The 57,671-nt window shown below is 69.4% G+C and carries 47 protein-coding genes, 1 pseudogene and 1 riboswitch (2 of these 49 running past the window's edge); of the genes and pseudogenes, 29 read left to right on the forward strand and 19 right to left on the reverse strand.

The window, feature by feature from the left end:
• The 4 genes from ACH4UM_RS12535 to cobT form a co-directional block, all read left to right on the forward strand.
• Window positions 1-1,313, forward strand: partial view of a ferrous iron transporter B gene (locus tag ACH4UM_RS12535; RefSeq protein WP_398176940.1) — the 3' portion only. 664 nt of this gene lie to the left of the window's left edge; 1,313 of the gene's 1,977 nt are visible here — the last part of the coding sequence; its start codon lies beyond the left edge, outside the window; the stop codon is at window positions 1,311-1,313.
• A 17-nt stretch (window positions 1,314-1,330) separates the two neighbouring features.
• On the forward strand, window positions 1,331-1,879 hold the full coding sequence (locus ACH4UM_RS12540) for a NifU family protein (RefSeq protein ID WP_398176942.1): 549 nt from the start codon (window positions 1,331-1,333) through the stop codon (window positions 1,877-1,879).
• Between the two features lie 213 nt (window positions 1,880-2,092).
• Window positions 2,093-2,734: a MarR family winged helix-turn-helix transcriptional regulator gene (locus ACH4UM_RS12545; protein WP_398176944.1), complete on the forward strand. Its 642-nt coding sequence runs from the start codon at window positions 2,093-2,095 to the stop codon at window positions 2,732-2,734.
• A 258-nt stretch (window positions 2,735-2,992) separates the two neighbouring features.
• Window positions 2,993-3,175, forward strand: a riboswitch (cobalamin riboswitch).
• An 89-nt stretch (window positions 3,176-3,264) separates the two neighbouring features.
• Window positions 3,265-4,458: a nicotinate-nucleotide--dimethylbenzimidazole phosphoribosyltransferase gene (gene cobT, locus ACH4UM_RS12550; protein ID WP_398177680.1), complete on the forward strand. Its 1,194-nt coding sequence runs from the start codon at window positions 3,265-3,267 to the stop codon at window positions 4,456-4,458.
• Window positions 4,459-4,620: 162 nt separating this feature from the next.
• Here the strand turns inward: cobT and ACH4UM_RS12555 are convergent, their stop codons facing one another.
• The 4 genes and pseudogenes from ACH4UM_RS12555 to ACH4UM_RS12570 form a co-directional block, all read right to left on the reverse strand.
• Window positions 4,621-4,908, reverse strand: coding sequence for a metal-sensitive transcriptional regulator (locus ACH4UM_RS12555; RefSeq protein ID WP_398176946.1), 288 nt, complete (start codon window positions 4,906-4,908; stop codon window positions 4,621-4,623).
• A gap of 335 nt (window positions 4,909-5,243) precedes the next feature.
• The gene (locus ACH4UM_RS12560; protein WP_398176948.1) at window positions 5,244-6,629 is read right to left on the reverse strand and encodes a rhodanese-like domain-containing protein; all 1,386 of its coding nucleotides are present in this window, start codon (window positions 6,627-6,629) and stop codon (window positions 5,244-5,246) included.
• A 139-nt stretch (window positions 6,630-6,768) separates the two neighbouring features.
• On the reverse strand, window positions 6,769-8,001 hold the full coding sequence (locus ACH4UM_RS12565; protein ID WP_398176949.1) for an FAD-dependent oxidoreductase: 1,233 nt from the start codon (window positions 7,999-8,001) through the stop codon (window positions 6,769-6,771).
• A gap of 769 nt (window positions 8,002-8,770) precedes the next feature.
• A pseudogene (locus ACH4UM_RS12570) lies at window positions 8,771-11,509 on the reverse strand (AAA family ATPase); the annotation flags it as partial.
• Window positions 11,510-11,798: 289 nt separating this feature from the next.
• On the opposite strand from ACH4UM_RS12570, the gene ACH4UM_RS12575 reads away from it, so the two are divergent.
• Window positions 11,799-12,479, forward strand: coding sequence for a LuxR C-terminal-related transcriptional regulator (locus tag ACH4UM_RS12575; RefSeq protein WP_398176951.1), 681 nt, complete (start codon window positions 11,799-11,801; stop codon window positions 12,477-12,479).
• A 66-nt stretch (window positions 12,480-12,545) separates the two neighbouring features.
• Here the strand turns inward: ACH4UM_RS12575 and ACH4UM_RS12580 are convergent, their stop codons facing one another.
• The gene (locus ACH4UM_RS12580) at window positions 12,546-12,707 is read right to left on the reverse strand and encodes a hypothetical protein (RefSeq protein WP_398176953.1); all 162 of its coding nucleotides are present in this window, start codon (window positions 12,705-12,707) and stop codon (window positions 12,546-12,548) included.
• A gap of 571 nt (window positions 12,708-13,278) precedes the next feature.
• Between ACH4UM_RS12580 and ACH4UM_RS12585 the strand changes: the two genes are divergently transcribed.
• From ACH4UM_RS12585 to ACH4UM_RS12625, 9 genes are all read left to right on the forward strand, one after another.
• Window positions 13,279-14,193, forward strand: a complete 915-nt coding sequence (locus tag ACH4UM_RS12585; protein WP_398176955.1) for a class I SAM-dependent methyltransferase — start codon at window positions 13,279-13,281, stop codon at window positions 14,191-14,193.
• The gene (ectB, locus tag ACH4UM_RS12590; RefSeq protein ID WP_398176957.1) at window positions 14,190-15,449 is read left to right on the forward strand and encodes a diaminobutyrate--2-oxoglutarate transaminase; all 1,260 of its coding nucleotides are present in this window, start codon (window positions 14,190-14,192) and stop codon (window positions 15,447-15,449) included. Before ACH4UM_RS12585 ends, ectB begins: the two co-directional genes overlap by 4 nt.
• 12 nt (window positions 15,450-15,461) lie before the next feature.
• Entirely contained in the window at window positions 15,462-16,463 is a 1,002-nt protein-coding gene (locus ACH4UM_RS12595) for an isopenicillin N synthase family dioxygenase (RefSeq protein WP_398176959.1), read from the forward strand.
• On the forward strand, window positions 16,460-17,140 hold the full coding sequence (locus ACH4UM_RS12600) for a 7-cyano-7-deazaguanine synthase (protein WP_398176961.1): 681 nt from the start codon (window positions 16,460-16,462) through the stop codon (window positions 17,138-17,140). The genes ACH4UM_RS12595 and ACH4UM_RS12600 overlap by 4 nt, the downstream gene beginning before the upstream one ends.
• Before the next feature lie 58 nt (window positions 17,141-17,198).
• Window positions 17,199-17,912 carry a 7-carboxy-7-deazaguanine synthase QueE gene (locus tag ACH4UM_RS12605; protein ID WP_398176963.1) on the forward strand — a complete coding sequence of 238 codons (714 nt, stop codon included), beginning with the start codon at window positions 17,199-17,201 and terminating at the stop codon, window positions 17,910-17,912.
• 39 nt (window positions 17,913-17,951) lie between these two features.
• Window positions 17,952-18,314, forward strand: a complete 363-nt coding sequence (locus ACH4UM_RS12610; protein ID WP_398176965.1) for a 6-pyruvoyl trahydropterin synthase family protein — start codon at window positions 17,952-17,954, stop codon at window positions 18,312-18,314.
• Between the two features lie 84 nt (window positions 18,315-18,398).
• Window positions 18,399-18,992, forward strand: coding sequence for a GTP cyclohydrolase I (gene folE / locus ACH4UM_RS12615; RefSeq protein WP_398176967.1), 594 nt, complete (start codon window positions 18,399-18,401; stop codon window positions 18,990-18,992).
• 118 nt (window positions 18,993-19,110) lie between these two features.
• Complete coding sequence (locus ACH4UM_RS12620; protein ID WP_398176969.1) at window positions 19,111-20,562, forward strand: helix-turn-helix domain-containing protein; 1,452 nt, start codon at window positions 19,111-19,113, stop codon at window positions 20,560-20,562.
• A gap of 28 nt (window positions 20,563-20,590) precedes the next feature.
• A complete protein-coding gene (locus ACH4UM_RS12625; protein ID WP_398176971.1) occupies window positions 20,591-21,463 on the forward strand; it encodes a fumarylacetoacetate hydrolase family protein in 873 nt (290 codons plus the stop codon).
• Window positions 21,464-21,500: 37 nt separating this feature from the next.
• Here ACH4UM_RS12625 and ACH4UM_RS12630 read toward each other — a convergent pair whose 3' ends face one another.
• The gene (locus ACH4UM_RS12630; RefSeq protein ID WP_398176973.1) at window positions 21,501-21,818 is read right to left on the reverse strand and encodes a hypothetical protein; all 318 of its coding nucleotides are present in this window, start codon (window positions 21,816-21,818) and stop codon (window positions 21,501-21,503) included.
• A 67-nt stretch (window positions 21,819-21,885) separates the two neighbouring features.
• Between ACH4UM_RS12630 and ACH4UM_RS12635 the strand changes: the two genes are divergently transcribed.
• Window positions 21,886-22,173 carry a hypothetical protein gene (locus ACH4UM_RS12635; protein ID WP_398176975.1) on the forward strand — a complete coding sequence of 96 codons (288 nt, stop codon included), beginning with the start codon at window positions 21,886-21,888 and terminating at the stop codon, window positions 22,171-22,173.
• Window positions 22,174-22,397: 224 nt separating this feature from the next.
• Here ACH4UM_RS12635 and ACH4UM_RS12640 read toward each other — a convergent pair whose 3' ends face one another.
• The 5 genes from ACH4UM_RS12640 to ACH4UM_RS12660 all read right to left on the reverse strand — a co-directional run bounded on the left by ACH4UM_RS12640 (window position 22,398) and on the right by ACH4UM_RS12660 (window position 28,954).
• Window positions 22,398-23,687, reverse strand: coding sequence for an ATP-grasp domain-containing protein (locus ACH4UM_RS12640; protein WP_398176977.1), 1,290 nt, complete (start codon window positions 23,685-23,687; stop codon window positions 22,398-22,400).
• 94 nt (window positions 23,688-23,781) lie between these two features.
• Window positions 23,782-24,816, reverse strand: coding sequence for a hypothetical protein (locus ACH4UM_RS12645; RefSeq protein WP_398176979.1), 1,035 nt, complete (start codon window positions 24,814-24,816; stop codon window positions 23,782-23,784).
• A gap of 429 nt (window positions 24,817-25,245) precedes the next feature.
• A complete protein-coding gene (locus ACH4UM_RS12650; protein WP_398176981.1) occupies window positions 25,246-25,896 on the reverse strand; it encodes a cyclase family protein in 651 nt (216 codons plus the stop codon).
• Between the two features lie 73 nt (window positions 25,897-25,969).
• Entirely contained in the window at window positions 25,970-26,857 is an 888-nt protein-coding gene (locus ACH4UM_RS12655) for a TauD/TfdA family dioxygenase (RefSeq protein ID WP_398176983.1), read from the reverse strand.
• A gap of 180 nt (window positions 26,858-27,037) precedes the next feature.
• Window positions 27,038-28,954 (reverse strand): methylaspartate mutase subunit E, encoded by a 1,917-nt coding sequence (locus tag ACH4UM_RS12660; RefSeq protein ID WP_398176985.1) that lies wholly within the window; start codon window positions 28,952-28,954, stop codon window positions 27,038-27,040.
• An 815-nt stretch (window positions 28,955-29,769) separates the two neighbouring features.
• Between ACH4UM_RS12660 and ACH4UM_RS12665 the strand changes: the two genes are divergently transcribed.
• The gene (locus tag ACH4UM_RS12665) at window positions 29,770-30,687 is read left to right on the forward strand and encodes a phytanoyl-CoA dioxygenase family protein (RefSeq protein WP_398176987.1); all 918 of its coding nucleotides are present in this window, start codon (window positions 29,770-29,772) and stop codon (window positions 30,685-30,687) included.
• A 33-nt stretch (window positions 30,688-30,720) separates the two neighbouring features.
• Here ACH4UM_RS12665 and ACH4UM_RS12670 read toward each other — a convergent pair whose 3' ends face one another.
• Entirely contained in the window at window positions 30,721-30,921 is a 201-nt protein-coding gene (locus ACH4UM_RS12670) for a hypothetical protein (RefSeq protein ID WP_398176989.1), read from the reverse strand.
• Window positions 30,922-31,267: 346 nt separating this feature from the next.
• Between ACH4UM_RS12670 and ACH4UM_RS12675 the strand changes: the two genes are divergently transcribed.
• The 4 genes from ACH4UM_RS12675 to ACH4UM_RS12690 all read left to right on the forward strand — a co-directional run bounded on the left by ACH4UM_RS12675 (window position 31,268) and on the right by ACH4UM_RS12690 (window position 36,404).
• Window positions 31,268-32,521, forward strand: a complete 1,254-nt coding sequence (locus ACH4UM_RS12675; protein WP_398176991.1) for an ATP-grasp domain-containing protein — start codon at window positions 31,268-31,270, stop codon at window positions 32,519-32,521.
• Between the two features lie 5 nt (window positions 32,522-32,526).
• Window positions 32,527-33,765 carry an MFS transporter gene (locus tag ACH4UM_RS12680; protein WP_398176993.1) on the forward strand — a complete coding sequence of 413 codons (1,239 nt, stop codon included), beginning with the start codon at window positions 32,527-32,529 and terminating at the stop codon, window positions 33,763-33,765.
• 32 nt (window positions 33,766-33,797) lie between these two features.
• Entirely contained in the window at window positions 33,798-34,982 is a 1,185-nt protein-coding gene (locus ACH4UM_RS12685) for an acetyl-CoA carboxylase biotin carboxylase subunit family protein (protein ID WP_398176995.1), read from the forward strand.
• A 66-nt stretch (window positions 34,983-35,048) separates the two neighbouring features.
• The gene (locus ACH4UM_RS12690; RefSeq protein ID WP_398176997.1) at window positions 35,049-36,404 is read left to right on the forward strand and encodes a hypothetical protein; all 1,356 of its coding nucleotides are present in this window, start codon (window positions 35,049-35,051) and stop codon (window positions 36,402-36,404) included.
• A gap of 307 nt (window positions 36,405-36,711) precedes the next feature.
• Here ACH4UM_RS12690 and ACH4UM_RS12695 read toward each other — a convergent pair whose 3' ends face one another.
• From ACH4UM_RS12695 to ACH4UM_RS12710, 4 genes are all read right to left on the reverse strand, one after another.
• The gene (locus ACH4UM_RS12695) at window positions 36,712-37,836 is read right to left on the reverse strand and encodes a histidinol-phosphate transaminase (protein WP_398176999.1); all 1,125 of its coding nucleotides are present in this window, start codon (window positions 37,834-37,836) and stop codon (window positions 36,712-36,714) included.
• On the reverse strand, window positions 37,820-38,623 hold the full coding sequence (locus ACH4UM_RS12700) for an alpha/beta fold hydrolase (protein WP_398177001.1): 804 nt from the start codon (window positions 38,621-38,623) through the stop codon (window positions 37,820-37,822). The genes ACH4UM_RS12695 and ACH4UM_RS12700 overlap by 17 nt, the downstream gene beginning before the upstream one ends.
• Before the next feature lie 119 nt (window positions 38,624-38,742).
• Window positions 38,743-39,657, reverse strand: coding sequence for a phytanoyl-CoA dioxygenase family protein (locus tag ACH4UM_RS12705; RefSeq protein ID WP_398177003.1), 915 nt, complete (start codon window positions 39,655-39,657; stop codon window positions 38,743-38,745).
• A 599-nt stretch (window positions 39,658-40,256) separates the two neighbouring features.
• Window positions 40,257-41,213, reverse strand: coding sequence for a LysR family transcriptional regulator (locus ACH4UM_RS12710; protein WP_398177005.1), 957 nt, complete (start codon window positions 41,211-41,213; stop codon window positions 40,257-40,259).
• Between the two features lie 53 nt (window positions 41,214-41,266).
• Between ACH4UM_RS12710 and ACH4UM_RS12715 the strand changes: the two genes are divergently transcribed.
• From ACH4UM_RS12715 to ACH4UM_RS12740, 6 genes are read left to right on the forward strand one after another with little or no spacing between them, the layout of a single operon-like run.
• The gene (locus ACH4UM_RS12715; protein WP_398177007.1) at window positions 41,267-42,202 is read left to right on the forward strand and encodes an FAD binding domain-containing protein; all 936 of its coding nucleotides are present in this window, start codon (window positions 41,267-41,269) and stop codon (window positions 42,200-42,202) included.
• 1 nt (window position 42,203) lies between these two features.
• On the forward strand, window positions 42,204-42,725 hold the full coding sequence (locus ACH4UM_RS12720; protein ID WP_398177009.1) for a (2Fe-2S)-binding protein: 522 nt from the start codon (window positions 42,204-42,206) through the stop codon (window positions 42,723-42,725).
• Window positions 42,722-45,094: an aerobic carbon-monoxide dehydrogenase large subunit gene (locus ACH4UM_RS12725; protein WP_398177011.1), complete on the forward strand. Its 2,373-nt coding sequence runs from the start codon at window positions 42,722-42,724 to the stop codon at window positions 45,092-45,094. The genes ACH4UM_RS12720 and ACH4UM_RS12725 overlap by 4 nt, the downstream gene beginning before the upstream one ends.
• Window positions 45,095-45,104: 10 nt before the next feature.
• A complete protein-coding gene (locus ACH4UM_RS12730; RefSeq protein ID WP_398177013.1) occupies window positions 45,105-46,031 on the forward strand; it encodes an XdhC family protein in 927 nt (308 codons plus the stop codon).
• Window positions 46,024-46,932 (forward strand): AAA family ATPase, encoded by a 909-nt coding sequence (locus ACH4UM_RS12735; protein ID WP_398177015.1) that lies wholly within the window; start codon window positions 46,024-46,026, stop codon window positions 46,930-46,932. Before ACH4UM_RS12730 ends, ACH4UM_RS12735 begins: the two co-directional genes overlap by 8 nt.
• The gene (locus ACH4UM_RS12740; RefSeq protein ID WP_398177017.1) at window positions 46,925-48,070 is read left to right on the forward strand and encodes a VWA domain-containing protein; all 1,146 of its coding nucleotides are present in this window, start codon (window positions 46,925-46,927) and stop codon (window positions 48,068-48,070) included. Before ACH4UM_RS12735 ends, ACH4UM_RS12740 begins: the two co-directional genes overlap by 8 nt.
• 250 nt (window positions 48,071-48,320) lie before the next feature.
• On the opposite strand, the gene ACH4UM_RS12745 is transcribed toward ACH4UM_RS12740, so the two are convergent.
• The 3 genes from ACH4UM_RS12745 to ACH4UM_RS12755 form a co-directional block, all read right to left on the reverse strand.
• Window positions 48,321-50,540 carry a glycoside hydrolase family 6 protein gene (locus ACH4UM_RS12745; RefSeq protein ID WP_398177019.1) on the reverse strand — a complete coding sequence of 740 codons (2,220 nt, stop codon included), beginning with the start codon at window positions 50,538-50,540 and terminating at the stop codon, window positions 48,321-48,323.
• 517 nt (window positions 50,541-51,057) lie between these two features.
• Entirely contained in the window at window positions 51,058-52,188 is a 1,131-nt protein-coding gene (locus tag ACH4UM_RS12750; protein WP_398177021.1) for a cellulose binding domain-containing protein, read from the reverse strand.
• A 291-nt stretch (window positions 52,189-52,479) separates the two neighbouring features.
• The gene (locus tag ACH4UM_RS12755) at window positions 52,480-53,499 is read right to left on the reverse strand and encodes a LacI family DNA-binding transcriptional regulator (protein ID WP_398177023.1); all 1,020 of its coding nucleotides are present in this window, start codon (window positions 53,497-53,499) and stop codon (window positions 52,480-52,482) included.
• Between the two features lie 693 nt (window positions 53,500-54,192).
• Here ACH4UM_RS12755 and ACH4UM_RS12760 point away from each other — a divergent pair.
• The 3 genes from ACH4UM_RS12760 to ACH4UM_RS12770 all read left to right on the forward strand — a co-directional run.
• Window positions 54,193-54,810: a TetR family transcriptional regulator gene (locus ACH4UM_RS12760; protein WP_398177025.1), complete on the forward strand. Its 618-nt coding sequence runs from the start codon at window positions 54,193-54,195 to the stop codon at window positions 54,808-54,810.
• A 388-nt stretch (window positions 54,811-55,198) separates the two neighbouring features.
• Entirely contained in the window at window positions 55,199-55,645 is a 447-nt protein-coding gene (locus ACH4UM_RS12765; protein ID WP_398177027.1) for an ATP-binding protein, read from the forward strand.
• Between the two features lie 340 nt (window positions 55,646-55,985).
• On the forward strand, window positions 55,986-57,671 hold the 5' portion of the coding sequence (locus tag ACH4UM_RS12770) for a CocE/NonD family hydrolase (protein WP_398177029.1). Its footprint extends 33 nt past the window's final position; only the first 1,686 of its 1,719 coding nucleotides appear in the window; it begins with the start codon at window positions 55,986-55,988; its stop codon lies off the right edge, out of view.

Raw genomic sequence — 57,671 nt, forward strand, 5'->3', positions numbered from 1 at the left:
GGCCCCCCGAGCGCCACCGGATCACCCGGCGCGTCGACGCCGTGCTGCTGCACCCGGTGGCGGGCACGGTGGTGTTCCTCGCGGTGATGGTGCTGTTCTTCCAGACCGTCTTCACCCTGGCCGCCCCGCTGCAGGACGCGGTGGCGGCGCTCTTCGCACGGCTGTCGGGCCTGGTCGCCGCCCACGTCGGCAATCCATGGGCGGCCGGGCTGCTGGGGGACGCCCTCATCGGCGGCGTCGGCGGGGTGCTGGTCTTCGTCCCGCAGATCGTGCTGCTGTTCCTGCTGCTGGCCCTGCTCGAAGGCGTGGGCTACATGGCGCGGGCCGCGTTCCTGATGGACCGGGTGATGGCCCGCTTCGGGCTGGAGGGCCGCGCATTCGTGGCGCTGCTGTCGTCGTTCGCCTGCGCTATCCCCGGCATCATGGCCACCCGCACCCTGCCCTCGGCCAGGGACCGGCTGGCCACGATGATGGCCGCGCCGCTGATGACCTGCTCGGCCCGGCTGCCCGTCTACGTGCTGCTCATCGGCCTGCTGGTCGACCCGTCCGCCGAGGTCGGCCCGTTCGGCGCGCAGGGTCTGGTCATGTTCGGTCTGTACCTGCTCGGCGCCCTCTCCGCGCTGCTGGCCGCCTGGGCGTTCAAGAGACTCGGCGACCGCGGGGCCCCGGCGGTGCCGTTCTTCATGGAGATGCCGCCCTACCGGCTGCCCGCCCCGCGCGCTGTCCTGATCGCGATGTGGTCCTCCGCGCGTTCCTTCCTGCGCAAGTGCTCGACGGTCATCGTCACCACCAGCATCGTGCTGTGGCTGCTGCTCAACCTGCCGCTGCACCCGGCCGCGCAGCTGCGCGCGGCCGGCGTCGACACCACCGACACGACCTCCGTGTCCGCCTACACCGTCGACCACAGCTACGCCGCGGGCCTCGGCCGCCTGGTCGCCCCCGTCTTCGACCCGCTGGGCTTCGACTGGCGCGTCAACGTCGGCGTACTGTCCGCCCAGTCAGCCCGGGAGACGTTCGTCGCCACCCTGGGACAGGTGGCCGCCGCCGGGGACCCCGAACAGCCTTCCCGCGCGCTGCGCGCCATGACCCGTCCCGACGGGCCGCACGCCGGAGAGCCGGTGTTCACGCCCGCCACCGTCGCCGCGCTGCTGGTCTACTTCGTGTACGCGCTGCAGTGCATGGCCACGGTGGCGGTGCTGCGCCGGGAGAGCGGTACCTGGAAATGGCCGGCGGTCGCCTTCGCCTACCTGACCGTGCTGGCCTGGCTGATGGCCTACCTGGCCCGTACGGTCACCCTCCTCCTTGGCGGGTGAGCGCGGCGGTGATTCCCATGCATCCCCAGCCGGTGCCCGGCCGGCCCGACCGGCTGCGCTGGATGATCCCCGCCGGCACCCTCACCGGCACCGGCCCGCCGGCCGGGGTGCCCGCGCCGCTGGCCGCGCTCCTGGCCGACGGCACCCTCACCGGGGTCACGGTGGAGCCGGCCGCGGTCGTCACCGTCCTCGGTACGGACCGCCACTGGACCCAGGAGGGACCCCGGGTGCGCACCGCGCTGCACGCCGCCCTCGACGACCCCACCGGCTGGATCCTTCCCGCCGGCACCGGCCCCCGCCGGGACGACGCACTGCTGTACGCCGCGGCACGCGACGTCCTCGCCGGGCCGGTGGGTGACTTCGCCCGCTCCCACGGCGGCCGCATCGACCTCGTCGACGTGCGCGACGGAATCGTCACCGTGCGCCTCGGCGGCGCCTGCAACGGCTGCCCCGCCGCCTGGTTCACGCTCCACCAGCGCCTGGAACGCGAGCTGCGCCGACACCACCCCGGTCCGCTGGAAGTGCGCAACCCGGCCTCACCGTGGGCCCCGGGCGGGGGCCGGTGAGGCCAGAATCCCGTGCCCGGTACGGCTGTTCGGCCCTTGGCCCGACCGCCGGAGGGGGACCAGTGGACCGTGTGACCAGGTCCATTCGGCCCAGGCGAGGGCGGTGCGGGGCCGCGATGCTGGCATCTGACCGGCCCGGCGGGTGCCGTGGATCGCCGCCTCCGGCCCCCGCCCGGCCGCGTCGTCGGCCATGACCCGTTGGAGACGCCGCTCATGAACGCGCCCGCCCAGGAGGGCCAGGACGTGAACGACCAGCAGGAGCAAGCCGGTTGTGGGTGCGGCGGTACGGAGGAGGCCGGCTCGCCCGAACCGGGCCCGAGGCGGGCGCCCCACCCTTGCCGCGTCACGGCCCCCGGCGCCCAGCGGGCCGTCGTCGCCGACATCCTTCGCGCCGCCTCCGCCGTCCGGCAGCACGTGGAGAGCTCCGTGCTGCGCGGCCCCGAGCTGAACTGGACGGCGTTCCTGGTGCTCTGGGTCGTCTGGACCTGGGGCGAGTCCGAGACCCGGCACATCGCCGAGGAGGCACGCATCTCCAAGGGCACGCTCACCGGCATCTCGCGCACGCTGGAGCGGAGGGGCCTCCTCACAAGGTCCGTTCACCCCTGCGACCGCAGGCTCGTGCTGCTCGGCCTCACCGAGGAGGGAGAGGCGCTGATGCGGCGGGTGTTCCCGGAGTTCGACCAGGAGGAGACGTTCGTGACCGCGCGGCTCAGCGACGAGGAGTGCCGGAGCGTCGCGCAGGGGCTGCGGCGGATCGTCCGCCAGGTCGAGGACCGGGGCGGGCAGGGCCGCCTAGCCCCGGGCGACGGCGCGGCACCGGTGACCCGCCACGGCGGACGCCGGCCGGAGAACTGACGAGGCGGAAACCACGTCACGAGCAAGGCGCGCCACGCAGTCGGCGCGCCTTGCTCGTCCTCGGCTGGTCGTGCTCGTCCTCGGCTGGTCGTGCTCGTACGCGGCCGGTCGTGCTCGTACGCGGTCGCGGGGACCGCGGGCGGCTCGCTCCGCGCCGAACCTGCCGCTCGGACCGGCCCGGCGCGCCGGGGCCACGAAAAGACAGGGGGCGGCTGCTCGCCCGCCGCGGCGTGTGGCAGGATGCGGGCGACGGATGCGGAGGAACTCCGGTGCGGGCCCCACGGCCCAACTCCGGGGCGGGCCCGCCACTGTGACCGGGGAGCCGCCTCCCACCGATGGCCACTGGCAGCCGGCGTGAGCCGGGGGCCGGGAAGGCCGGGAGCCGGCGTCGGTGCTCGGGCCGTACGGGCCGGGTACCGGTATCCGGGAGCCAGGATATTCCGCCCGTCCCGCAGCCAGGCACTCTCCGCCCGGGCACGGCCCGTCACGGTGGCGTGGAAACCCGCCGACAGCGGAAGGTTTCCCTCGTGATGCCACCCTCCGGTTCCGTTCCGGCCCGTTCGTCCGCGCCCGGCCTCTCGTCCGTGCCCGCTCCCGCCGACGACGCCACCGCTCTCTCCGACGGCAGCCCTGCCACCGCCCCCGTACCCGGCGCGCGGCTGGAGCGCACCCTGGCGGCCATCGCTCCCGCGGATCCCGGTGGCCTTGCCGCGGCCCGGGACCGCCAGGACCACCTGACCAAGCCGCCCGGGTCGCTTGGGCTGCTGGAGGAGGTGTCGGTCCGGCTGGCGGGTCTGGCCGGCCACTGCCCCCCGCCCATGCCGGAGCCCGCGGCGGTGGCCGTCTTCGCCGCCGACCACGGCGTCCACGCCCAGCACGTCAGCAACTGGCCCCAGGAGGTGACGACCCAGATGGTCGCCAACCTGCTGGCCTCGGGCGCCGCCGTCAACGCGCTGGCGGCGCAGACCGGAGCCGAGGTGGTCGTGGTGGACATGGGTGTGGCGACTCCCGGGCCCGACTGGGACACCGCTCCGGGCAGGCTGATGCGACACCGGGTACGGGGCGGGACCGCGGACATGACGCGCGGCCCGGCGATGACCCGGCAGGAGGCCGTGACGGCGATCGAGGCAGGCATCGCCGTGGCCGACCGGCTCGTCGACGACGGCGTCCGCTGCCTGCTCACCGGCGACCTGGGCATCGCCAACACCACCGCGTCCGCGGCGCTGGTCGCCGCGTTCACCGGCGCGGACCCGGACGAGGTCACCGGTCACGGAGCGGGGATCGACGAGGCGACGCGCCGGCACAAGGCGGGCGTGGTGCGCACGGCGCTGGAGCTGCACCGGCCCGATCCCCGTGACCCGGTGGCAGTGGTGTCGGCGGTGGGCGGCCTGGAACACGCCGCGATCGCCGGCTTCGTGCTCGGCGCCGCCGCCCGCAGAGTCCCGGTGATCCTGGACGGCGTGATCGCCACCTCCGCCGCTCTGGTCGCGGCCGCGCTGTGTCCGGACGCCCTGTCCGCCTGCGTGGCCGGACACCGCTCGGCGGAACCCGGGCACGCCGTCGCCCTGCGGCACCTCGGACTGCACCCGCTGATCGACCTGGGCCTGCGGCTCGGCGAGGGCACCGGCGCCGCGCTGGCGCTTCCGCTGGTGCAGGCGGCCGTCCGCGCTCTGCGTGACATGGCCACCTTCGACTCCGCCGGAGTCTCCGGCCAGGACGGCTGACGCCACCGGTCGCACCCGCGAGCACCCGCCGGGGCGCGGCGTGCGGGCCGACGCCCTCGCCGGCGCGGCGGGTGCGGCCGATCCCGGCCGCTTCGAGGCCGACATGAAGTCGAACGCAGCCGATGCGGCCGTGTGCAAGGAGCAGAGGTGGTGGCGGGTGTGCTACGCCAGCGACACGAACAGCCTCTCCGGCCTGGCGCGGATCTGGCCGGTGTCCTCGCCGTTCTTCCGGCCGGCGTCCATGTCGCTCACGCATTGCTGCAGACCGGTGGCGATGATGGCGAAACCGGCGCGGTCCAGGGCGCGGGAGGCGGCGGCGAGCTGCGTGACGACGTCTTCGCAGTCACGGCCCTCCTCGATCATCCGGATGGCGCCGGAGATCTGACCCTGCGCGCGGCGCAGCCGGTTCAGCACGGACTTCAGGTCCGAGCCGTCGAGCTCCAGCGCCACGACTACTCCTTGAAAAATACCCCCAGGGGTACTATACGGTCCCGATTCGGGCGGCAAGAGCATGGGCTCACCGGCCACCGGCCACCGGCCGTGCCCGCGGCGGCCTCACGCCGTACCGCGTCCATGTCCTCGGCCCGGATCTTGGTGATCAGCACCTCCAGTGCCTGCGGGGACAGGGCACCCGGCCGGGCGTACAGGATCGTCCGGTCGCGGACGGCCATGAGGGTCGGGATGGAGGAGATCCGGAAACTCGCGGCCAGTTCCGGCTGGGCCTCGGTGTCGACCTCGCGGAGTCCGCTGTTCCGGCCGGACTGCTCCGGCCGGAACAGCCCGGGTCAGGCGTCGACCGGCGCGGACTCGGCCAGCCACGCACCGTATCCGCCGAGCAGGTCGGAGACATCGGTCCGGCCCTTGTGCCTGAGCAGGGCTGCGGCGATGGAGGAGCGGTGGCCCCCCGCGCAGTGGACGACCAGCGGCCGGCCGGCCGGGATCTCGTCGATGCGGCGGGCGAGTTCGGCCAGCGGAATGTGCAGGGAGCCGTCGATGAAGCCCTCTTCGCGCTCGGCGGTGTTGCGCACGTCCAGGACCAGCGGCGGCTCGTCGCCGTTCAGCAGCCGGCGCAGTTCGTGCGCGGTCAGTCGGCTCGCCTGCTGCATGTCGCCGGCCAGGGCGGGAAAGGCCCCCTCGGGCTCGCGCAGGTAGCCGCTCACCTTGTCGAAGCCGATCCGGGCCAGCCGGGTGAGGATCTCCTCCTCACGGTCCTGCGGCGCGACCACCACGATCTCCGCCTCGGGGCCGACGACCATGCCGGCCTGTTCGGCGAAGCGCCCGTCGGCGGGCACGTTGACCGATCCGCGCAGATGCCCGGCGGCGAAGTCCTGCGGGGAGCGGGCGTCGACGACGACCGCTCCGGCGGCCCGCCGCTGCGTGAACTCCGCGGCCGACAGCGGCCGTGACACGGTGGCCGCGTCGAACAGGCCGTGCTCCTTGCGGTTGAGGACGGCGTCGTAGGCGAAGTAGGCGGGCGCGGAAGGCTGTCCGGCGGTCACCAGGGCCACGAACTGCTCCTCGCTCATCGGACGGCAGGCGTAGTTGGTGGCGCGCTGCTCGCCGACGGTGGACTGCCGCTGGGCGGACAGGTTCTTGCCACAGGCCGATCCGGCGCCGTGCGCGGGGAAGACCCGCACCCCGTCGGGGAGGGCCATCAGCTTGTGCTGGACGCTGTCGTGGAGCATCCGGCCGAGTTCCTCGGCGGTCGCGCCGAGTGAGGCCAGCAGGTCGGGGCGTCCCACGTCGCCGATGAACAGGGCGTCACCCGTGAGTACGCCGTAGGGGACGGCGTCGTCCGCGTGCTCGTACACGAGGATGCTGATCGACTCGGGGGTGTGGCCCGGGGTTTCCATGATCTGCAGGGTGACGTCGCCGAGGCCGATGCGGTCGCCGTCGGCGAGTTTCCGGATGGGGTATTCGGCTTCGGCGCGGCGGCCGTAGCCGATCCAGGCGCCGGTGCGGTCGGCCATTTCCAGGTGGCCGGCGAGGAAGTCGGCGTGGAAGTGGGTGTTGAGAACGGCCTCGACGGTGAATCCGTGGGCGTCGGCGTCGGCGAGGTATTCGGAGACGTCGCGGCGCGGGTCGACGACGACGGCCCTGCCGGTGGTCTCGTCGGCGATCATGTACGACGCCTGGGAGAGACAGTCGAGGTAGTACTGGGCGAAGAACACGGCTGGTCGACCTCCATGTCGGGCAGGGGGCAGGTGTGTGGCAGGTGTGTCGTGAGAGGAGTGCCGGGGGCGTGCCGGCCTTGCCTCCCGGGGTGCGGGGAGGACCGGGCCCGGGCCGGGGAACGCCCGGGCCGGTCGGTCAGAGGCGGCCGGTGAGCATGCCGTGCCAGTACACCGGTGGCAGCACGTACCGCTTGAACACCCACATGTCGCGCCGCTCCCTGAAGGTGTCGATGAACGGGAAGGTGGGGGTGGGCCTCAGGTCGTAGTCGAACTCGGCGAGCAGCATCCGGTCGCGTGCGGTCACCAGCGGGCAGGAGGTGTAGCCGTCGTAGCGGCCCGTGGGGTTCCTGCCCTTCATCACGTCCAGCAGGTTGGCGGTCACGACCGGGGCCTGCTTGCGTACCGCCGCGCCGGTCTTGGAGGTCGGCAGGTTCGCCACGTCGCCGAGCGCGAACACCTCCGGGTACCGGGGGTGCCGCAGAGTGTGCTTGTCGGCGGCGACGAACCCCTGCGGACTCGCCGGGTCGGCGAGCGGGCTGTCCTTGAGCCAGTCGGGCGCGCTCTGCGGCGGTACGGCGTGCAGGAGGTCGTAGTGGACGGTCTCCGCCGTGCCGTTCGCGTGGTCGGTGAGGACGACCTCGCGGCGGTCGCCGTCCACGGCGGTCATCTCGGACCGCAGCCGTACCTCGATGCCGTACCGGGCGGCCACCTGCTCCAGGGTGCGGGCCCAGTCGGGCACCTTGAACAGGACGGGGTCGGGGATGACGAGGATGATCCGGATCCGGTCGAGGACCTTCTGCCTGCGCCAGTGGTCGGCGGCGAGGTACGCGATCTTCTGCGGTGCGCCGCCGCACTTGAGCGGCGTCGCCGGGTGCGTGAAGACCGCGGTGCCCGACCGCATCCCCTTGACCAGGTCCCAGGTGCGCGGGGCGTACTCCGGCGCGTAGTTGCTGCTCACCCGGTCGTGTCCCACGGCCGCGGCGAGCCCGGGTACGGCGTCCCAGTCCAGTTGCAGCCCGGGGGCCATCACCAGGTATTCGTAGGCGAGCTCGTCGCCGCCGGAGAGCGTGACGGTGCGGGCGCCGGGGTCGACGGCGAGGGCGTGCCGGCGTATCCAGCGCACTCCGTCGGGAATGACGGACGCCTCGGGACGCCGGGTGCTGCGCAGGGATGCCTGCCCGCCGCCGACCAGGGTCCACAGGGGCTGGTACCAGTGCGTGTCGGACGGTTCGACGAGGGTGACGTCGGTGACCCCGGCGCGGCGCAGGCGGGCGGCGACGCTGATCCCGGCGCTGCCGCCACCGATGACGGCGACGCGGTGCCGTCCGGCGATCGGCTGCTCGTCGGGGCGTGGGGGGCTGGCGGCCATGTGGAAGTCCTTCCCGTGGTCTGCGGGTACGGGCACGGGTATCGCGATCGGGCGCGGCCGAGGGCCGGCGCCGGTTCGGGCAGGACCCCCGAGGTCTGCTTCACCAGCCACCGCGGCACCCTCCTCGCATACCCCTGGGGGTTTCTTGTCAGCGAGGGTACGGCGACGTCAGGGGATGGTCAAATACCCCACGGGGTATTTGCCCGTGGGGTAAAACGTCTGACTTTGCCGGACGGGTGCAATGCCGGCCACCGGGCCGCGCTCAGCCCTCCAGGCTGCCGATCGCCTCGTCCAGCCACTTCCTCTCCTCGGCTCCGGTGGCCCGCGCGATGCGCAGCATGCCCTGACGGAACGGGGCGGGGGCCCGAACGGCCGATTTGGGTGGCGGGAGGACGCCGACTTCCCCGGAGAGGACGGCTTCCGCGTCGTGCAGACGACCCCGCCCGGCTCTCCCTGCTCGGTGATCTCCGGCAGCGGAGTCGGCGACGCCGCGCCCGGTTCGGCCCAGGGGCTGCACCTGGTCGTGCCGGACATCGAGGCCGCCCGCGCGGAGTTCCCCGAACGGGGAACGGGGATGAGCGAGGTCTTCCACGACGCCGCTGGAGTGTTCCACCGCGGCGGTACCGAGGGCCTGGTCCCCGGAGCCGGCCCCGAGCGCGGAAGCCATGCCTCCTTCGCCTCCTCCAGCGACCCCGAAGGCAACGGCTCGGTCCTCCAGGAGGTCACCGAACGTCTTCCCGGGCGCTGACCAGAGATCCGCACGCCGCGTCGCCCCGGTCAGGGCCGTGCTCAGGTCGCTGCGTCGCCGGATGCCCAACTTGCGGTAGCTGTGCGTCAGATGGGTCTCCACCGTACGGCGGGCCAGGTGCAGCAGATCCGCGATCTCCGCGTTGGTGCGTCCCGCCGCGGCCAGTTCGGCGATACGGCGCTCGCTGCCGGTGAGCGAGGCGGCACCGGTCCGCGTCGCCGGGCGGCGTGCGCCGCCCGCACGCAGTGCCTCCTCCGCCAGGTCCCGCAGCCGTATCGCGCCCAGGCGTTCGGCGAGCCCGGCCGCCTCGCGCAGGATGTGGCGTGCGCGGGACGACTCGCCCGACGCGGTCAACTGACGGCCCAGGGCCAGCAGCGCCGCCACGAGCTCCGGTCCTGCAGGGCCGCCACGCAGCAGCCGTACCGCCTCCTGGGCCAGGTCCAGACCCCGGCGCCCGCCGGTCGCGGTGCCGAGGACACGCAGTGCCCGGCCCACCGTGCGGGGCGTGTTCCACACCCGGGCCAGGCGCAGCTCCTCCTCGGCCAGGGCGAGCGCCTCCCGTGGGACGCCCAGGGCCAGATGGCACTCGGCGGCGGCCGTGCGCCACGGGGTGACGACCGGGCTGAACACCTCCCGGGCCGACTGGCGGCGCCCGCACTCCAGGAAGTCGTGCAGGGCTCCCGCCAGGTCACCGTTCGCGGCGCGCAGCTGGCCGCGCGCGTACAGGAACCGGTTCAGCTCCCAGGACTCCGGCGCCGTGCGTAAGTCGACTGCTTCGGCCAGGAGTTCGGCCTCGGCGGCGCGGCCCGTCTCCACGAGCGCCGTCAGCGCGTGGGCATGGGCGTTGGTCGGGGTCGCGGCGGCGGGCGGCGGGTCGGCCAGCAGGCGCGTGTAGTCGGCCCGCGCCGCGACGATGTCCAGACGGGTGTTGAGCAGCGCCTCGTGCATGGGGTGCAGGACGTCGGGGCGCTGCCCGGCCAGACCGCGCTCCACCAGCCGTTCGGCCTCGTCGAGTTCGTCGGCCCACTGAGCGACCGCGGCGGCCGTCCCCAGCAGGTACGGCTCGGACAGCGGGTCGGCCGGTACCGCCAGCAGACCGCGCAGGCGCAGCATCGCCTCCCTCGCCGAGCTCAGACCTGCCGTGACCGCGTATTTCACCAGGAACGCGTGACCGGCCGTGCTGATCGACTCCGGCGAGCGCTCGGCCACCTCGGCCAGCCGCGTGTACGCCTCCTGCCGCACCAGCTGGTCCTTGTCGGACAGTTGCAGAAACGCCTGCCGCAGGATGCGCACCAGGTCGGGACGGTCGGCGAGCGCATCGTACAGCGAGCGCAGCACCTCGACCCCCGCGCGGGTCCTGCCACGGCCGGTCAGCGCCGTCCCCAGGGCGACCGCGGCGCGCACTCGTTCCTGCGGCGGCCCCGACAGCCGCAGCGCCTCGGTGAGCCTCAGGACCGCGGCCGAGGAGCCGGGCACCGCGTACTCCAGTGAGCCCAGTTCGGTCAGCAGGCGTTGTCTGCCCTCATCGGAGAGGGGTTCGTCCAGAGCGCGGCGCAGGAAAGCCACCGCGTCCTCGACGTGCCCCTCACGTAACGCCAGCGAAGCGGCGTCCTGAAGCACCGGCAGTGCCCAGGGCGCGTCCACCACGTCGGTGAGCAGCAGTTGACGGGCGACGAGCTCGCTGGAGACACCGCGGTGCAGCATCGCCTCGGCGGTCGTCCGGTGCGCGGCGCGCCGCCGGGCCGCGGGCACGCCGGTGAGCACCGCGTCCCGCAGCAGCGGATGGGCGTAGCGGGCGCGGCCCATGCCGTCGGGGCGCAGCAGTCCGAGGCCGGTCATCGCGGTGATCCAGCCCGCGACCCGGGCCGGGTCGGCGCCGGAGAGTTCGGCGAGGAGTGAGGGGATGTGGAGGGCGGGGAACCCCGCGCCGGGGGCGGGTCTGTGGTCCCAGCCCTCGTCCAGGATCGCCAGCGTCCGCGCCACCTCCGCGGTACCCGGCCCGGCGCAGTCCAGCCACCACTGCACGGCCGCCGGAAACGCTCCCGGGTACAGCGCCGCCGAGGTGTCCGGCACGACCGGGTGGCTGCCGTCGGAGAGGTCGTCCAGCAGGGCGCGCAGCAGCAGGGGATTGCCCGCGCCGGCCCGTACGCAGTCCTCGATCCAGGAGTCGTCGGCGTCCGGGAAGGCCGAACGGAGCGCTGTCACCGCCGTGTTGTGGGACAGCGGAGTCAGGGTGTGGGTGGTGACCAGGGCGGGGGAGAGGCTGTGGGTGAGGCCCAGTGCGGGCGGGTCGACGTCGTACTGGCTGCGCTCGGTGGCCGCCAGTACGATCGGCAGCCGGTCCATGAGCCGGGCGGACTCCACCAGCCAGCGGCGGGACGCCGGGTCAGCCAGGTGCACATCGTCCACGGTGATCAGCAGCGGCGACTGCTCGGCGTACGAGCGCAGCACGCGCCACAGCCCGGCGGCGGTCGCCCGTTCGTCGCCGTCCAATGCCGGATCGGCGAACACGGGTACGGGGCCGAGGAGTTGCAGGACCGCGGCGAAGGGGATCGCGGAGTCGGCGGCGGAGCAGCGAGCGCGCAGCACCCGCATACCGTGGGCGGCGGCGTCCTCGGCGGCGGCCTCCAGGACCGTGGTGCGGCCAGTGCCGGTGGCACCGCGCAGCAGAACCACGCGACCGGTGCCCGCACGAGCGCGCTCGGTCGCGGTGGCCAGCAGCCGTGCCGCTTCCCGTAGTGCACATGCCGGTCGGGACATCCATGCCTCCTCGTGTGGACGTGAGCGTCCTCACTCACGAGGACGGGGTGCGCCGGACATCGGTGCCGTGACCTGCACCGTGAGAAGAACCACCATGGTCGCGCACCTGTCCGGCGGAACCGGGATGTCGCTTCCGCCATCACGTTAATGTCGTGGTTCCGGCCGGCCGATCTCGTGGTCCGTGTCGTGGTGCTCCACGATTGCGCTGGGCACGAGCTCACATGAGGGTGGACAGCCTCCGCCCGCCTCCGACCCCGCAGAAGTGGCGGGCTCGCGGACAGGGGACAGGGTGCTCAACTCAATCCGGACAACACACGCCAGTAAGGCAGACGGCACCGCCGTGCCGCCGACTCGGGTTCCCGTGGCGGTGCACGCCCAGGACCCGATCTCGCGCGAGGGGGCCATCGCCCAGCTGCGCCGCTACCCGGAGATGGAGCTGCGGGACGAATCGGCCACCGGCCCCGGCACGGTGGCCCTCCTCATCAGCGACACGCTGGACGGGACCACGCTCACCCGGCTCCGCAAGGTGGTGCGCAACGAGGGTGCCCGGGCCGTCCTCGTGGTGGGCGCGCTGCGCGAGAGCGAGCTTCTCGATGTGATCGAGTGCGGGATCGGTGCCATCGTGTGGCGCCACGAGGCGACCGCCTCCCGCCTGGAGCAGGCCGTGCGCGCGGCCGCCCGCGGTGACGGCGACCTCCCCGCGGACCTGCTCGGGCGGCTCATCAACCAGGTGGGCTCCCTGCACCGCAACGCCTCCGGACGCCCCGGCGCCGCCACCTCGGGGCTCACACCGCGCGAGACGGATGTGTTGCGGCTGGTCGCCGAGGGCTTCGACACCGCGGAGATCGCGAGCAAGATGTCGTACTCCGAACGCACCGTCAAGAGCGTCATCCACGGGCTGACCGCGCGGCTGCATCTGCGCAATCGTGCCCACGCCGTGGCCCATGCCGTCAGGGCCGGCTACATCTGACCGGCCTGACCGAACGGGCGGAGCGTGGTGCCTCTTCGGGTGCCTGCTCCGCCCTGGGGGCGACCCTCACTGATCACCCGACGAGCGCCGCCGGGTGGGCCACAGCTGCTTCACCCACAAGACCATGCAGTGTTTGAGCGTGTCACGCTCCATGACCAGCTCCTTGTTGTCCCTCTCCAGCTGCGCGTTCTCCCGCCGCAGCCGCGCCGGTTCCTCGCTCTCGCCCACCGGCCCGGTCCCGTCGGCCCTGGGTCCGCGACACCCAACTGGCAACTCCGCGTCGAGCTTCCGCCTCCTGCCCGCCATGACTCCCAACTTCCCCTGCAGTCAGAGTCTCTACGCCATTGCCGGGCCGATAGGGCGACACCGGAGAGGGCCGCGGTCGCCGTCCGGCAGCGGCTACACCTGTCACGGGTCCTGACCGGGGACGCCCGGGTGCTGTTCCTGGACGAGCCGACCACGGCAATGGCCCCGGTTGCCGCCCGCGAGTTCCGCAGGCCGATTGGCGAGTTGCGCAACGAGCAGCGCACGATCCTGCTGGCAACCCACGAAATGGCCGGGGCCGAGAGCCTCTCGAACTGGACGGCGTGGACCCCGCCCTGGCCACCACCCTGGCCACCACCCTGGTCGACGTCCCCGACGTCCCCGACGTCCCCGACGTCACCTCGATCACCGCGATCCGTGACCGGCGAGCGCGAACATGCCTGGGACCCGGTGTGTTGCCCCTGCGGCACGGCGTACCTGCGCGGCCTGGGCCGAGCGTTGCCCGAGAGGTCCGTACGGACGGACATTGTTGACGATGCGGGTCCGAGCAAGAATCGCTGAAGCGCGATCACAACGCGCGGCTGGTAACCCTTCAACGCGGCTTTTCCGTCGGCGGTCGGACGCAATACGACCCACGTGCGAGCGGATTCCGCGCAATGGCTCTGCCGGATCGATCAAACCGAGGCAGGTGATGATGAACCCAGATTTCTACTCGCGGGTTGCCGACGAGTTCGGCGAATATACCAGCGGGGGGCTGCGTACTGACGTCTTCCCGGACGGTGATCCGGAGGCTGCGTTTGACGAGCTGGCGAGGGGCCTGAGCGGTCCGGATGGCCGGCTGGTCGATGTCGGCTGCGCCGATGGGCGCAGCCTGCTGAGGATCGCACCGGCGTTCGGCAGCGTGCTCGGCATCGACATGGCGGCGTCGATGCTGGAGTCCGCCGAGCGGAAGCGCGCGGAGGCGGGGCTGGGCAACGTCAGGTTCGAGCGGCGTGATGCTTCCCGTACCGGCCTTCCTGACGGGGAGGCTGACGTGCTCACGTCCCGGCGTGGGCCGTTGTTCCCGGGCGAGTTCCGCAGGGTGCTCAAGCCCGGCGGTCATCTGATCTACATGGGCATCGGCGAGACGGACGTCCGCGAGCTGAAGGAGACCTTCGGCCGGGGCCAGCTCTACGGCCGCTGGGACGGCAGGCCGGTGATGGACGAGGTGGTCGAGCAACTCACCGGGGCCGGTTTCACGGTGGTGCTGGCGAAGGCCTTCCGGTCCGAGGAGTTCTACCACTCGCCGGTCGAGCTCGACAGGTTCCTGCGCCAGGTGCCGATTTTCGAGGACTACGACACGGTGGCGGACCGGGTTCCGTTCGAGCGCTATGTGGCATCGGCCGGCAGTGACCGCGGTGTCCGGCTTGACCGGCACTGGTTCGTGGTCCAGGCGTGGAGGGCGACATGACGATCTTCGCCGATCTCGAGTCCGAGGTCCGCAGCTACAGCCGGCAGTGGCCGGTGGTGTTCGACCGGGCGGAAGGTAGTCGGCTCTTCTCCGAGGACGGCCGGCCTTACCTGGATTTCTTCGCCGGTGCAGGTGCGCTCAACTACGGTCACAACAACGCCTTCCTCAAGCAGGCTCTGTTGGACTACATCGTCCGGGACGGGGTCTCGCACGCGCTGGACATGTTCACCGTGGCGAAGCGGGACTTTCTCGAGACCTTCCAGGACCTTCTCCTGACGCCGCGAGGGCTGCAGTACAAGGTGGTGTTCCCCGGTCCGGGCGGTGCCAATGCGGTCGAGGCTGCTCTGAAGCTCGCCCGGCGGGTCACCGGACGGCAGTCGGTGGTGAGCTTCACCAACTCCTTCCACGGGATGACTTTGGGGGCCCTCGCGGTCAGCGGCAACGCGGCGAAGCGTGCGGCCGCCGGCGTGGCTCTTACCTTGACGACCGCAGTGCCCTACGACGGCTATCCGGGCATCGGGGAGACCGGCCCGCGCCATCTCGACCGGCTGTTGTCGGACGGGGGCAGCGGGCTGGACCGGCCCGCTGCCGTCATCGTGGAGACCGTTCAGGGCGAGGGCGGGTTGAGGGCCGCCGACGCGGATTGGCTGCGCGACCTCGCTGGCGTGTGCAAACGGCACGAGGTGTTGCTCATCGTGGACGACGTCCAGATGGGCTGCGGCCGCACAGGATCGTTCTTCAGCTTCGAGGACGCCGGGATCACTCCCGACATGGTGTGTCTGTCCAAGTCCATCGGAGGGTTCGGCCTTCCTCTGGCTCTCACTCTCATCCGGCCGGAACTGGACGTCTGGAAACCGGGCGAGCACAGCGGGACGTTCCGCGGTGTCAGCGCGTCCTTCGTGACCGGAGCGCAGGCGCTGCGCACCTACTGGAGTGACGGGACGCTGGAGAAGTCCACCCGCGAGCGAGGGGAGCGGATCGCGGCGGCCCTGGGCGCCATTGCCGTCGAGCACCCCGAGGCGGGCCCGGAGGTCCGGGGCCGGGGGTTCGCGGCCGGGCTGCGGTTCGCCACGCCCGGCGCGGCCCGCGCGGTGTGCGTCGCGGCCTTCGAGAACGGCCTGCTCATGGAGACGTCCGGTGCGGCCGGCGACGTGGTGAAGCTGCTGCCCCCGTTGACCATCAGCGACGACGACCTGGACGAAGGCCTCGACATCATCCGTAGGTGCGTGGGCCCGGTACTCGAGCGGAGCAAGTGAGAGGTCACGGCTGTGCCAGGCAAAATTCCCGAAGTCGACCTTGAGGCGTGGCGTAAGTCTTCCGACGCCGATCGTGTCCCGATCGCCACGGAGCTGGACGCCGCGCTGCGCAGCACCGGTATGTTCCTGGTGTCCGGGCACGGTGTGCCGCAAGCCGTGATCGACGACTTCCGGGCCGCCGCCAAGCGGTTCTTCGCCCTGCGGACGGAGGTCAAGGCTCAGTACGCCATCGAGGCCGCGTACGACAGCGGGTGGCTCGAGATGCATCCCCCCGGTGGGGTCGGGGTGCCGGTGGGCGAGGGCGAGGAGGTCCCGAGCGCGCCGGATCTTCACGAGTCGTTCTACATGGGGCCCGGCCACCGTAGCGGCGACGAGCAGCGGGACCGGTTCAACTATCCGGCGAACCGCTGGCCGGTCGAGCTGCCGGAGTTGCGGGCGGCCGCGGACGCGTACACGACGCACATGCTGCGGGTGGTGCAGGCGGTCAACGAGGTGCTTGCCGTCACGCTGGGGCTGCCGGAGGACTTCTTCACCTCGCGGGCGCAGATGGCGACGTGGACACAGAATGCCAGTTGGTACCCGTCGTATTCGAGCATCGGGGAGGTCGCCCGCGGTCAGTTCCGCAACGGGCCGCATACCGACCTGGGTACCGTCACGTTGCTGAGCCGTCAGCGAGGTGTGGGTGGGTTGCAGGCGTGGAACGAGGAGGACGATTGGTTCTCGCCGCCGTACAGCCCGGACTCGCTCATCGTCAATCTCGGCGACTTGATGGAGCTGTGGACCGATGGGCGCTGGCGGGCGCTGAAGCACCGCGTGCTGCCGCCCAGCCCGGCGGCTCCGGATGAGGAACTGCTGTCGCTGGTCTTCTTCTTCGAGACCGACCCCGACACGCTGATCGAGCCGTTGGCCGCTCCGGTCGGTGGTGGCCGGGGGCTGACTCCGGCGTATGCGCGGCGGACGGTCCTCGAGAAGCTCGGTGTCTCGCCCGACTCCGTCCCGGGAGCCGAGTCATGAGCAGGATCGTTGCCGTGGTGTCCGGCGGGATCGACTCGGTGACCATGGCGCATCACCTCGCCGCTGAGGGCCACGACCTTCAGGTGCTGGCCGTTGACTACGGTCAGCGCCACCGAAAGGAGCTCGAGTTCGCCGCCGCTGCCGCGGAACGGCTCGGTGCGCCGTACGAGGAGGTCGATCTGCGCTCGCTGCGGACCGTCATGCGCGGATCGTCGCTGACGGATCCGTCCGTGGCCGTACCCCGCCCGGACCGGCCGGTCGGCGGGAACCCGAACATCGTGCCGAACCGGAACGCCGTGCTGCTGTCGGTGGCCTTCGCGCTGGCGGTCACCGTGCAGGCGGATGCCGTCGCTTTCGGTGTCATGGCGGAGGACGTCGGCCCGTCCGACACCTCTCCGGAGTTCCTGCGGCTGTTCCTCGAGATGGAGCGGGTGGCGACCAAGGGTTCGCTTGCGCCCGAGGCCGAACTCCTCGCTCCGCTGATCGAGCTGCCGAAGACCGGAGTCGTCTCTCTCGGCGAGAGGCTCGGCGTGCCCTGGGACCAGACGTGGACGTGCTTCCGTGGTGAGGACATCCACTGTGGTGCGTGTGCGGCGTGTGTGGAGCGGCGCGGAGCGTTCGCGGATCTGGGCATCACGGACCCGACGGTCTATCGCGAAGCGTGGACACCGCAGTGACCGTGACCGGTGCCGGCCGCCTCACCGGTGGCCTCGACACGGAAGGAGGCGGTGCCGCGTGGAACCGGAACTCGTAGTCAACGAGATCTTCGGCCCGACCGTCCAGGGTGAAGGCCGCTCCATGGGGCGCAGGTGTGCGTTCCTGCGGCTCGGTGGCTGCAACTTGTCGTGTACGTGGTGCGACACGCCCTACACGTGGGACTGGACCGGGGCGGGCGACTCCGGGGTCAAGTACGACCCCCGCAAGGAGTTGCACCGCCGTCCCGTCAGCGAGGTGGCCGAGGAGCTCCTCGCGTTCGGCGTCGAGCTGATCGTCATCTCCGGCGGCGAGCCGCTCGGCCAGCAGAACCGGCTGGTCCCGCTGGTCGAGCTGCTCACGGCGCGAGGCCTGGAAATCGAGATCGAGACCAACGGCACGCACGCGGCGGACCCGGCCCTGGTGGCCGCCGGAGTCCGCTTCAACGTCTCGCCGAAGCTGGCCCACTCGGGCGATCCGGTCGATCGGCGGATCGTGCCGGACGCGCTGAAGAGCCTCGCGGTGACGGAAGGCACCACGTTCAAGTTCGTCTGCCGCAACGCCGGCGACCTGGACGAGGTGGCCGGACTGGTCGAGGAGTTCGGCGTCGGCTCGGTCTGGATCATGCCGAAGGGGCAGACGGGCGCCGAGGTGAGCCGGCACATGGCCGAGCTGGCCGACGCGGTGATCTCACGAGGCTGGAATCTCACAACACGCCTGCACACCTTGTTGTGGGGCGACACGCGAGGTGTCTGAACGCGTGGCTGAATCAAGCGGGAAAGGTGAATCGGAGACATGACGCTGCGCATCACGAAGAAGTTCGAGTTCTCTGCCAGCCATCAGCTCTCCGGCCTGGCCGAGGGACACCAGTGTGGTCGGCTGCACGGCCACAACTATGTCGTCGAGCTGGAGCTGAGCGCCGACCTGACGGAACTGACGCCGACGGGGTTCGTTCGTGACTACGGCGAGTTGGCCCCCTTCAAGTCGTGGCTCGACCAGACGCTCGACCACCGTCACCTCAACGACCTGGTGGACAACAACCCCACCGCCGAGAACCTGGCGGTGTGGCTCTACGAGCGTTGGTCGAAGGAGTTCCCGGAGCTGACATCCGTGCGAATCTCCGAGACCCCCAAGACATGGGCCGAGTACCGGCCCTGAAACGCCGGCCGGCTGGCGAGAGCCAGCCGCCCGTTCATCGGAATCGAGCAACGGCCGTGCCGGTCGGACTGGAGAGGTGCCTGAATGTCTGTGACGACGTGGGTGCAGGAGGGTGACGTCGACTCGGAGAAGCCGCGGGAGGAAGACCCACTGGTCGGACTCGCCCGGCAGCTCCTGAAGGAGATCGGGGAGGATCCCGACCGCGACGGGCTGCGCGATACGCCGGCGCGGTTCGCCCGCTGGTGGCGCGAATTCATCAACTACGAGCCGGGCTCGGTCGGCACCCTGTTCGAGTCGATCGGCACCAAGCAGTTGGTGGTCGTCTCGGACATTCAGGTCTGGTCCCTCTGCGAGCATCACCTGTTGCCGTTCAACTGCTCGGTGACGATCGCCTACCGGCCGACCGACCAGCTTCTGGGCCTGTCGAAGTTCGCCCGGATCGCCCATCGGCATGCGCACAAGCTCCAGGTTCAGGAGCGGCTGGTCTCCGAGATCGCCGAGGACATCGCAGTGCTCAGCGGGGCGGAAGACGTGGCCGTCATCGCCAAGGGCGAGCACCTGTGCATGACGATGCGCGGCATCAAGGCGGCCGCCCAGATGACCTCGACGGCCTACCGCGGGGCCTTCGGCGAGGACGCCGGGCTCCGGGCCGAGATGTTCAACCTGCTGCGTCCCTGAAACCGATCCGCACCCCTGAGACCCATCCGGGGCCGCTGTCACGGCCCTGTACGCCTATCCGGGGCCGCTGCCACGGCCCTGTACCGGGTCGCGGCAGCGGCCCCGAGGAGCATGTGCCATGGAAACACCATCGGTGTCAGGAATCGGCCTGATCTCCACTCTGCCTTCGGGGCGGGAGACGCCGATGACCCTGCGCCGCGAACCGACCATCTCCGCCGGTGAGTCGATCAAGCAGAATATTCCGATCGGATTCCGTCACGACTGGGCCAACGGCGGTGGGACGGGGGCTACGTCCTTCGGCCGACGACTCCGCAACCTGCGACTGCAGAGCGGACTGTCTCAGAAGCAGCTGGCGCGCTCCAGCACTCTCAGCGTTCGAGCGATACGCGATCTGGAGAACGGGAGGGTACGGCAACCCAGGGCAGACTCCCTGCGCCTTCTCGCCGACGCCCTTGGTCTCAGCGCTCCCCAGATGAACCGGCTGGCGAACGACCATTCGCTCGGCTTCCTGGCGGGGGCAGCCGAGCCGGCCATGAGCGGCCCGTTCATCGGCCGGGAGCAGGAGCTGGCGGCACTGACGACGATGCTCGGCGCCGAGCACCACCGTCTGATCACGATCACCGGGATCGAGGGCGTCGGCAAGACACGGCTCGCACTGGAGGTGGCGCACGCACTCGAGGCAGCCGAGCAACCGACGGTCCTCTGGCTGCCGCTCGACGACGACCAGCTCCGGAACGGAAGGGCGCCGGTGGGAGCTCCGGAGCGACCCACGTGGTTGCGCGAGTTCGTGCACTCCGGGCCCGACAGCCGTCGGCGCCTGGTCGAGACCATCGGGGAGTCGAACGGCCTCCTCGTCCTCGACGGTGCCCGGCCGGAGGACGAGCTGGCGGACATGACAGCCAGTCTCGTGGCCGCATGCCCCCGGCTGCGGATTCTCGTCACGACGAGAAACCCCGTCGACATGCCCTTCGACACCCTCTTCCCCCTGGCACCGCTTCCGGTGCCCACATCCGACACCGAGCCGGCGGACCTGGCCGAAGTGGCGTCGGTGGCGCTGTTGCTCGCTCAGGCGAAGCGACTTCAGCCGGCCTTCCGTCCCGACGCTCATGTTCTCGCGGACGTCGCCCGGATCTGCCGCGCACTGGACGGCCTTCCCGCTGCTCTCGAATCCGCTGCCCACTGGAGCTTGATCTACTCCCTGCGGCAGCTCGCCCACCAACTCACCACCGAGCCGCTCACCGTTGCGCGACGACCCCACGGCGGTCATCAGCAGCCGGACGCCTACGCGTCGGTCCAGCACACCATTGCCACACTGAGCAGCCGCCAACGTGACCTGCTGTCGACCATGTCTCACAAGACGTCCCGCGAAATGGACGGTTACTGGTCGGTACCGGAAGTGGCGGACAAGATGGGCCTGACGGCTGCGGAATGCGCCGACGACATCTACCACCTCCTCCTCCTCGGCATCCTTCGCCGCATCGACCACAACGACGTGGCGATGTTCAAGGTACTCAACATCGTCAGCATCGCCGGACAGAACGCAATCGCCGGACAGAACGCAGCCGCGTGATCTGGGCACCACCAGGAAGGATGAAACAGTGCGACTCTGCACTCTTCGCACCGAGACCGGTGAGGACGTCGGCGTGTCGGTGCCCGGCGGAATCGCCGCACTGAGCCTCATCAACGCGACCGCGGGAACCCTCTACGGCCCCACCATGCTGGACATCATCCAGAAGGGCGAGGCCGTCGCGCTCGCGGCCACGGTCGCCTCCCTGTCCGACCCCGATGTGCTGGCCGCGCAGGGCGAGCCGGAATTCGGGCCGATCTACCGGTGCCCGCCGAAGCTGTGGGGTGTGGGCCTGAACTACGTGCGTCACGCCGACGACCTGGGGGTACGACAGCCGACCGACGCCCCCGGCTCCTACCTGCGGCCGCCCTCCACGGTGATCGGATACGGCGACGACATCCTGCTCCCCAGCCAGTCGCAGCGCGTCACCGCCGAAGCCGAGCTCGGCGTGGTCATCGGCACCACCTGCCGTGACGTGTCACCTGAGGACGCCTCGTCCGTGATCTTCGGCTATACCACCGTCCTGGACATGACCGCCGAGGACGCGATCCGGGTCAACCCCCGCCACATCCCCTGGGCGAAGGCCTTCGACACCTTCTGCAGCCTCGGCCCCTGGGTCGTCACCCCCGACGAGATCCCCGACCTCTCCGCCGTGCGGATCTCCACCGTCGTCAACGGGAAGACGATCGCGTCCAACCAGGTGTCTGCGATGATGTACGACCCCTATTGGCAGGTCGGCTACTTCTCCGGCGGCATGGTCCTCGAAGCCGGAACCGTGATCGCCACGGGAACTCCCGGCGCCGGCGTCATCCACGACGGGGACACCGTAGAAGCCCGTGTCGACGGCGTCGGCGACCTCCGCAACACCGTCAGGCTCGAGCCCTGCCGGGCAACCCGGAGGTGAGCATGTCTGATCTGCCCTACGGCCGCCACCCGGTCCGTCACGGGCCGACGTGCACGAACGGCGCCCGGGCGGCGGGCCGGTCCGGGCGCGGCGCGCGGCTGCTCCAACGCGTCGTGCGGGGCTGAGGCCGGGGACAGACCGTGGCCGGCGCGGTGTCAGGGCGTCGGCCGTCGGCGGCCTCCCGGTCGGCGACCGGCCACACGGCCGTCACCACGTGCTGCGCCACCGCGAACGCCGCGGCGACGGTCAGTGCTGCATCCGCCAGCAGGTCGCTGCCCTTGGCGGTGGAAGACGCCGACAGTGCGTCAGCCAGGTGCGTGACAGTGGCGGCCGTCTGACGTCCTCCACGGTCCAATCGCCGTCGGCGAGCTCCGCCCGCTCAGCGACGGGCGGTGCGCGTCGGCGGGGCCGTGGGCGCAGACATGTGCGATCTCCGCGCGAACGACGGCCCGGCCCACCTCGTTCCGGGTGGCCCGGGGCCCGGTGAGGGCAGTTGCGGGCGGGTGGTGCTGGGTGACGGCGGCGGTCTCACGCGTCGGCGCGGGCAGGTCGTCGGCTACGGCGACCGCGAGCGCGTCCCCGACGGAGCGCCGCCGCCCCGCTGCGGCTGCGCGCAGCCGCAGCGGGGCGGCGCGTACGACGTGACGGTGCCGGTACCGGCCGGCGCGGTGGCGTGCGGGGGGGAGCAGGGTGAGTCCGCCGGTCGGTGACCACCACCACAAACGCTCCGGCAGAGGCCCGGACCGGGCGAGCGCTGAAGCACCGGGGCGGTGACAATCTCACCGGGCCGGGCGATCGTGTCGCCGACGAGGACGTTCGCCTGCTTCCGGAAACTTGGAGGCCAGGCCGGCCACGGCCATCCGGCGAACGCCGGCCGTGCCGAGCAGGACCGGTAGCTGGTCCACAAACCGTCGAGCCCAGACCCCTTCGGCCCTCAGCCTCCGGCGACGGCGCCCGGTGCCACCGTAGTCAGGTCGGCAGGGTCGGGTGCGATCTCCAGTCTGACCGTCGCACGCGCGATGGCGATGGTGCGGAGCACGGTCGCGCGGTCCGGGCCGTACACCGAAGCGCTGACCGGAATGTGCCTGTTGTCGTTGGTGATCGGCACGTGGTCCCCGGGCCGGAACTCCACGAGCACATCAGCGATGCCGGGCAGGGCGGCCAGTTCGTCCAGCCCATGCACGGCCACCAGCGTGCCGGGTGCGTCGTCGTTGCGAATGACGACGGAGCCGAGCACAGCCCTGAACCCGTGATCCCCGTCGATCATGTTCGGACGGCGGCCGAGGAAGCATTCCACGGCGTCGTGGAAGGGCCGCAGGTCGGAGTGCCTCGTCCACATCGGCACCGCAGGCCCGCCCGAGAACCGGGCCGCGAGCTCGATCAGGTAGACGTCGTCTCCGTCGCCACTGCATTTGACCTCGATGTGGCCTGGTCCCTGACGGATGCCGAACGCGTCGAGTACCTGCCTGCAAAACCGCTCCACCCGGACGTAGTCGGGATGGGCACCGCCGATCTGGACGATGTCCCACAGGGGAAAGTCGTAGTCGCGGTCGTCGGGCCGTCGGTACTCCCAGATGTCGATCAGCCGGTGCTCACCGTCAGCGCTACAGAAATTCACCGCGTACTCGCGCCCGCGTATGTAGCGCTCCACCAGCCATTCGGTGACCGGCTGACCGGAGCGGTCCACCGTCCGCACCTTGTGTGCCTCGTCCAGAGCCGCCATGTCACTGATTACCGAAACGCCGTAGGACCCCGTTCCCATCGTCTGCTTCACGATGACGGGGAAGCCGATGTCCCGTGCGGCCTCCGCTACCTCACCGAGGGAGTGGACCAGCCGGAACTCCGGAACGCGGACCCTCGTTTGCGCGGCCCTGTCCCGCATCGCCGCCTTGTTTCGCCGCGCCCAGCCCAGAGCGGGGTCGTTTCCGGGCAGGCCGAGCCGCGCCGCGATCTCGTCAGCCACGTGGAGGCTCGTCCCATTGGCGGGGACGACGGCTCGCACGTCGAATCCGGCCGCACGAACCTGCCGGACGGCGTCGTCCACGTCGCTGACCCGGAGCGACATCTCGTCGTCGAGGTCGGCCTGCTGGTTCGCGACCGCGGACAGACCCGTGAACAGCGAGACCGCGTCGAAACCGAGATCGCGTATGGCGGTCTTGTAGTTGCGTCCGTTCCCGGTGCCGGTGGGGTCGATCAGCAGGATCACTGGGTCTTTCGGTTCCACGGAAACTCTTCTCAGGCCAGGTGTGCGAATGGTCAGGGGGTGAGAGCGAGCAGCTCTGCGCGCAGTGTCACCAACGTCCGTAGCGGCCACAGCACTAGCGAGCAGCCATGGCGTTGGCGGCCTCCAGCACCATGTCCTCCGCAGGGTGGACCCGGTCGATTTCGGCGACTGCGGCCATCAGCTCGAAGACGTCGACGTTCGCGGTCTTCGCGCACCTGCTGATCAGCGGGAAGAAGCTGGAGTGCGTGCGGGTGATACCGCCGACGAGCTGGTACGTGCGGTCGTCGTGCAGTCGCTCCAACGGGCGGACGACGGACTCGCTCAGCTCCGCGAGAGCCCGGAAGTCGTACGTGTTGCGATTGCCCCGGGCGTGGAGGGTCGCTGCGAACGTCTCAGTGACGGTGTTGCCGGCTCCGCGGCCGATGCCGTCGAGCGTCGTGTCGACGAACTGTGCTCCGCTCGTCGCTGCGGCGAGCGAGTTGGCGTTGGCCAGGCTCAGGTTGTCGTGCCCGTGGAAGCCGAGCGGAATCGCTGTCGACTGACCGACCTTCTCGAACAGCTCGGTGACATCCGACGGCAGGTATCCGCCCACCGAGTCGACGAGGTAGACGGTGTCGGCGCCGTACTCCGCGCACTGCCGGACCGCATCCGTGACACCGTCGGTGTCGAGCACGTTCGTCTTCATGAGGTTGGCGAACGTCATGATGCCGAGGTCCTTGGCGAGGGCGATGAAAGCCTCGGCCGGTGCGACGGCAGTGATATCCACTCCGACCCGGACGAACCGCATGCCGGCGGCCACGGCCTGTCTGAGGTGATCCAGCTCGGCGATTCCCGGGATGCAGAACATCCCCCAACTCGCGCTCGTCAGCGTCTCGGACGCGATGCTGAAGCACCGTGCGTCGGAAACACGGGTGGGATGGGGCGTGCGCTCGGCGGCGTTGAGGCCCATCCCGTGACCCAGTTCGATGAACCGGACACCTGATCCTTCAAGACCGGTCAGGACGCTCTTGATCGTACCTTCGGTGAACTTGAAGTCCACGGCGTAACTACCGTCACGGAGCGTGCAGTCCAGGATTTCGACTGTAGATGATCGCCCGTCCTCGGCGACCATTGGCGATGTCTCTGACATTGAACACCTCAGGCAGAGAAGTACGGGGAAAGCGATGCGTCGACACTAGCCGAGAAGTGCACGTCCGCCAGCGGCAGAAGCCCGGCAGAAGAGCGCACATCGACGGGCTCAACTGCCTCCCCGGGAAACGAGGGTTGCCTTGCGGCAAACGACGGTGACGTATATGAATTGGCAAATGGGGCGGCAGAGTTGCACCGAGTCGTCGAAATCCTCTCCTGGCCCTGTTTGCCTCATGACCGGGTGCGGTTCGCCGCACCCGGCCATAGCCGGCGACCCCCTCGGCGGGCATGCGCACCAGGGCCGGTTCGCCCGTCGGGGAACCGGCCCGGCCGGAGGCCTAGGCGCCGCTGGACATGGTGCGCTGCACGCGCCCGGCCAGTCCGGTGACGACGGTGTCGACCCGCTGGATCTTCAAGGAAGTCCTGCCTTTCAGTCCAGCACGGCCAGTGCCCGCGCGGGCGCGCCGTCGCCGCCGAGGACGTTGAGCACGCCGACGAACAGCGTGCACCACCGGTCCGAGATCTCCCGCAGCACGAGGTTCTCCACGATCAGCGTGCCGGCCGCCAGCAGCGTGCGGTGCACGTCGTAGGGGAAGTTCGGCGGACGCATGCTCATCGGTATCTCAGGGCTGATCGTGTCCATGCCGATGAGCCGAAGTCCTTTGGACACAGCCCATTCGGCCGCGTCGACCGTGAGGTACGGGTGCCGGTCCACATAGGCCGGTTCGGCGTAGCGGTCGTCCCAGCCGGTGCGGATCAGCAGTGCGTCACCGGGTTCGAGGTCAACGGCGGACTTCAGGTCGGCCGCCGTGATCGGCTCGGCACCGTCCCGCAGTACCTCGAGGCAGTACGCCCGACCGACCAGCGCCGACGTCGGCAACTGGTCGACCGTGGCGCCGTCCTCGACGAAGTGCGACGGGGCGTCCACGTGGGTGCCGATGTGGGTCGGCATGTCCAGTCGCATGACCCGCATCCGGTGTTCCGCCCATGTGCTGGTGGGCGTGAACCGGGGGGCCGGGATCGTGCGCGCGTGCGGCATACCCGGTTCCAGCGGGTGTGAGAGATCAACTGTGCGTGGCATGCAGTGCTGCCTCTTTCATCTTGACGGTCTTACTACGCGATTCGGACTCGCGCAGCACGTAAACTTGCTCAATTTAAATGGCTCGTCCGTCGTCCTGGACCCCATAGATTCGGCGCAGCCTGCGGCTGGAGGTGGTTTCTTGGAATGGCCGGCGGCCGTGGAGCATCCGCCGGTTGTCCCACAGCAGGCCGACGCCACGTTCGAGCAGCACGGACTCCGCGTTTTCCGCAGCAGAGGAAGAGACCTTGTCGAATTCGTCCATGGCCGCAAGGAGCTCTGGTGGCACCGGTGTGTCCTCGGCGGCAAACGCCTGCTCGATGTACATGCGGACATAGCGCAGCTCGTAGCCGTTGGCTGTCTGCTTGAGCACCGGCTGCCGTTTGATTTTGATTCCCGCGGTCTGGTCCTTCACGTCGAAGGGTACGGGCTGGCTCAGTTCGGCGACGTGCGCCGGGTTGATCTGGGTAAGCTGCTGAACCAGGCTGTTGACGTCCATCAGCAGCGTCTCTCCACCCGTTGCGGCGGACAAGCCGAACAGAAATGCAACGTCGGGCAGCTGCGGCAGCAAGGTGCCGTCAGTATGATAGTTGCCCGCTTTGTTCGAACTCGAGTAGTGACTGGTCTCCGCGGCTCCGGCCTTGACCTCGACGGGATAGATGAGTTCGCCGGAGCTGTACTGCGGGATCGGACGGAAAAGTGCCGTGAAGAAATTCCAGTAGACGGTGCTGATGTCGTGGTCGCTGAGTCCCTCCGGGGCGACCCGTACGATGGCGCCACCCGTGTCCCCGTGGATGGCTGCCAATATTCCGTCACGCAGCGCCAGGATCTCCGTGCTGGTCGTCGGAAAAGCCCCTGTAGGCCACTTGTCCAGAGGTGTGTCCGCGGCTATGCCCCGCTCCAACAGCGCTGAGGTCGCCGCGCTGGGGATCGTGAATTCCGGGATCGTGAATTCCTTTTCCATCTTGACTGTCCATTTCTGTGACGAGATCAGGTCCGAGAGTGTCCGTCGCTGCAGGCCACGATCACGGATGTCGCCGAAGTCCTTGCGACTTGGTCTGCGATCAGGCCGATGCCCGCTCCAGACCTTTGTTCACTTTGATGTCCTGGTTACGGTGCGGCAGGGCTGGGCCGTGAATATCGTTCATGCATCGAGCGGCCACTTCCGATAATGCCCCGACGGTATTCGCAGCACATCACGTTCGACAAGTTGCCATTCGCTTCGCACAGGTGGTTGCTCGGTCCTGCGACGTTCGCTCATCCGGCTCCGATGGAAGTCGATCACATCGGCGGTGAACCTGAGCCGGCCAGTGTTCAGGTATCGCACCGCACCCTGGACGTCTCGAGCCGTCAGCACCTCGCCACGGTTGTGGACGCTGGGCGAGAAGGGAACGTCCAGGTAACCGAGCGCGAACGCCTTCACCACGCCGTCCGTGAGGCTGCCGTCGCCGGCCACCAGGACACTCTCAAGGATCTGATCCACCTCCGCCCGCAGGATGGTGGCCTCCTCGCGTACGGCTTGCTCGTCCACCTCGATGCCGTTCGCCTCCATCGCGCCCAGCCGGCTCAGGTGCAACCCCTCCTGGTTGTCGGACACCGACGGAATAGTGGTCGCCTCGACCGGTGTCTTGACGATCAGTCGCGAAGCCCCGGACAGTCGACCGGTGGCGGCCGAGGCCACGATCAACTGCGTCGCCCGCGCCCGGTCCCGTGGAAACGCTGCCATGTGCTGGTGGAACACAATGTTGACCTGAACTCCTGGATATCCCAGGTTGGCCAGATACTTCTGGCCCAGTTCGCGCAGGACCCTGATCGCCGCGATGTCCTGGGCTCGATGGCCTTGTTCGGCGTATCCGAGTGAAACCGAGCCCACGCCCTGGCTGGCTGCCAGCATTGCCTCGATCACGTTGACGACGATCGCCAGACTTGGTGGGATCAGTACCGCGGTGAGGGTGCCGAAGAACTCACGGTCGATGACCACGCCGAACTTCTCACGGTACAAGCCGACCAGCCGATCGACGTACTGCCACCTTCGCAGTGACTGGGCCAGCGAGTAGTCCTTGAAGTAAGGAATGTTGTACGTGATCGCGCCACCCTCGAAGCCAGTGACGCCACCAGCACACGAAATCTCGGCGAGGAGTCGTGGGTCGCGTGTGCTGTGGCGGGTTTGCAGCGGCGTCCGAACATCTGCGATCAACTGCCTCAGAACGTCGACCCCGTGATTCACCATGGGGAATCCGTTCAGCGTGGAGGCACCGCGTTCCCGGCTCTCCGCGATCGCGTCGCCGGCCTTCTGGTACTCATTGTTTCTGGTAAGAGAATCGATCTGGTAGGACAGTACGTCTGCGCCGGCCCGTCGTAGGGCCACGAATGCCGTGCGCTGCTCGGCGGCGAGCGCCACGCCTGAGCGTGGCTGCACCAGAAACGGTCGTTCCGCCCGGGGCCGCGGTGAGTGCGCATGAGCGAACGACGGCTGCCGGGAGAGAAACGCCGCGTTGTCCGCCAAGTCCCTGGCACGCGCGCCGGTTGGCCAGGATTCCAGGACCTCAGGTCGCTGCTGCTGCAGGTCGGCCACCGTGAGCCGCTGGTCGGGCGGCGCCGTGCCCGGCTGGGTGGGCCAGGGGGGAGCAGTGGGTTTGCCGCGTACCGCAGGACGCCTGGTCAGGAGATCCTCGGTCAGGACCGAGAGGACCGTCGGAATATCGACATACGTCGGGAAGACCCGTCGAAAGCCCAGGCGGCGCGCTTCACCGCGTATCCGTTCGGAACTGCCCACGTCGAGATTTCCGCCGGCATACCAGATCGCATCGATATCGGGATACTTGAGCATCAGGTCCGGAAACTTCTTCAGATAGTGGCGCAGATGGCCGTCCATACACGAAATCATCACGACATCCGCGTCGGCCGCATGCCTGAAAAAGTCTTCGAGGTTGTTCTGCGTGCCCATGAAGTGGACCGCATGGCCTGCCTCAGTGATGGCGTGTTTCAGCAGAGTGAGACCGACCGAATGAGCGTCGGCGCCGATCCCGCCGAGCACGATCCTTGGCGTCGGCAATCTCATGGTTTTTCTCCGTTACCTTTTGGCAGTGCGTGAGCGGCGAACCCGATTGCCGCACCTGAGCAATACCAGGGCGCCCCGTGCACTCGACGACAGGGGCAGTGAAATGATCCAGGTTCGGGATCGCGTCGACACCGAGCTCCCCGAACACCGCCACGGCGTTGCGCACCTCGTCTTGACGACACCGCTGCGGCTGGACTTGCACGCCGACCCGGACCGGATGTCTGTGATACGGCTCGTCATTCACCGGCGGCATTATGATGGCGGCGAATACTCAGGGGTCGCATATCGGTCCACACGTCACCAATGTGCGCGAGGCATTCGTCCCTGGTCCTCGATGCAACGACTCGTGCACCGCCCCGACGGAGGGTTGTGATCGGTCTGCGGCCGGATCGATTACTGCTCCTCGTGGTTGACGGCCACGACGAATCCGGGCTCTTTTGAACGGACCGCCCGCGAACGTGCGCTCGTCCCCGATGTCCGGTCGGAGCTCATACTTCAGTTCCATGAGGCGCTGCGTGAAAACCCGCGAGGCCGTCTCGGCGGCGCCGAAGAACGCGACCGTCGGCGATGTCTCTGACATTGAATACCTCAAGCGGAGGAGTGCGGGGGCAAGCGTTGCGTCGACACTAGCCAAGAAGTGCACAAATGCCAGCGGCAGAAGACCGGCAGAAGACCGGCAGAAGGGCGCACATTGAGTGGCTCAACTGCCTCTCCGGACGGCGAGGCATGTCTTGCGGCAAGTGACGGTGACGTGTACGAATTGGCAAGTAAGAGTCTGCGGGGGCTACCAAATTACTGTGCGAAAGGTTTACCCGATGGGCATCACCCTCAGCCAGAGGCAGGTCGATTTCTACCGTGAGAACGGGTTTTGCGTCGTTGACGGGATATTCGACACCGAGCTGATCGAGAAGGCGCGTGCCGTCGTCGACGGCCTGCTCTCCTCCGCCGACCTCGCCAGTGTGGCCGAGGCAGAGCCGGAGGACGGCTCCAAAGCTCGCCGCATTTGGGCTCCGACCTCGCGGGACGAACTCTTCGCCGGCATCGCGGAGGACCCCCGACTCCTCGACGCTGTGGAGCAGTTGATCGGTCCCGACATCGTGCTGCAGTACTCGAAGCTCAACGTGAAGCCCCCGCGCGTGGGCAGTGTCGTCGAGTGGCACCAGGACTTCGCGTTCTACCCGCACACGAACACCGACCTGGTCGCCACGCTGATCTATCTCGACGACGCGACCCGGGAAAACGCCTGTCTGCGCGTCGTCGCCGGTTCGCACCGGCACGGCCTCTTCAAGCACGAGTCGGAGGGCTACTTCGTGGGCAAGGTCCCGTCGCCGGCGGACGTGGGCCTGGACGACTCGGCGATCACCGACTGCGAGGGAGCTGCGGGATCGGTGGTGTTCATCCACCCCCTGCTCCTGCACTCGTCGGAGAAGAACCTCTCGGATCTGTACCGCCGCGTCTTCATCCCGTCCTACCGCGCGGCCGATGCCCTTCCCATCTACTACGGTCCGCACGCCGCGCACAACGAGCCGACGGCGAAGCTCGTGCGCGGCAGTGCGTCCAGGACCGTGCGCAGCGAGGCCGGCCTGTGGCAGCTCCCGATTGCGGCGGCGGAGTTCAACTCTCTGTACCAGATCCAGGAAGGCTCCCACGTGAGCGACGGGACGAAGTCGTCCACCGGATACTTTTCCTACGAGGACGGCACAAAGGACACGGTGGGCGGCGCCTCGATGTGAGCCGACGACACCGGCTGCCAAAGGCGGGACCCATCACGGCAGTTGCGCCGCGGTTGCGGGCACGCCGAGGCACCGGGCCGGTCGCCCGGCCCCTCCGGTGGCCGCCTCCGGCGAGCGGCGCAGCACCGCCGCGGCTTCGTGTACCGTCGGCGTGACCACGGTGCCGACACAGGCGCCGAGTCGGCCACCGCTGTAGAGCAGCTCGCCCAGTTCCGCCACTCCGGCCCTGGCCATGCCCGACAGCGGTGCCAACAGGGTCAGGTCGGAATGCGCGTGTTCCGCACGCCCACAGGGACAAGAGCGATCCGCGGATCAACGAGATTCTCTGCGCCCGCCGGCTCGACGCCCATGGCCCGGCCTCCGGTGACATCCACCTGCTGCGTACCGGCACCACGCTTCGCCGACGGTGCCGCTGACCGAGGACTGCTGGCGCCCACACCGTGATCAACGTGACCCGGGCCTGCGCGAAAGACCTGAGCAAGCCGCCGGCCGGGGACGGCCGTTGGTGGGAGAACCCGGGCGCGCGGGCCGTCGAGCATCCCTGACCCTCCGCATCGGACGAGAAGCCACAAGGAGCATCATGACCAGGTCGCTGAGCGGAACACCCGCTGTCGTGCTGATGGACCCCTGTGGGCCGAGCATGGGATTCAAACCCCAGGTGGCCGAGCGTGGAATGGCCGTGATCTCCGTCTACACGATGCCCCGCGAGCACGTCGAGACCCGGTGGCCCGACCACGCGGTGGGTGACACGGTCAGCCTCTACGCGATGGAGCTCGGCGAGATCCGGGCCCAACTCGCCGAGCTGGGCGCCGACATCCGCGCGGTGGTGCCCGCATCCGACGTGGCCGTGGACAAGGCGGACACGCTGGCCGAAGAGTTCGGCCTGCCCGGCAACGGCGCGCGGCACGCCCTCGCCCGCCGGGACAAGTCCGTGATGCGGGAGACCGCCGCGGGGGCGGGGGTTCGTATTCCCCGGTACGCGCTGGTCGAAGAGGCGACCGACATCGCCGGTGCCGCGCGCGCCGTGGGCTTCCCCGCCTTCGCCAAGCCGACGACCGGGGGCTCCTCGCACGGCGTCCGGCTGCTGAGCCGGCCCCAGGACGCCGAGGACCTTTCGGACCTGCCACGGATCGACCACTTCGGACGGCCGGTCCAAGCCTGGCTGGTCGAGCAGTACGTGCGTGGCCGGGAGCTGGGCGTGAACTTCTTCTCGCACGACGGAGTGCACCACGTCGTGGACATCTGGGAATACCGGCAACCCGACGACCGGGATTACTCGTTCCCCTACTGGGACTGGGCGCAGATCCCCCAGGACGACCCCGACTGGCACACTGCCGTCGACTACGTGCGGCAGGTGCTCGACGCGTTCGGCGTGCGTCTCGGCCCCAGTCACACCGAGATCAAGATTTCGGCCGGCGACGCCTACCTCATTGAACTGGGCGCTCGTCTGCCCGCCTACCCCATGATCGACGCGTGGATCGCGCGCAGCGATCTCGACCCGCATCGCCAGACCCTGGCCTGCCGGCTGGGCGAGGTGCCGAAGATCGCGACCGCGCCGGTGAGGCTTGACGGCTTCTGTGGCGCCGGCGCCATTCGCAACGACGGACCGGCCGGTCGTCTGGTGGAGATCCGCGGGCTGGACAAGGTGGAGCGGCTGCCCGGCGTTGACAAGCTGGTGGTGGGCTACCAGGCGGGCGACATGGTGCCGACGACCGGCAGTATAAGGACGGTTCCGGTCAAGGTGAGTGTTTCCGCGCCGGACCACCCGGCACTGGTCCAGCGACTGGCTGCGGTCCGCGACACCGTGGAACTAGTGATTGAACCGGTCTGCTGATCCCGATGAAGTTCTTGTCCTCGTATCGGGAGCTCTTTTCCCTGCCGAAATTCGGCTCATCCCTGTTCGCGGCTGTCGCAGGTAAGCTCAGGCCCGGAATTTCTTCGCTGGCCCTCCTGCTCGGGGTCGCGCATTACCGGGGCCTCAGTCAGGCAGCAGTGGTCGTCTCGGTGTCCGCGCTGTCCGGAGTCACCCTCCCGCTGAGGGGCAGGCTCATGGACCGCCACGGCCATACCCGGGTGATGGGGCCGCCGCTCGTGGCGTATCTGTTCGCGCTGACGGTCCTGGTGCTGAACGAACGCGCACATGGACCGTTCGCCGTCACATTGGTTGTCGCGTTCGTCGCGGGGGTGACGGCTCCACCCATCCAGATCGTGACCCGGCTGATGTGGCGCGAGATGACCACGGGCGAACTCCGGACGACCATCCTGTCGCTGGACACCATGCTGACCGACGTGGGGTTCATCGTAGGTCCGACCATCGCAGCCTTCCTGGTGGTGGTCGTGGCGCCCTGGGCCGGGCTGGCCGCCTCCGCGCTGCTGTGCACCATCGCGACCCTCCTGCTGCTTTCCCGCAGGCTGCCGCACCAGCGCGAAGTGCCGCAGTCCGCGGAGCGCCACTGGCTGGGCCCACTGCGCAACCGTGTGCTGCGCAGGGCGATGGCGGCGGCGATGTCCTTCTTTCTCGCGGTCCGCGCGATCGAGTTGGCCTTTCCCGCCTGGGCGCAGCAGCACGATTCACCGCTGATGAGTGGAGTGCTCCTCACTTGTATGTCGGTGGGCAGTGTGACGGGCGGTCTCGCCCTGGGAGCGCTGCCGGCGCGGTGGTCGGTCAAGGCCACGTTGCCTGTCACGCTGGCCGTGCTGTGCCTGGGGACCCTGCTGGTGGCGGCGGCCAGCTTCACCTGGACGGCGGTCCTGGTCGCGGCCACGGCGCTCATGGGCATCGCACTGGGGCCGAGTTTCGTGGCCCTGTGGGCGACGGTCGGCGATCTGGCTCCGGCGAACATGGCCGCGGAGACCCAGGCGTGGATCGGTTCGTTCATGTCGTTGGGCGGAGCCGTCGGGGCAGCGGTCGGCAGTGTGGTCGCCCAAGGCCTTGGGCCGTGGGCGCTGCTGGTTCTCGCAGCCGTGTGCCTCGCCATCGGATCCGGGCTGGCGTACCTGGTGGGCAAGGCCGGGCCGGTGACGCCGGAAAAGGCGCCGGGATTCGATATCCATCACGCCGTGAATGCGGGGAAGTAGTGCCTCGTCAACGGGTAGCTCTTTTGAGCCATGTGGGTTACGGCGCCTACCGCCACGATGATGGCAGCCCTTTCTTCCATCCGGACGAATTCGACATCACCCTGCTCGCACGGCCTCGCGATATCGCACAGTTGACTCCCGGGCAGGTAAGCCGCTGTATCCCTGTGGACATCGACGCCTCTGCCGAGCTTGAGCTGTCGCTGCCCGCGCTGGTCGGTGACTTCGAATTCGACTGGGTGGTGGCGACCCAGGAGCGGCTGCTGCTGCCGGCGGCGCGTCTGCGCGAGGCCGTTGGCGTCGCCGGCCTGGGAACGGAGCACACGCTGCTGCTCCGCGACAAGGTGGCGATGAAACGCCACTTTTCGGCGCACGGAATCCGGGTTCCGGAGTTCACGGAAATATCCGAACCCATCCAGGCGGCAGAGCTGCTCGACAAGTTCGGCCAAATTGTCGTCAAGCCTGTCCACGGCGCCGGTTCCGCGGACGTGCACATTGTCCGTGACCAGAACGAGCTGATCGGCTTGCAGCGGCAAGGGTTCGGCAGTCCGGACCGGTACGAGGCCGAGGAATTCATCGCGGGTCGTCAGTTCCACATCGACAGCGTTGTCAACAACGGCGTGCCGGTTGCTGTCTCCGTGTCGCAGTATCTGGACTCGCATGAAACGTTTCCGCTGAATGGGCAGATCCGGTCGCACACCCTCGACGACGGGCCGGACCTCGAACTCCTCCTGGCGTTCAATCGCGCGGTACTCGGGTGCATCTCCTGGTTCAGTGGCGCCGCACACCTCGAAGCGTTCCTCGATGACCGCGGCAGGCCGGTGTTCTGCGAGTTGGGCGGTCGCCCCGGTGGGGCCGGAATAGAGGCTGCATTCCGGTATCGCCACGGGATTTCGCTGCTTTTCTCCAGCGTCCTGCCGCAGGTCGGGCGCAACGTCCCGGACGCCAGTGATCTGGCGCGCACGGACCAGCCGGCGACCGGCTGGTCCATGATCTACCCGCCGACGCTGGGCCGCTTCCGTGGGTACAACGCGCTTCCGCAGGCCAACTGGCTGCTTCAGCTCACGACGCCTTACCGTCCGGGTGACCCCGTCGGGCAACCCAGGCGATCAACGGACGCGATCGCGGTCGCGGCCGTCTGCGGCAGAGACTCACGTGAAGTCGTTGACCGGCTCGCCGAGGTCAAGAGCGAAATCATCGTGTCGATCACTCCGGAGTGATCCGTTACAACACGGGTCAGGCGCCGCCGTCGCAGCGTACAGAGAACTTGGTTATGGAGGGTGAACATGACGGTGGAGAACATGACGGCAGAGCATGTCACGAGCGAATATCTGAGGCGATGCCACGCCGATGAACGATTGCGGTCGGTAATGTTGACCAGCCACATACCGGCATCATTCCAAAACGCGCATGAACTCTTGTGCAGGCCGCTTTTTGCCGATCGAAAAGCGATGGATGCATTGGGTTCCGATGTCAAGAGCATGTTCGACATCATTATTTCATTGCCTGAGCGGTTGTTCGACGGCGACCTCGGTAGGTACTGCTCCGCGATTGGAATCGATGAGCAACGCACGGCGTTGATCAGCCGGTTGCGTAATGTCGAGCCGCCGCGGTCTGGACGTGCGGACCTGTATCGAGACGGGTCAGCCTTCAAACTTCTTGAGTTCAACGTGAACACCGGGCTCGGTGGCGCGGACATGGTTGAGGTACATCGCGCTCTGATGGCGGCGGAGCCGTTCGCCGGGTTCGCAAGAGAATTCAATCTCGATTACACCGACACTATGGCGGCGAGAGCCGATCTGCTTCGCGATGCAGCCGCGACAGTATCAGGAGGACGAGAGCCCGTGATCGCCGCCATAGAGGCGGATGGAGGAATTTCAGCTTGGGTGAATGGTTTTCGATCCATTCAGCATTCGATGGCGAGATATGGAATACAGCTCGTCCTTGGAGAGCTTGGCCAGCTGAAGCAGAAGAATGGCCGAGTATACCTCGACGGCGAGCCGCTCGATCTCATACTGCGGTATTTCATGGTTGACCAATTGATCGATGACGCGAGTGGACAGGCGGCGTATGAAATGATTTGCCGGGTGCACGAGCAGGGTAAGCTGGTGCTGCACACGCCGCCCACAAGCCACCTCTTCAACGACAAAGCTGCGTTGGCCCTGTTGTCCGACCGTAGGTATCTAAATTCATTCTCCGGTGCGGAGCAGGAGCTGATCGATCGAATGCTTCCATGGACGCGCCTCCTGCGTGAGGGCTGGACCCGGTTCAATGATGAACGAGTCGATCTCATGAGCTTCTCGATCGAACATCAACAAGAGCTGATTCTCAAACCGGGCGCAGGTTTTGCGGGCAACGGCGTCGTGGCTGGCTGGGAGACCGAAAGACGTGAATGGGTGAACCTGCTGCGCCGCAGCGCCGGCGGGCCGTTCATCATCCAGCATCGCGTGGATCCCACTCCCGAACTTATTGTCGACCCCGACAGCGGGCGACTGGAACACATCCTGCCGGCGTGGGGTGTGTTCTTTTCAGAAAATGGCTACGACGGAGGGTTTGTTCGGGCTGCCACCAACCCGAAAACCTCGATCACTGGGGGGCCGGGAACGCGAAGGACCGGTTTGTTCACCTGCAATGGCCAATGAGGCCGTGTCCAAGGAGTACGGGCACGGCAAAGTCGGCCCGCTCGGCGTCTAGGCTGGTGGAAGCCCCAGGAGATTGAGGATCCGGCGGTTCTGGCGGGCGTTGTACCGCAGTGCGGCGGCGATGTCGGTGATTCATAGGCATTCGCACGGCCGGCACTGGCGGCGAGGACGAAGTCGCCCTCCTCGGAGCGGGCGCACTCGAAGACGGCGCAACCGGCGTGGCCACCGGCGGCGACGGCCTCCGCCACCTCTGCGGCTTCAGCCCGTTCCGTATCAGGTGAATGCAGCCGGAAACACGCGGCGCGCCTCAGTGAGGTGTGCTTGCCGCCGCCGTCGCCTCCTTCCACACCGCACGGGCCGCTTGCAGAAAGGCGTCGTTTTCCGCCGGTGTCCCCACGGAGGCGCGCAGCCGACGCGGTACACCGTTGTCGCGGATCAGGACTCCGTGGTCGAGCATGGCCTGCCACGCGCGGCGGGTGTCGTCGAAGGGGCCGAACTGCACGAAGGGGGCGTCGGATTCGTCGACGTCGTAGCCGATGGCCGTCAACTCGCTCACGACGCGCCGCCGTTCGTCCTTGAGCTGTTCCACGTAGGCCAACAGTGTGTCGGAGTGCTCGAGCGCGGCCATGGCGAGTGCCTGGGTCACGGACGACAAGTGGTAGGGCAGCCGTACGAGTTGTACTGCGTCGACCACGGCGGGGTCGGCGACCAGATAACCCACACGCAGCCCCGCGGCGCCGAAGGCCTTGGACATCGTACGGGTGACCACGAGGTGGGGACGGTCCTCGACCAGTGGCACCAGGGACGGCCGGTCGGAGAACTCCCCGTACGCCTCGTCCACGACGACCATGCACGAACGGGCCTCCTGCGCCATGTCGTACAACTCGAGCACGGTCTTCGCGGGGACGGCGGCCCCGGTCGGATTGTTCGGAGAGGTGATGAGGACGAGGTGGGGCCGTTGCTCGGCGAGAGCCTCGCGCGCGGCGCACAGATCGATGCCGAAGCCCTCGTCCCGCAGGCAGGAGATCCACGTCGTACCGCTGTTGCGGGCGATCAGCGCGTGCATCGTGTACGACGGCTCGAAGCCGAGGGCGCGACGGCCCGGGCCGCCGAACGCCTGGAACAGCTGCTGGATCACCTCGTTGGACCCATTGGCAGCCCACACCTGCCGGGCGTCCACAGGGTGACCGGTGGCGCGCGTCACGTACCCGGCCAGCCCGGCCCTCAGCTCCAGTGCGTTGCGGTCCGGATAGCGGTTGAGTCCGCCCGCGACCTCGCGCACCCGTTCCTCCATCGCCCGCACCAGCGGCTCCGGCAGAGGATAGGGGTTCTCGTTGACGTTCAGGCATACCGGAACATCCAGTTCCGGAGCGCCGTATGGGCTCTGGCCGCGCAGCTCGTCCCGAACGGGCAGATCATCGATGCGGGTCACCGTGGGGCACTTTCTGGTCGAGGAATTCGAGGACGAGCGGGCCGGCGAGGTCGCGGCACTCCTCGAAGTAGGCGTGACGGGCGCCCTGGAACAGCTCCAGCCGCGAGCCCGGGATGCGGGCTGCCAGCAGCGGTGCGTTGGCGGTGGGATTGAGCAGGTCGTCGGTGCCGTGCAGCACCAGGGTCGGGGCGACGATGCCGGGCAGCGCGTCCCACGCGTCGTGCCCGCCGCTCGCGACCAGGTGCCCGCGCCGGGCATGCGCCGGCATGCTCCGGTCGCCGAGCGTGTGGTACGGGCCCGGGTGCGTCGCGAGCCAGGCCGGGGTGTACATCAGCTCCAGCAGAGCTTGTCGCGCCTCGACCGGATCGGGCTGGATCAGGGATCTGCGGACTTTGCCGCTGCGGTCGATGCCGTGCCGACCGCCGGCCGAGGTGCAGCCGAGCACCAGGGCACGCACCCGCCGGGAGTGGCGGACGGCCAGACACTGGGCGACGCGCCCGCCCATGGACGTGCCGTACACGTCCGCCCGGTCCACGGCCAGTTCGTCGAGGACCGCGACCACGTCGTCGGCGAACCGCTCGGTGGAGTAGGGCAGGTGAGGCCTGTCGCTCTCACCCGTGCCCCGGTAGTCGATCGTGACCGTGCTCCGGGAGTCGGCGAAGTCGTCGCGGACGCCGTCCCACCAGTGGTGGTCGTTCGCCTGGCCCGCGAGCAACACGAGCGGGGGACCGTCACCGCGCACCTGGTAGGCGATGCGCACTCCGTCCGACGTCCTGGCGTGCGGCACGGTGGATCCTTTCGGAGGTGACATGGTGGGCGGCCGCCGCGCATCGGCTGGGCGGCCGCCCGAGGCCACGGTAGGGGACGTGATCGCTCACCACGCCAGGGTGACGCCCTCGTGGCTGGTCACCCGGCCGGGCCCGGCTTCGCCTCGGTGCCGACCTCGTGGGAGAAGTAGCCGGTGGACGACTTCCCACTGGACCTGACGTGAGATCCCTCCTGGATCTCGTAGAGCGAGTTGAACTCGGCCTCGGCGATGGGCAGTCGCCACACGCCACCCTCGCTCCGCGCGGTCTTGGACGGCTTGCCGCGCAGCAGTTTCGCATCGGGCTCGTTGTGCGCCGCGTGAGGGCCGTAGTAGAGCGGCAGGGCGTCGGCCGCGCGGTAGGCGGGGATGAAGACGCGACGGTAGAGATCCGAGAGATTCTTCTCCGACGAGTGCACCACGAGCGGGTGCAGGAACACCACGGTGCCCGCGCGGCCTTCGCAGTCGACCACGGTGGACTCGTCCACGCCCACGTTCTCCAGCGAGGAGATCTTGCCGCCGAAGTAGCCGTCGCGCTCGTGGCTGAGCAGCCCGTTGCGGTGCGAGCCGGCGGCGACGCGCAGGCAGGCGTTCTCCCTGGTCGCGTCGTCGAGGTAGATGAGGGCGGCCACCAGGTCGGTGTTGGAGTGCGGGTAGTAGGCGAAATCCTGGTGCCAATCGACGACACTGCCCACCTGGGGCGGCTTGACGTTCAGCTTGGAATACTGAAGAACAATGTCCTCGCCGATCAGCTGGGAAATCGCGTCGAGCAGCCTGGAATCCTCCGCGAGCTCGGAGAAAACGCGGTCACGTGCGGTGGGTGCCCAGATTCGGCGCGCCTTTGTGCCGTCTTCGGGTTCTGCTTCGGCGACACCGGAGAGGTCAGGAGAAGAGAGCAGATCGTCCACAATTCCGCGTGCTTTGTCGAGCACGCCATTGTCGAAGATTCCCTCCACGACACAGTAGCCATTCTCCCGGTAAAACCTGACCTGGCTCTGGGTGAGGATGTTTCCCATGCTTTTCACTGACTTCCGGGTCGTTCGGTCCGTCGGTCGTTCAAAGTTCATTCCGCAGCTAATTGCCGTGGTCAGTCTTGCACCCTGCCGATAGGCATCGCAAGGGAAGGTGAGGCACAACAGGAGGCATCTTCGCGCGCCGACTGCCTCGTATCTGCCGCCCCTTCTGCCGCCTCTCCGGGTACGCCGTCGCTCATCTCGAATGTCGCTGTTTCCCGGCGCCCACCCTGAAGCCTCAGGAAATTTGAGGTGTTCAATGACAAGTCGGCCGCACGAGGTCGTCGGCAATGGACACCCGGAGTCGGCCGAAATCCTCGACTGTACGCTCCGGGACGGCAGCCACGCCGTGGATTTTCAGTTCAGGGAAGAGACCATGAGGGACGTTCTGCATCCCCGGCCTGGCCGGGCCGGACCACCTCAGGCGTGCCGCGGCCGCAGGCATGCGCTTCGTACGCGTCGGAGCGGACATCTTCTGTGCGGCCGTGATCCGCGCAGGCCAAGGGCACGATGGTGGTTCACCGTGGGTGGTGCCGTCGAGGACGGCGAGGAGCCGTCAGAGCCGGGTGCGCCGGTACGGCAATGGGCGCGAGCCTGCTCTCTCACGCGCCCCAGAGCGTGACGTACACCGGGGGCCGGAACCGGGAGGGCGGGACGCACGCGCCGGGCGCGCGCATGATGCGGGTCGCTGCGGGTGTGTGCAGGAAGTGCAGGAACGCGGCGGTGGCCGGGGAACGGTGCTCGGGCTGCAGGACGGTGGCGTGCCACGTGGCGTCCGACGGTGTGGCCGGGGTCTCCAGTATGCGCAGCTCGTCACGCCGGATGCGGGGCGACACCAGATGGGCCGACGCCGGCGCCACTCCAGCGCCCTCCGCGGCGGCGGCCCAGGTCGCGGCCTGGTTGGGGAACACCCACACGTGTCCCTCGGCCACTCCGAGCCGGCGCAGCAGCCGCCCGGAGTCCGCGTCCGGGTCGGTTCCGGAGGAATCGACCAGCCAGGACCACTGCGGCGGCGGACCGGGCGGCCGCGGCGACCTGGCGCCGATCACCACGACCAGCTGGGTGCGGAACAGCGGCTCGCCGACCAGTTCGCCCCCGCGCGCGGCGCCGAGATGCGGTCCGAGCCCGACGTCGGCCAGCCGGTTCTCCACCAGCACGCGCATCTCGTTGCCGGAGGCCACCCCGAACGAGGTCTCGGTCCTGCGCCCCGAGCGACAGGCGAAGGCCTCCACCAGCTGCGGGAGCACGAACTCGGCCAGCGTGCTCGTGGCGACGACCCGTAGTTCGTCGGGCGCACCCCGTGCCGCCCGCACCGCGGTCTCGGCATCCGCGTTCAGCGCGACCATCCGCGACGCGACCGGCAGCAGCCGCGCCCCGGCGGGCGTCAGACGCATCCCACCACCGCCGGTGCGCCGGATGAGCGGATCGCCGAAGTGGGTGCGCAGCGCGGCGAGCGCCTGCGACACCGCGGACTCGCTCACGTCCAGCGTCCGCGCCGCGGCGCCCACCGAACCGAGCCGGGCAACCAGTACGAAGGTGCTGAGCTGCGTGACGGTCACTGCATGATTTTCACGCGTTTGGAGTGATAAGTGAATACTTATAACGCTATTGCATGACCAGTGCCGAAGAGCGCAGCATCGACATAGCGATGGGTACAGCGTTTCAGGAGGGCCCGATGCAGGTTCCGGCTGCATTCCAGTACGAGAGGGCCACCAGTCTCGAGCAGGCGATCGAGCTGCTCACACGGTACGGCCCCGAATCCCGGGTGGTGGCGGGCGGACACAGCCTGCTGCCCATGATGAAGCTGCGGCTGGCCCAGCCCGAAGCCCTGATCGACATCAACGGCCTCGACGAGCTGGCCTTGATCCGGGTGGACGGGCACGACCTGGCCGTCGGAGCGATGGTCCGCCACGCGGAGCTGCTCGCCTCGCCGGTCGTCGGCGAGCACTTCCCCATCCTGCGGGACGCGGAACGGGTCATCGCCGATCCGCTCGTGCGCAACCGCGGCACCGTGGGCGGCTCGCTGTGCCAGGCCGATCCGTCGGAGGACCTGTCCGCGGCGTTCTCGGCACTGAGGGCGACCCTGGTCGCCCAGGGCCCCGGCGGCAGGCGCACCATCGCGATCAGGGACTTCTTCCTCGGACCGTACGAGACCGTCCTGGGCGAGGCGGAGCTTCTGGTGGAGATCCGCGTGCCCATCCGTTCGCACGCCAGCGCCTACCGCAAGGTCGAGCGCCGGGTAGGCGACTGGGCGGTCGTCGCCGCGGGAGCGGTGCTGGAGATCTCCGACGGCGTCATCGCCGAGGCCGGGATCGGGCTGACCGCGGTGGGTGCACCACGGTTCGTGGCCGGGCAGGCCGAGGACTTCCTGCGCGGCGGACGCCCGGACGACGAGGCCTTTGCCGAGGCGGGCCGGATCGCCGCGCAGGAGTGCAGGCCGACGGCCGACCAGCGCGGCCCGGTCGACTACAAGCGGCATCTGGCCGGGGAGCTGACCACGCGGGCGCTGCGCGCCGCCGCCGCACGTGCCCAGGGGCAGGAGGCGTGACATGCGGATCACCGTGACCGTGAACGGCGAGCAGCACACGAGGGACGTGGAGCCCAGGCTGCTGCTCGTGCACTTCCTGCGCGACGAACTCGGACTCACCGGCACCCACTGGGGCTGCGACACCTCCAACTGCGGGGTGTGTACCGTCTGGCTGGACGGTACACCGGTCAAGTCCTGCACCGTGCTCGCGGTGATGGCCGACGGCCATGAGGTGCGGACCGTCGAGGGCCTGGCGCACGGGGCCGAACTCGACCCGGTGCAACAGGGATTCATCGCCTGCCACGGGCTGCAGTGCGGCTTCTGCACACCGGGGATGATGATGACCGCCCGCTGGCTGCTCGACCACGACGCGGATCCGTCCGAGGAGGACATCCGCGAGGCCATCTCCGGACAGGTGTGCCGCTGCACCGGTTACGAGAACATCGTGCGCTCCATCCGCTGGGCCGCCGAGCACGGCGGCGGGCAGGGCACCGCTGATGCGGGTACCGAGCCGGCGCCCGGCCACGAGGAGGTGCGGGCATGACAACCACCGAGGAGCGGCCGGTCGGTTTCGGACGGATGCCCCGCAAGGAGGACGTGCGGTTCGTCCGCGGCCACGGGACCTACATCGACGACGTGCGGCTGCCCGGCATGCTGCACGGCGCCATTCTGCGAAGCCCCCTGGCGCACGCCCGGATCGTGTCGATCGACACCAGCGCCGCCGAGGCGCACCCCAAGGTCAAGGCCGTGATCACCGGGGAGACCCTGGCCGGTCTCGGGCTGGCCTGGATGCCCACGCTCTCGTACGACACCCAGGCGGTGCTCGCCACCGACAAGGTGCGATTCCAGGGCCAGGAGGTCGCCTTCGTCGTCGCCGAGGACCGCTACGCCGCCCGGGACGCCCTCGAGCTGATCGACGTGGAGTACGAACCGCTCCCGGCGGTCGTCGACGCCCGCCGGGCGCTCGACCCGGACGCGCCGGTGATCCGCGACGACAAGGAACACCAGACCGACAACCACATCTTCGACTGGTCGGCGGGCGACAAGGAGCGGACCGACGAGGTCTTCGCCGCCGCCGACGTCGTGGTGGAACAGGACATGCTCTACCCGCGGGTGCACCCGGCGCCACTGGAGACCTGCGGCACCGTGGCGGACATGGACGCCATCACCGGCAAGCTGACGGTGTGGTCCACCACCCAGGCCCCGCACGCCCACCGCACGATCTACGCGATGGTGTCCGGCATCCCGGAGCACAAGATCCGGATCATCTCCCCGGACATCGGCGGCGGCTTCGGCAACAAGGTCGGCATCTACCCCGGATACGTGTGCGCGGTCGTCGGCTCGATCGTCACCGGCAAGCCGGTGAAGTGGGTGGAGGACCGCTCGGAGAACCTGATGAGCACCTCCTTCGCCCGCGACTACCACATGCACGGTGAGATCGCGGCGACGAGCGAGGGGAAGATCCTCGGCCTGCGTGTCCATGTGATCGCCGACCACGGCGCGTTCAACGCCACCGCACAACCGACGCAGTTCCCGGCCGGCTTCTTCGGCGTCTTCACCGGCTCGTACGACCTGGCCGCCGCATACTGTGCCGTGACCGGCGTCTACACCGACAAGGCCCCCGGCGGTGTCGCCTACGCCTGCTCGTTCCGCGTCACCGAGGCCGTGTACCTGGTCGAGCGGATGGTCGACCTGCTCGCGGACAGGCTCGGCACCGACCCGGCCGAGCTGCGGATGCGCAACCTGCTGCGGCCCGAGCAGTTCCCGTACCGGACGCGGACGGGCTGGGAGTACGACTCCGGCGACTACCCGCGCGCCCTTCGGCTGGCCATGGACATCGCGCACTACGAGGACCTGCGACGGGAGCAGGCCGAAAAACGCGAGCGCGGCGAGCTGATGGGCATCGGGGTCAGCTTCTTCACCGAGGCCGTCGGCGCGGGCCCCCGCAAGCACATGGACATCCTGGGACTGGGCATGGCCGACGGTGCCGAGCTGCGGGTCCACCCGACCGGCAAGGCCGTCCTGCGGATCTCCGTGCAGAGCCAGGGGCAGGGCCACGAGACGACGTTCGCGCAGATCGTCGCCGAGGAACTGGGCATCCCGCCCGAGGACGTCGAGGTCGTGCACGGCGACACCGACCAGACCCCGTTCGGGCTCGGCACCTACGGGTCCCGCTCGACGCCGGTGTCCGGTGCCGCGACCGCGATGGTCGCCCGCAAGGTGCGCGAACGCGCGAAGATCGTCGCCTCCGCGATGCTCGAAGTCAGCCCGGACGACCTGGAATGGGAGAAGGGCCGCTGGTACGTCACGGGCGACCCCGACCAAGGACGGACCATGGCCGAGATCGCGCTCGCCGCGCACTCCAACCTGGAGCTGCCCGAGGGCGTCGAGGGCCACCTGGACGCGACCTGCGTCTACAACCCGCCGAACCTGACCTTCCCGTTCGGCGCATACATTTGCGTCGCCGACGTGGACGCGGACACCGGCCAGGTGAAGGTCCGCCGGTTCGTCGCCGTGGACGACTGCGGGAACCGGATCAACCCCACGATCGTCGAGGGCCAGGTGCACGGCGGACTCGCCGACGGTCTCGGCATGGCGCTCATGCAGGTGATCGCCTTCGACGAGGACGGCAACTGCCTCGGCGGATCGTTCATGGACTACCTCCTGCCCACCTCGGTCGAGTGCCCGTCCTGGGAGCTCGGCGAGACCGTCACCCCCTCCCCGCACCACCCCATCGGCGCCAAGGGCATCGGCGAGTCCGCCACCGTGGGCTCGCCCGCCGCGGTGGTCAACGCCGTGGTCGACGCGTTGAAGCCGCTCGGCGTACACCACGTCGACATGCCGCTGACGCCCGCCACGGTGTGGCGGGCCGCCCAGGGCCGGCCGCTGCGCACCGACATGGCGATCACCTGAGGCCCCCACGATGACGAACACCGAACTGCTGACCCGCGCGGACGCGCTCCGGCACGGGCGTACCCCGTTCGTCCTGGCCACCGTCGTCCACGCGGAACGGCCCACGAGCGCCAAGCCCGGGGACAGCGCGCTGGTGCTGCCCGACGGCACCGTCGAGGGCTTCGTGGGCGGCACCTGCGCCGAGACGACGGTGCAACTGCTGGGCCTGCGCGCGCTGGAGACCGGCGAGTCGCTGCTGCTGAGGATCACGCCCGGCGCGGACGCCGGCACCGAGGGCGCGCCGGCACCCGTCGAGGGCCTGGTCACGGTGGCCAATCCCTGCCTGTCGGGCGGGACGCTCGACATCTTCCTGGAGGCCAACCTCCCCCCGGCGCTGGCCTACGTCTACGGCCATGCCCCCATCGCCCGCGCCCTGCTCGACGTCGGTCGTGCGCTCGGCCTCGACGCCCGGCCGGCCTCGCCCAAAGAGCCGCTGCCGCCCGATCTGGACGTCGTCATCGTCGCCACACACGGCCGCGACGAGGAGACCGTGCTGACCGAGGCCGCCCGCGCCGGGGTCCCGTACATCGGGTTGGTGGCCAGTCCGAAGCGCGGCGCGGCGGTGCTCGCCGGGCTGGGGCTCACCGAGGAACAACGCGCCCGCGTCCACACCCCGGCCGGCCTCGACATCGGCGCGCGGACCCCGGGGGAGGTCGCGCTGTCGGTGTACGCCGAGATCATCGCCCTGCGGCCGAAGGCGGCCCGGGCCGGGCGCCCCGAAGACGACACCGCCGCGCCCCGGGCCGTCGCCGAGGACGTGGATCCCGTGTGCGGCATGACCGTGGCGATCACGCCCGGCACCCTTTCACTGGAGCGGGCCGGCAGCAGGGTGTACTTCTGCGGGCCGGGATGCCAGCACGCCTTCGCCGACGACCCCTCCCGTTACGCGCATGCCTGACGCCGACCCCCTCGTACCCGATGTCCCCGCCCTGCGCTCGCGTCTCGACGCGGTCGGCTACCTGGCCGACGACGCCCTCGCCACGGCGCTGCTGCTGGCCGTGCGCATGCGGCAGCCGATCCTGCTGGAGGGCGAGCCCGGCGTCGGCAAGACCGAGGCGGCCCGCGCCCTGGCCGCCGTACTCGACACCCCGCTGATCCGGCTGCAGTGCTACGAGGGACTGTCCTCGGCCGAGGCCCTCTACGAGTGGAACTACCCACGGCAGCTCCTGGCCATCCGGCTGGCCGAGTCCCGCGGGGAGCCCCTGCGGGACGCCGACCTGTTCACCGAGGACTATCTGCTGCCACGGCCGCTGCTCGCCGCGATCTGCCACCCGGGACCGCGGCCGGCGGTGTTGCTCATCGACGAGGTGGACCGCGCCGACGACGAGTTCGAGGCGTTCCTGCTGGAACTGCTTGCCGATGCCGCGGTCACCATCCCCGAACTGGGCACCCGGACGGCCGCGGTGCCGCCGGTGGCCGTACTGACCTCCAACCGCACCCGGGATCTGCACGACGCGCTCAAACGCCGCTGCCTCTACCACTGGATCGACTACCCGGACACCGCACGAGTCGCCGCGATCATCCGCAGACGGGTGCCGCAGTCGGCCGAGTGGCTGGCCCCGCGCGTGGCGCGCGGGGTGGCACGCCTGCGTGCCCGGAAGGAGCTCACCAAGCCGCCCGGCATTGCCGAGGCGATCGACTGGGCGGGCGCGCTGCACACGCTGGGGCTCTCCGTTCTCGACGCCGACGCCGCCGACCGCACCCTGGGGGCGGTACTCAAGTACGCCGAGGACCTGGAGGCCGTGCGCCGGGCCGGACTGGCGGAGCTGGTCGACGCGGAGCCGGGATCCAATGGCTGACCTGCCCGAACTGGCCGCCACGTTCGCCGTCGCCCTCCACGACGCGGGGATCGCGGTGGGCCCCGACCGCACCCGGAGCTTCGCCCGGTCGCTCACCCTGCTGGCACCGTCGACGACGCGCGAGCTGCGGTACTGCGCGCTCGCCACCCTGGTGTCCGACCCCGAGCACATCGAGCCGTTCGACGCGGTCTTCCGGGAGATCTTCGGCGGGCCGGCCGACCGCGGAGCACAGCGCGGGCAACCCGGCGACCCGCCCCGATCGCTCCCGAACGCCGTTCCCGGCCGAGTCCCCGGCATCCGGAAAGACACCGCGGACGGACGCCGGGATGCCGACGCACAGCCGCGAGAGGCTCCCGTACCCCTCGCCGCCAGTCCGCTCGATCGTCTCGCGAGCCGTGACTTCGCGGACCTGTCCGCCGAGGAACTGGCGCGGCTCTCCGAGGTGATGCGCACCCTCGTGCTGCGCACCCCGACCCGGCCGTCCCGCCGGCGCCGCACCGCGCACCACGGTGCGCGCATCGACGTGCGCCGCACCCTCTCCGGCAGCCGGCGAACCGGCGGATACCCGCTGCGGCTGCGCCGCTTCGAGCACCGTGCCCGCCCCCGCGACCTCGTCGTGCTCTGCGACATCTCCGGATCGATGGAACCCTATGCCCGCGCGATGCTGCAACTGCTCTACTGCGCCGCCCGCGCCGCCCGCGCCGAGGTCTTCACCTTCGCCACCCGGCTCACCCGCCTCACACCCGTCCTGAGGCGGGCCGGGCCGGACGACGCCCTGGCACGGGCCGGACGGGCGGCCCCGGACTGGTCCGGGGGCACCCGGATAGCGGACTGCCTGGCGGAGTTCAACGAGCGGTTCGGCCGGCGCGGCATGGCGCACGGCGCCGTGGTCGCCATCATCTCCGACGGCTGGGACACCGGTGCGCCCGCCGACCTGGCCACCCACATGGCGCGGCTGTCCCGCGTCGCCTACCGCGTCGTATGGGTCAACCCGCGCACGGCAAGCCCCCGCTACCGTCCGCTCGTGGCCGGCATGGCTGCGGCGCTGCCCTACTGCGACGCCGTCGTCAGCGCCCACAACCTCGCGGCCCTGGACGACTTCACCGCCGCTCTGTCCGCCCCGAGCCGCCGCCGATGATGCCGGCCAGCCCGGCTGACCGGCCGCCTCCGCAGGTGGCCGAACACGAGGTGCGGCGCCACCGCACTCGACGCCGACAGCGACGGCCGTGTGGCGACGTGCGCCCTGGCCTTTCGCAATGGGCCCGGTCCCGGTAGGCGTCGGTCACCTGACCGACCGGGACGTCCCGCCCGCGGTGTCGTCCGCACGGCACCCTGGGGCCGTCGGCCGCGTTCGGCGAAGCCGGCCTCGGAGGCGGCGCGCGGGTGGGTCAGGCGGGCGGGGCGCCCCACGCGAGGCTGGTGCCGAGATAGGCGGGGATCGCCGGGGCGTCGGTGTACGTGGTCGTGCTGGACCGGCTGGCGTCGCCGACTTCGTTGAAGTCGGACCAGTCGGACTTGCTCATGCGTAGCTGCAGTTCACCGGTGTCCTTACCGGCGGCAAGGGTTCCGCCGGTGAAGCCGACCTCGAGGTAGGCGTCGGCTCCCGCCACCGGCGTGGCCAGCGGTACGACCTTCAGGGTCACGTCGGTGCAGCCGACGGCCGCGTAGTCGCACCAGGCGTTGACGACGGGGGAGCCGCCGTCCCGGGTGAAGTAGTAGCGGGCGGTGACCTCGGACAGGTCCAGGGAACCGCTACCGGTGTTGACGATCCGCAGACCGGGGCGGATGGCATTGTCGGTGGCCGAGGAGTCGTTGTTCTTGTAGCGCACCTGCAGATCACCGGTCGGGAACGGTGTGCCGCCTCCGCTGTCGGTGGTCACGGTGAGTGCGGCCGAGGACGCGGACACGTTGCCGGCGGCGTCCCGGGCCCGGACGGTGTAGCCGTACGCGGTCGCGGGGCTGAGTCCGGTGTCGGTGAAGGCGGTGCCGGTCACCGGCGAGGCCGTGACCTTGGTGCCGTCACGGTAGACCTCGTAGCCGCTCACGCCGGTGTCGTCGGTGGACGCGGTCCAGGCGAGGGAGATGCTGGTGGTGGTCCTCGCTGTCGCCTTCAGCGCGCTCGGTGCGGTGGGTGCGGTGGTGTCGCCGCCGGGGTCGCCGCCCCCGTCTGTGGGTACGGCCGGGTACGCGCTGCGTACCAGCATGGCGAACTCGTCGGGGAACCAGTGCCCGGCCAGCGGGGCGTTGGGCAGGGCGCCGGTCTTGTTGTTGCCGGCGCCCGGTGCCGTGTACGTCGGGTCACACATGGGGTCTTGGCGCTTGCCCTCGTTGTTCGGGATGTCGGTGCTGGCGCCGTCCGACTCGCCCGGCGGCTTGACCCACAGGAACGCGTCCAGGTGGGAGTCGGGGTAGCCGGTGGGTGCGGCCTGCGGGGGCTGTCCGAGTCCGGCGCCGCTGACGTTGCACCACAGGCCCCGGTGGGCCCGGCGGTCGACGCGGGAATCGTTGACGTAGGTCTCGAGGCTGGTGCTGGTGCTCGCCGCCGTGGGGCGTCCGGTGCCGCCCCACCCGTTGCGGGAGGTGTCGATCAGCATGCCTGTCGAGTCGGGCCAGCCGGACGAGACGAGCGCCCGGTGGACGTTCCTGGTGAAGTCGGTCTCGTCGAAGTTGGGGTTCCACTCGTAGAACTTGCTGGACCTGACCGGGTTCCCGCCGACGTTCTTGTCCGGGTCGGTCAGGAAGGGTTCCTCCAGCGGCGTGTAGTTGGAGACGTTGGTGATCAGTCCGTCGACGCTGGAGAGGCCTGCCGCGGTGCCCTTGGCCACGTCCGTGTAGAGCTGCACGGTCTGGGAGAGGTTGTTGTCCCAGCCCAGCCAGCCGGAGTGGGCGAAGTCCAGGTAGGTGTAGACGTTGGGGATGGCGTGCAGCTTGTCGAGGGCGTACCGGATGCCGTTCACGTAGATGCCGCTGCTGTTGGCCTGGGCGCACTCCGGGTCGGACGAGTTGGTCACCAGGTTGGGCAGTCCGTCCGGCTCGATGACCGTCGTGATGCGGACGTCCTGGTACTTCGGGTTCTTGAAGATGTTCGCGATGGGGTCGATGTACTCGGCCCTGTAGCGGTCGAGACCGGCCTGGGTGAGCGGAAGTTCACCGTTTGAGGCCAGGGCCGCGCAGTCCCGGCCGGGCAGATCGTAGATCACGAAGGTCGCGCTGATCGGCTGTCCGGGCTTCTTCTGCGCCAGGGCCAGGTCGAGGTGGTCGGTGAGGCTCTTGCGGCCGGTGTCGGCGTCGCCGCCCTTGATGGCGGCAATCCGGTCGAGCCACACCGCGGTGGGATACGTACCCACCTTCTGCATGCGGGCCTTGAGCGTGGTGTCCGAGGTCTGCGCAACCGAGGTGCCGACCTGGTCGGTGTAGTCGGGATTGACGTAGAAGGTGGCTCCGGCGAACGGGTTGTCCACGTGGGTCTCGGCGGCGGCCGCCGAGTGCCCGGTGAGCTGGCCCGCGAGGCCCAGGACCAGGGCGGCAAGCGCCGCGATGAGTGAGGTCTTCCGGGGCCGTGGGCGGCCTGGCCCGGGTGCCCGCACTCGGCCGGTTGGGTGTGTCATGTGTGCTCCTCCATAGTGCCCTGCGGGGGTATGAGGTGGTGCCGGTGGATCGCGTGGGGCGGGTTGTGCCCTGTCGGGAACGATTCGGTGTGCTGCTCGGCCACCCACGGGTCCGCGCCGGCCGTGCCCGCAACGCCATCCGCTGGATTCCGGAAAAGGTGCCGGCACCGAATCCGGGATCCGGCAAAGATGGCGGTGGGGGAGGGAGAAGGCCCGAGCCGGTCCACCGGCCAACCCCTTGACTGCGAAAGGCCGATGCCCGTGACCAGTCATTCGCCCGAACACGGTCTGCAACGATGACGGTTCGCGCACCTGCTCGTCGCACGGTATTGGAGGCGCGAACAGCGGGCTGCGAATCGGCTGTGGCCGGCAGCGGTCGTAGGTGAGGGCCCGTGGGCCTTACGGGTCACGCCCGCCTGGATGAGCAACCCGGGCGCGCCCCGTGGCGCGGTGTGACGCGAGGCCGCGCGACTTACGGCAGAGCCCCCGTCGTGAGGCGCAAGTGCCACCCCAGGTTTCACGCCGTCGTGCAGGTGCTCCCGTTGAGGCTGAAGGCAACCGGCTTGGCGAAGCTGCCGCCGTAGGTGCCCTGGAAGCCGAAGGAGACCTTGCCATCGGCCGGGATCTGCGCGTTGTAGTCGACGCTGGTCGCCGTGACCGCTCCGGAGGACGGAGCGACACCGGCGTTCCAGGCCCCTGTGATCCGCTGCCCGGCCGGCAGCGTGAACGCCAGCTTCCAGCCGTTGACCGGGGAGGAACCGGTGTTGGTGACGGTGACGTCGGTGGTGAAGCCGCCCGGCCAGACGTTCGTCCCGTACGACACGGTGCAGGCCGCGGAGCCTCCGGGGCCGCCAGGACTTCCGCCGCCGGTGTTGATCGTGGAGGAGAACGAGGTCACCGCGAGGCCGGCACCGTTCTGCCAGGGCTCGAAGCCGGCCTGGACGCTGGTCAGGTACCAGTCGTTCTGTGCCAGCCCCCGTGAGACGGCCTGGCGGACGAAGTCCATGACGTCGAAGTCCCAGCTGTTGATCGCCGACGGGGCGACGAAGGACAGGACGTCGTTGGAGCCGTTGCTGCCGGACCACACCTGCCATTGGCGCCCGGCCACACTGGCCGTGCCGACCTGCGAGCCGACGGGCTGGATGGAGCCCACCTTGTTGAACCAGACCATGATCTCGGTCCGGTTGACGCCGTCGGTGCGGGGCGTGGGGTCGAGCCAGATGTCGTACGCGGCGTCGTACACCGCGCCGCTCACATAGCTGTAGGAGATGCCGGTCGGTGCGCTGGATATGCCGCTGAGCTGCGCCGGAAGAGCGGAGCCCGGTGAGCAGTCGGTGTAGTGGCAGCCGTTGTAGACGGACGGGTAGGACTTCGGGGCGCCGTTCGTCGGGACCGAGCCGTCGGCCTGGGTGATCTTGAAGCCCGAGGCGGTGGTCGTGATGCACTGGGTCTGGCTGGTGCCCCAGCGGTTGTTCTGGACGATGTAGCGGCCCTGGATCGTGGCCGATCCGAACTGTTCGCAGACCGAGGTGTCGGCGTGGGCGGCCGAGGTGGTGCTCAACAGCGCCGCCAGGGCGGCGAGCGAGGCGAGCAGTGCGCCTAACAGACCGTGCGCTCTGTGGAGCACGGGGCGCGATGAGATGAGCATGCGGGTCCTTCCGGAGGGGTGGGGAGTGATCGCGGGAACACTCCGGGCGTCGAAAATGGGAGCGCTCCCATCACCTCCATTTCGCTGGGACTGTAGGAGAGGGGCATGGCCTTGACAAGACGGTGGACGCGAGGCCGTCGAATTTCCTTCGAAGGCCCAGGTCGGGGAAACTCGCCAAGGTTGCCGGAAGGCCGCCGAGCTGGGAGCGCTCCCGAACTCGTCGCGGTGATACAGCGCTGTCGCACGTGCCGGGCATTCGGCGTGGACGCTTAATGTGGTCGCAGGCGGCGCTCAGGCCGACTCGCGCACCACCAGCTCCGTCCGCAGGATCACGTGGCGCCAGGCCACGGAGGACTCCTCGATCTCCTGCAGAAGCAGCTGGACCATGGTCCGGCCGATGTCCTCCAGGGGCTGACGAACCGTGGTCAGCCGCGGCTCGGTGCGCTCGGCCAGCGGAAAGTCGTCGAAGCCGATGACGGCGACGTCCTCCGGTACCCGGCGTCCCGCCGCGCGCAGCGTCTCCAGGGCACCTACGGCCGTGGTGTCCGAAGCGGCGAGGACGCCGTCGATCTCCGGATGCCGTTCGAGGAGCCGGGCCATGGCCCGGCGGCCACTCTCCTCGGTGAAGTCGCCCTCGGCGACCCACGACGGCTGGGCGTCCAGGCCGGCCAGCGCCAGGGCCTCGCGGTAACCACGAAGCCGGCACTGGGCGACGTACATGTCGAGCGGCCCTGTGATGGTGGCGATCGCTCGTCGTTGCGTGGCCAGCAGGTGGGTGACCGCGCTGCGGGCACCGCCGACGTTGTCCGCGTCGACGTAGCTGACGTGCTCGTCGCCCGAGCGGCGCCCCAGCAGCACGGTCGGCAGGCGGGCCTCGGCGAGCATGTCGGGCAGTGGATCGCCGGCGTGTACGGATATCAGCAGTACGCCGTCGACCCGGCCGCCGCGGGCGTACTCGAGGAAGCGCTGCCGCTCGGCGTCCGAGCGGACCAGGGTCAGCAGCAGTTGCGGCCCGGTGTCGGTCAGCGCGTCACCGATCGCGCGGACGATCTCGGAGAAGAACGGCTCGGCGAACAGCCGCCAGTCCGGCTCCATCATGACGAGCGCGACGGCGTCGGCCCGCCGCCCGGCGAGGGACCGGGCCGCCAGATTGGGCACGTACCCCAGTTCCGCGATGGCTCGCTGCACGGCTCGTCGCGTCGACTCCTTGACACCCGCTGCGTTGTTGACGACGCGGGAGACCGTGCCCCGGCCCACTCCGGCGCGGGCGGCCACCTCCTCCAGCGTCGGAGTACCCGGGCGCCTGGCCATGACCACCTCCCCCACGAGCCCACGAGATCACCGATATTACGGTCCGGACGACTCCGGGCACAGCTCTTCCAGCGGCTTCAAAGCCCGCAACCACCCGGCTGTCCGTACGACTTCAGTGCGTGCGCCGCAAACCCTGACCGGCGATCTGGTGGGAAGGAAGGGGAGGTGGCCCCGTCGTGGCCGAGCTCGTCAGCCACCCACAGCGTGCGGCCGTCGTTCAGCGCAGCCAGGTATTCCTGACCTGTGCGCCCGCGTTCACCGGCGGTGGTCCTCGCCGTTGGGGTTGCCCCGCATCGACCTGATCATTCGTCAGGAAGGTCGGCAACGGGCCGGGGCGAGTCCTGAAGCACCCGGGGACAGCTGACCGGACATGTGAATCGATGTAGTCCGCGAAGACCGCCCTCGACCTGGGGGATGGGGTCCTTCTTCAAGTGCGGTTGCTCCGGGCCGGGTACGGCACGCAGGACGACGCAATCGAGCGCCTCACGCAGATTCACGCGGGAAAAAGAAGACAGCGCATCCGTCGCCGAGGGCCGCCGCGAACTGGGACAGCAGACGGTCGCGGAATACGCGAAGCAGTGGCGGCCTCAATTTCACGGTACGCTGAAACCAGTTAACCGGTTTCAGCGTATGCTGAAACTTCGCCGGCAGGCAATCGGGTGAGTCCGCTACAGGCAAGGAGAACGGCGGGAGATGGTGGCACGGGCAGGAAGGGGGCCGCGGGGGGAACGTGGCGCGCAGTCGGACCGCATCCTGGCGGCGGCGCGCAAGTCCTTCGCCGAGCACGGCTACAGCGGGACCTCGTTGCGGGCCGTGGCGCAGGCCGCCGACGTGGACCCCACCCTGGTGAACTACTACTTCTCCAACAAGATGGGACTGCTGAAGGCGGCGCTGGAGCCGCCGGAAGCCTTCGGTGAGAGCATCGCCGAGGCCGCCAAGGTGCCGTTGGAGGAGCGCGGGCGGGCCTTTGTTCAGGCGGCGCTGTCCATGTGGGACGACCCGGCCACCTCGGAGATCCTGCGCTCGATCATCCTCGCCGCAAGCCACGAGCCCTTCGCCATGGAGCGCCTCCGCGCCGTCTTCTCCGCGCTCGTCCTGCAGGTCGTGTCGGCGAGTCTTCCCGGCGACGAGGCCGGTCTGCGCGCGGACCTGGTCGCCACGCAGATCGTGGGTCTGGCCATGACGCGTTACATCTGGGCCATCGACCGCATCGCCCAGATGTCCTCGGAGCAGGTCGTCCGCCTGATCGGGCCGGTCGTGCAGCATTACCTCACCGGCGACCTGAGCGGCGACGTCTCGGAGGGCGCCTGACCGGAAGGTGACTGCCCAGGTGGAACTACCCTCTGCTTATTTTCATGCTGAGTAGAAATTCTTCTTGCTCCGGCGTGATGTCCGGCGTAGCGTGGGCATCGTTAATTTCCTGGCACATGGAAATTAGAGTGCCATGGCCCAGATCCGGGTCGCTGGCGCCGAACCCGGTCAGCGTCTGTTCAACGGACCGCGGACCGCCAGTCGTCAGTGCCACGAACCCCCTCTTCTCCAGGTGATGAACTGCGAGGACGACGTACCCGTCCCGGTCCGGGGCGGTGGACGGCCCCCCGTTGGTGCTTGCCGCCTTGGCGTGGACGCCCGGGTCTCCGTATCCGTGGTGACCTCTCCGGTGAGGGGGGCGGCGCCGTCTCGACGGTGGAAGGGCGCGGTGGCCGAGCGGGTGGGCGTCGTGCCGTGTGATCCGCGGTCCGCGGCCCTGGCCCGGGACCTGGTCGCCAAGCGCCTCGCCGTCCTTGGCCGCACCGACCTCGCCGACGTCGCCGAGTTGCTGGTCTCCGAACTGGTGGGCAATGCGGTCAAGTACGCGGGCAGCCGTACCCTGCTCATCACCGTTCATGCCGCCGAGTGCGGAGCCCGGGTCGCCGTCACCGACGGCTCGCGCAGCCTGCCCAGCCTGGTCCGCGCAGGGGGTGAGGGCGAGGGTGGGCGCGGCCTGGCCCTGGTCGATGCCCTCGCCCTCCGCTGGGGAACCGTCCCGCTCCGGCACGGCAAACGCGTCTGGTTCGAGCTGTGGATCCACTGCGGTGGATGCCGGCGGGGAGTCGGTCTGGGAGCGGGTCCGGGGCGAGGGTCGCGTCACAAGACGGTCGTGTGAACGCGGCCGACCGGCGGCGGGAGTGTATGCCTGCGCCCGTATGGGCCGGTGCGGAGCTGCAGCTCTCCGTGGCGCGGTGTGCCTGCTGTGCCGCGCCGGGGCCGGGCCTGAAGTGGATCGCCGCGATCCTCGCAGGGTGTGCTCACCCGTCTGCTGTGCCCCGCCGCCTACGTCGGTCGTTGCGACCGGGGCGCCGCCTCCCATGGGGGGCGGCCGCAGCCAGGACGCCCGCCGGCTGCGCTCTATTTCACGCTGTGTGGAAATTCTTGTTGCGTGCGGCGGGGTGGCGAGCGTACCGTGAGCACTCGTTAATTTCCCTACGTGTGGAAATGAGGGTGCCATGGCTCGGTTGAAGGCAGCTGGGGTGGGGCCCGGTCAGCGTCGGCTGAACGGACCGCAGACCACCGGTCGTCAGTACCGCAACCTGTCCCCGGCTCTCCACGGGACGACCCGCGAGGACAATGTGCCCGTTCCGGTCCGCGATGGCAGCCGGCTCCTGGCCGACGTCCACCGCCCCGACGCGGACGGCAGGTTTCCCGCGCTCATCGCGGCGGCCCCCTATCCTCGCCAGCTCCAGGACCTGGGCGCCCCCGCGTCCATCATCGAGGCGGGCGCCAGTGACTTCTGGGTGCCTCGCGGCTACGCCCATGTCATAGCCAATCTCCGCGGCACGGTGGGCTCGGGCGGCACCTTCACCTTCTTCGACGAGCAGGAGCGCAAGGACCTGTTCGACCTGGTCGAGTGGGTCGCCGGGCAGCCGTGGTGCGACGGGAACGTGGGCATGATCGGCCTCAGCTACTACGCCATGACCCAGATGGAGGCGGCCACCCGGCGCCCGCCTCACCTCAAGGCCCTGTTTCCCTTCAATGTCACTGTCCAGGTCCGCGAAGCCACCTACCACAACGGCCTGTTGAGCAAGGCTTTCGTCAGCACCTGGTTCCATTCGCTGGGCGTCCTGTCCGCCCACGGCGACCGTCTCTACCGCAGGGGGCTGTCCCGTCTCCTGCGCAAAGTCCTGGCCATTCCCGCCGTCCACCGCCGGTTCAACCACACCGATTCCGTCCAGGCGACCCGCGCCCTGCAGCTGATCAGCCGCTTCCGCCGCGACGCCCACCCATGGGACGACCTGCTGAACGCGGTGGCCACCGAGCACCCCGTCCGGGATGCGTGGTGGGACGAGCGTGACCTGACCGGCTTGCTGTCCGGTGTCGACATCCCCGTCTACCTCGGCGGCGAGTGGTCCAACGTCGCTCTCCATCTGCCCGGCCTCTTCGAAGCCTGGGAGGCCCTGGCCGGTAACCCGGACGTGCGCATGACCATGCTCGGGGAGCACAGCCTGCCCTGGCCATGGGAGAGCATGCACATCGAGGCCCTCGCCTGGTTCGACCACTGGCTCAAGGGGCGGGACACCGGCATCCTCGAAGGCCCTGCCATCCGCTACTGGCTGGCCGGGGCCGAACAGTGGCGTACCGCCGATTCCTGGCCCCCTCCGGCCACCCACACGGCCCTGGCCCTCAACGCCGACGGCTCCCTGACGCCCGACGAACGGCCGGGCGAGCGCAGTTACGCCACGGACGGTGCGAACGCAGCACCCGCACAGCTGAGCTGGACCAGCGACCCCCTTTCCTGCGACCTCGACATGGTCGGTCACCCCGAGCTGCGGCTCACCGCCACCAGCAGCGGGAACGACACGGGATGGATCCTGCTCCTGCAGGACGTCGGCCCGGACGGCAAGGCCACTGACATCACTCAGGGCTGGCTGCGCGCCAGTATGCGCCACGTCGACGAGGACGCGAGCGAGACGGGCAGGCCCGTCCTCCCGATGAAGACGCGGGATCCCGTCCCTGCGGGGGAGCCGGTCGACTACCGGATCCCGCTCGTGGCCAACGCCCGCCGCTTCCGCAGCGGGCACCGCATCCGGCTGATCCTCACCAGTGACGACACCCGCGAGGGCTTCCGCCCCATGATGCTGTTCAGCCACGCCCCCGTCGGTACCCCGGCCGTCAACACGGTGCACTCCAGCTCA

The sequence above is a fragment of the Streptomyces sp. NPDC020801 genome, from assembly GCF_044334385.1.
GTDB lineage: Bacteria > Actinomycetota > Actinomycetes > Streptomycetales > Streptomycetaceae > Streptomyces.

What these genes read in the sequence shown, in the direction of transcription:
- ACH4UM_RS12720 (WP_398177009.1), top strand. Translation starts at nt 42,204, where the DNA reads ATGCGGATCACCGTGACCGTGAACGGCGAGCAGCACACGAGGGACGTG.
- ACH4UM_RS12680 (WP_398176993.1), top strand. Translation starts at nt 32,527, where the DNA reads ATGAAGTTCTTGTCCTCGTATCGGGAGCTCTTTTCCCTGCCGAAATTC.
- cobT (WP_398177680.1), top strand. Translation starts at nt 3,265, where the DNA reads ATGCCACCCTCCGGTTCCGTTCCGGCCCGTTCGTCCGCGCCCGGCCTC.
- ACH4UM_RS12545 (WP_398176944.1), top strand. Translation starts at nt 2,093, where the DNA reads ATGAACGCGCCCGCCCAGGAGGGCCAGGACGTGAACGACCAGCAGGAG.
- ACH4UM_RS12740 (WP_398177017.1), top strand. Translation starts at nt 46,925, where the DNA reads ATGGCTGACCTGCCCGAACTGGCCGCCACGTTCGCCGTCGCCCTCCAC.
- ACH4UM_RS12750 (WP_398177021.1), bottom strand. Translation starts at nt 52,188, where the DNA reads ATGCTCATCTCATCGCGCCCCGTGCTCCACAGAGCGCACGGTCTGTTA.
- ACH4UM_RS12540 (WP_398176942.1), top strand. Translation starts at nt 1,331, where the DNA reads ATGCATCCCCAGCCGGTGCCCGGCCGGCCCGACCGGCTGCGCTGGATG.
- ACH4UM_RS12665 (WP_398176987.1), top strand. Translation starts at nt 29,770, where the DNA reads ATGGGCATCACCCTCAGCCAGAGGCAGGTCGATTTCTACCGTGAGAAC.
- ACH4UM_RS12675 (WP_398176991.1), top strand. Translation starts at nt 31,268, where the DNA reads ATGACCAGGTCGCTGAGCGGAACACCCGCTGTCGTGCTGATGGACCCC.
- folE (WP_398176967.1), top strand. Translation starts at nt 18,399, where the DNA reads ATGTCTGTGACGACGTGGGTGCAGGAGGGTGACGTCGACTCGGAGAAG.
- ectB (WP_398176957.1), top strand. Translation starts at nt 14,190, where the DNA reads ATGACGATCTTCGCCGATCTCGAGTCCGAGGTCCGCAGCTACAGCCGG.
- ACH4UM_RS12735 (WP_398177015.1), top strand. Translation starts at nt 46,024, where the DNA reads ATGCCTGACGCCGACCCCCTCGTACCCGATGTCCCCGCCCTGCGCTCG.
- ACH4UM_RS12620 (WP_398176969.1), top strand. Translation starts at nt 19,111, where the DNA reads ATGGAAACACCATCGGTGTCAGGAATCGGCCTGATCTCCACTCTGCCT.
- ACH4UM_RS12670 (WP_398176989.1), bottom strand. Translation starts at nt 30,921, where the DNA reads ATGGCCAGGGCCGGAGTGGCGGAACTGGGCGAGCTGCTCTACAGCGGT.
- ACH4UM_RS12690 (WP_398176997.1), top strand. Translation starts at nt 35,049, where the DNA reads ATGACGGTGGAGAACATGACGGCAGAGCATGTCACGAGCGAATATCTG.
- ACH4UM_RS12585 (WP_398176955.1), top strand. Translation starts at nt 13,279, where the DNA reads ATGCGGGTCCGAGCAAGAATCGCTGAAGCGCGATCACAACGCGCGGCT.
- ACH4UM_RS12715 (WP_398177007.1), top strand. Translation starts at nt 41,267, where the DNA reads ATGACCAGTGCCGAAGAGCGCAGCATCGACATAGCGATGGGTACAGCG.
- ACH4UM_RS12660 (WP_398176985.1), bottom strand. Translation starts at nt 28,954, where the DNA reads ATGAGATTGCCGACGCCAAGGATCGTGCTCGGCGGGATCGGCGCCGAC.
- ACH4UM_RS12600 (WP_398176961.1), top strand. Translation starts at nt 16,460, where the DNA reads ATGAGCAGGATCGTTGCCGTGGTGTCCGGCGGGATCGACTCGGTGACC.
- ACH4UM_RS12645 (WP_398176979.1), bottom strand. Translation starts at nt 24,816, where the DNA reads ATGTCAGAGACATCGCCAATGGTCGCCGAGGACGGGCGATCATCTACA.
- ACH4UM_RS12635 (WP_398176975.1), top strand. Translation starts at nt 21,886, where the DNA reads ATGTGCGATCTCCGCGCGAACGACGGCCCGGCCCACCTCGTTCCGGGT.
- ACH4UM_RS12610 (WP_398176965.1), top strand. Translation starts at nt 17,952, where the DNA reads ATGACGCTGCGCATCACGAAGAAGTTCGAGTTCTCTGCCAGCCATCAG.
- ACH4UM_RS12755 (WP_398177023.1), bottom strand. Translation starts at nt 53,499, where the DNA reads ATGGCCAGGCGCCCGGGTACTCCGACGCTGGAGGAGGTGGCCGCCCGC.
- ACH4UM_RS12565 (WP_398176949.1), bottom strand. Translation starts at nt 8,001, where the DNA reads ATGGCCGCCAGCCCCCCACGCCCCGACGAGCAGCCGATCGCCGGACGG.
- ACH4UM_RS12705 (WP_398177003.1), bottom strand. Translation starts at nt 39,657, where the DNA reads ATGGGAAACATCCTCACCCAGAGCCAGGTCAGGTTTTACCGGGAGAAT.
- ACH4UM_RS12730 (WP_398177013.1), top strand. Translation starts at nt 45,105, where the DNA reads ATGACGAACACCGAACTGCTGACCCGCGCGGACGCGCTCCGGCACGGG.
- ACH4UM_RS12655 (WP_398176983.1), bottom strand. Translation starts at nt 26,857, where the DNA reads ATGGAAAAGGAATTCACGATCCCGGAATTCACGATCCCCAGCGCGGCG.
- ACH4UM_RS12650 (WP_398176981.1), bottom strand. Translation starts at nt 25,896, where the DNA reads ATGCCACGCACAGTTGATCTCTCACACCCGCTGGAACCGGGTATGCCG.
- ACH4UM_RS12745 (WP_398177019.1), bottom strand. Translation starts at nt 50,540, where the DNA reads ATGACACACCCAACCGGCCGAGTGCGGGCACCCGGGCCAGGCCGCCCA.
- ACH4UM_RS12725 (WP_398177011.1), top strand. Translation starts at nt 42,722, where the DNA reads ATGACAACCACCGAGGAGCGGCCGGTCGGTTTCGGACGGATGCCCCGC.
- ACH4UM_RS12760 (WP_398177025.1), top strand. Translation starts at nt 54,193, where the DNA reads ATGGTGGCACGGGCAGGAAGGGGGCCGCGGGGGGAACGTGGCGCGCAG.